The organism is Candidatus Nitrospira neomarina, assembly GCF_032051675.1.
GTDB classification, from domain to species: Bacteria; Nitrospirota; Nitrospiria; order Nitrospirales; family UBA8639; genus Nitrospira_E; species Nitrospira_E neomarina.
In genome coordinates, this window is the sequence record NZ_CP116968.1 from 4,041,717 (window position 1) to 4,099,387 (window position 57,671).

Genomic DNA, 57,671 nt, shown 5'->3' on the forward strand with positions numbered 1-57,671 from the left:
TGGATGGGCCTTCCAATTTGAAAATGAATGGTACCCCGATGTCGATGATACCGCGGCTGTGGTGACGGGGTTGGCCAAGATCAATCCTGCCGACGTGTTCGGTTCAGATGAGGCCCTTGAACGAGGTTTACAATGGGCTTTGGCGTTGCAGGGGTCGGATGGTGGTTGGGGGGCATATGATAAGGATAACAATAAATTAATTTTCAATAAGATTCCCTTTGCGGATCATCAGGCTCTTTTAGACCCCAGTACGGCCGATTTAACCGGTCGATGCTTGGAAATGTTAGGAACGTTAGGGTATGACCAGTCTCACCCTGCCGTGAGCCCCGCAATTGGGTTCTTACGCCAGGAGCAAGAGCCAAACGGAAGTTGGTATGGCCGATGGGGGGTCAATTATATTTATGGGACCTGGTGTGTCCTTTCAGGTCTTCGTGCAATAGGCATTGATATGACCGTGCCGTGGATCCAGCAGGCGGTGATTTGGCTAGAGTCCGTTCAGAACTCTGATGGGGGTTGGGGGGAATCCTGTGATTCCTACGCTGATGTGGAGAAGGCCGGGCGAGGAGAAAGTGCGGCGTCTCAAACGGCCTGGGCGCTCATGGCCCTCCTTCAAGCTGGAGAATCGGACTCCATTAGTGTTGTCCGGGGAGTCAACTGGCTCATTCGCCATCAACGTGAGAATGGAGTTTGGGATGAGCCGTTTCATACGGGTACCGGGTTCCCCAGAGTCTTTTATTTACGGTATCATGGGTATTTTAAGTATTTTCCCATCTGGGCCCTGAGTATGTACCGGAATGTAAAAATAACCGGGGAAGCAAGGGCCGATCAATTACGAAAGGCCGCACAAGTGGCCAGACGCCAGAGTAAGCTTGTGTAATTTCGGTCCTGACTGCCTGCCTTTTGCATATTTCCCACTCCCCGATGATGGCAGGAGCCTCCTCTGATCAGAATCGTCATATTGACTGCAACCCATCTAGAGTTTAACGCTGTTGGCCGGACTCTTCCCTGTGTGGACTCTGTCAATCGCCATGGGTATGCCGGCCTAGAGAGTCAAGGCGCTTCAATCCATGTCTTGTTAGTGAAGACGGGAATAGGTCCAGGAAATGCTGAAAGGGTTACCCGGCAAATTTTAGAGAGCGAAGCATGGGATGTCGTCATTTCTACCGGTTTTGCCGGCGCTCTCAATTCTTCCCCAATCGGATCGCTGGTGATCGGTCAAGAGGTTCTGTTTGGGGAGACTACAGAGATGGTCTCTGATTCTAATCTGCCACGAATTGTGTGTCATCCGGAGTGGGTCAAGGCGGCATTAAGGGTCCCATTGATGGATGGGTGCCATCTTCAAGCTGGACGGTTTGTCACGACGGATCGAGTGCTCACACAGACTTCACAAAAACGTATTCTGGGGGAACGGACCGGAGCGATGGCTGTAGATATGGAGAGTGGAGCTATAGGCGAAGTGGCGAAGCAGTACGGTTTCCCTTTTCTGATTATTCGTGCGATTTCTGATGGTATTAACGAGGATTTACCGGTAGACTTCAATATGTTTCTTAAGCCATTTGGGTGGGTTGGTGGTATAGGACAGGTCCTATCCTCACCTCGATGTTGGAAGGGATTTATTCGTTTGTACCGGCATTCGAGGCAGGCCGGAATCCAACTTTCTGGTTTTTTTGAAAATTTTTTCCCGACTGTTTCGGCACAAACTTTCTCCATGGCCATTAATAAATCTGGCGCGGAAATTCCATGATATTATTGCAACAAATTGGGAAACGGACTCTATTCTTAATAGAAGAAATGGGGGCCATGTTTGTGTTTTTGATACGGACGTTTGGATGGTTGTTCCGACCACCGGTGAGAATCGCTCAAATTATCAAGCAAATGCATTTTGTGGGGTTCAAGTCTTCTTTTGTTGTGATTCTGACGGCGTTATTTACCGGGATGGTGCTAGCGCTTCAAGGGTACTATTCCCTGAGGAAGTTTGGGTCTGAAGGTTTGCTGGGGTCTGCGGTAGCAATAAGCATGATCCGTGAGCTAGGTCCGGTATTAGCGTCATTGATGGTGACGGCTCGCGCGGGATCAGCCATGACCGCAGAAATAGGGATAATGCGTATTACCGAGCAAATTGACGCATTGGAGACCATGGCGATCAATTCTTTGCAGTATTTGATTACTCCCAAGGTGGTTGCGTCGCTTATTTCGGTACCCTTGTTGGTTGCTATGTTTGACGTGGTGGGAATTTGGGGGGGGTATCTGGTTGGGGTCAAGTTGCTTGGAGTCAGTGGGGGATCCTATTGGAGTTCAATCGAATCAGCGGTGGAATGGAAAGATGTTTATGGGGGGATCTTAAAGTCGATTAGTTTTGGCCTGATTATCAGCTGGGTCTGCTGCTATAAAGGGTATTACACGAGAATGAGTGCCGAGGGTCTAGGAAAAGCTACCACTGAATCTGTGGTCTTGGCGGCAGTTCTCATTTTGGTGTGGGACTATTTTTTAACCTCCGTCCTTATGTAACGTTACGCATGTCTACGAGTCTACCGATGGTCATAAAGCTGGAAGGGGTGGAAAAGACCTTAGGGGGACAGGCTGTGCTCAAAGGGGTCACTCTCGATATTCCTAAAGGTAAAATTACGACGATTATCGGTCCGAGCGGTGAGGGCAAAAGTGTGATGCTTAAGCACATCATTGGATTGATTCGCCCGGATCGAGGCCGAGTCATTATTGATGGAACGGACCTCACGCAAATTAATGACCAAGAATTGAATGACATACGCAAAAAGTTTGCTATGTTGTTTCAATCGGCTGCCTTGTTTGATTCTATGAATGTATTTGATAATGTCGCTTTTCCCTTACGAGAAAAACGCATGATGACTGAACAGGAAATTTGTCGATGGGTACCAGAGATGTTGGAGAGGGTAGGGTTGGACAAGATGGGCCATAAATTTCCTGCAGAACTGAGCGGAGGAATGAAGAAACGTGCAGGATTGGCCCGGGCACTGGTAATGGGGCCGGAGATTATTTTGTTTGATGAACCGACGACGGGGTTGGACCCGTTGATGGCCCATGCCATCCATGACCTCATTTTGGCTATGCATAAAACCTTTGGATTTACCGGTGTGATGGTGAGTCATGAAATTCCAGAGATCTTCCCTATCTCTGATTGGGTTGCTATGTTAAAAAATGGGAAGATTATTGCTATGTGTCCTTCAGATGAATTTCAGCAGACTGCCGATCCTGTGGTGCGTGAGTTTATTTCGGTCAATAATGGCATTCACCTCGCTCAAGTCTAAATCTCCTGGCTCTCGAGTGTGAATTAGGGAGTGAGATGGATTTTAGTGTCACGCTGAACTATATGCATTATCCTTCCTGGGCTTTGCCCCAATAACAATATCAATTACCCTAACTTCATTTTTATGATTGAACGTGGAAAACTTGAATTAATCGTCGGAATATTTGTATTAGTGGGGGTCATCTGCCTGGGGTATTTGGCAATCAAGCTTGGAAAGCTTGAGCTGGTTGGAGGGGATTATTACGAACTCCAGGCAGAATTTTCTTCCACTTCCGGGTTGAAAAACGGAGCGTCGGTAGAAATCGCCGGAGTAGAGGTGGGCCGAGTAAAAAAAATCGGACTGAACGAAGATCGGGCTGAAGTGGTCCTAGCGATCCAGGATGGGATCCCGGTGTTTGACGATGCGATTGCTTCAATCAAGACTCGTGGCATTATCGGAGAAAAATTCATGGAATTATCTCCCGGCGGGGCGGGAGAGCGTTTGAAGACTGGTGGGACCATTGTGGACACTGAATCTGGAATTGATCTAGAGCAGGTGATTAGTCAATTTATCCATGGCAATGTTGAGTGATGCTTGTTGGTGAAATAAATGTGGAGGAAATATGCAAAGGGAATTGGTTAAGAAACCTGAGTTAAAGGTGAGAACCAGAGCAGGTGAACCAGGAAGAGTGCAGTTTAAAAATTCCTCAAGAAATGTGGCAGTAATATTTCTTGGTTGTATAGTAGTTTCTCTTGCCTGTATGACCGCCGCATGGGGAGGAGGTACTCCGACCGGGGCAGTCAAAGAAACCGTTGATCAGGTTTTTGTGGTGCTGAGGGATCAAGCGTTGAAGGATCCTTCGAGAGAGACGGAGCGGCGAGCGAAGCTGGAAGAAATCATCGGAAAGCGATTTGATTATGCAGAAATGGCCAAGCGTACCCTGGCTTCTCAGTGGAAGGGGTTAAGTACAGACCAACAACAAGAATTTGTGACTTTATTTCAGCAGTTTTTGGCTAATTCCTACGTCGGCAATGTAGACGGGTATTCGGGAGAAGAAGTGGAGTACCTCAAGGAGCGCGAAAAGGGAGAATTTGCTGAAGTCCAGACCAAAGTGGTGTCTCCGAAAGTGCAAATACCCTTAGACTATCGCCTGTTGCAAAAAAATGGAGAGTGGCGGGTGTATGACGTAGTGATTGATGGAGTAAGTTTGATGAAAAATTACCGTGGGCAATTTTCCCGTATTATTAACTCCTCATCGTTTGAAGCTCTTCTCGAGAAGCTTCGTTCAAAAGCCGACCTGGGGACTTCGTCCTAAGGAGTCGGTTTTGTGATATCGTTTCGTTCGTGGGGCCTGGTGTTGTCGTGCCTGGCCTTAGGCGGCGTTATCCTTCCTTCCTCTACAGTCCTCGCCGAAAATTCTTTTTTTGTGGTTCCTGCGTTTTCTACCTCCAAAAATGATGGACAAGACTTTGGATTGATTGCCCCGTCATTGAATTCAGATGCGGAAGGTAACCTTCGCTCTCTCTTTGCCCCGATGCTGATTCACAATTCATTTTTAGGAGTTCGGGGAACCTTGAACTATTTTCATTATTGGTCTGGTGGGAGACAAATGGAGACAGTCGGTTCGTATACTGAGGAAATTGAACGAAAGCTGAAGTTTCGTTACCAGGATCCTGGGTTTATCGAAGGACTGTTCTTTGTGGATGTTGGAGCACAGTTTTTCAAAAATGCGACCAAGCGGTTTTATGGTTTAGGACAAACCACTCCCAAAGGTAACGAATCAAACTATACGGGGCGTGAAATTCAAATTCATTGGAACTTTGGTATCCATTTGAATGATGTGACGCGATTATCCGTTAACCAAAGGTTTCGAAATGTTGACATCCAACCGGGAGGTGTAGATGACGAGCCATATACAAAGGATCGTTTCCCGGGAGATCCGGGGATACAGGGTGCGACGATTTTGGCCCACCGTCTGGTGTTCCAATATGATTCCAGAGATAACCTGAATACCCCGACCGCGGGCACCCGAGCTGAAATATTTGGGGAATTGGCGCAGAACTTCGATTTTGGGAACGAAGAGGATCTGTTGTATTTTCGTTCAGGGTTTGATATCAGGCACCTGATACCGAGTCCCTCCAAACGGTATATTTTTGTGGCCCGAGCGATGCTGCAATTAAGTTTTGGCGATGGAATCCCCTTTTACGAACAAAGTTCCTTGGGAGGAGAAGACAATCTGAGAGGATATGGGAAGGATCGGTTTATTGATAAACATATGGTGGCATTTAATGTGGAGGAACGCATACATCTTTTCGGGATGAAGATGTTCAATGTCAGTATTGAATGTGAATTAACACCATTTGTGGATATGGGGAGAACCTATAAGGATTTTAAATTTCGCCAATTTCATGATTGGGAAGTTACACCTGGAGTAGGCTTCCGAGCCATTGTCCGTCCCAATGTCATGGCCCGGGTGGATTGGGGGTACAGTAGGGAAGGTGGAGCAGTTTTTGCTGGCCTCAACTATCCTTTCTGATACAGCTCATAGTCAATCTGCTTTTCCGAAACAACTTGTATTGACAAGATCAAGGACTATGCGTCTATTTGTGCCAATAAGGTTAACCTTACTGATGGGGGTCTTCCTTCTCCCTTGTGGGGCGTTGCAGGGTGAGGACTCAACCGACCAGCAATATCCCGAGAGCCTTGAAAGGGAGCTGGAAATTTTGGTGAGGGAGGGAGCAGCCGATTCCAGCGACCTTACGCGATTGCTTCGGATGTCCGGATTGTATTTGGATCTGGGTTATGGGGTGTACCTTGATCGGGAGCAGAAGTTGGCAGCTTTCCAGGAAGGAGCCCGTCTCGCTCAAAAAGCCTTTGGCCTTCGTGAATCTTCTGCAGATGCCCATTTTTTGTACGCCGCCAATCTTGGGAGTGCGGCGGAGTTGGAGGGTCTGGTTTCAGCGGCTTTGACGATTCAGAAGTTAAAGAAACATGTGAATCGGGTGTTGGAGCTTGATCCAAACAATGTTCAGGCTCACCATATGTTAGGGCGGATGTATGAGGAGTTACCCTGGGTGTTAGGAGGCGATCAGAAGGTAGCTGGAGAGCATTTGAAAAAAGCGGTTTCTCTCGATAGCAGGTATGCCCCGGCAGGGTTGGATCTTGCGAAATGGTACCTGAAACACGGACAACATTTGGAGGCAGTGAGGGAGCTAACCCGGGTGGTAAACACCCCCCCTCTTAAAAAGCGATGGATATGGGAACGGATTCATCGACCGGAAGCCCAAGCCTTGCTCCAGCAGACCCTACGCCAGGTGGATGTTGACCGTTCCAATGCTCATCCCTGAAGTTAGATAAAATGCTTGACAGGCAATAGCAGCTATGGGAAGATTTTGTTTAATCATGTCGGAATTTGGACATTTTTAGTTATTCCCCTACAAAACATTAGGTTCTTCAAGAAAGGATGCCCAATGTCCTTGTTAAAAAGGATTGAAAGTCCAGCAGATTTAAAGAAACTTTCTCGGGACCAATTTCCCGAACTTTGTCAGGAAATTCGGGAACTCATTATAGAGGTGATCTCCCATGTGGGTGGGCATTTAGCTTCCAATTTAGGCGTGGTGGAATTGACGGTGGCTTTGCAGTATTTATTGAACACGCCAGAAGATAAAATTGTTTGGGATACCAGTAATCAGGCTTACACACATAAATTATTAACGGGCCGTCGTGAACAATTCCATACGGTCCGCCAGTTTGGGGGAATAAGCGGATTTTGTAAACGAGAAGAAAGCATCTATGACACGTTTAATGCCGGACACGCCGGAACCGGAGTGTCCGCTGCCGTGGGCTTTGTAGAGGCACGTGAGCAGTTAGGCAAGTCCAATAAGGTAGTTTGCGTCGTAGGAGACGGGGCCCTCACTGCTGGAATGACATTGGAAGGATTGCAGCATGCCGGAGATATGGGCCGGGACTGTGTGGTGATCTTGAATGATAATCAAATGTCGATTTCCCGAAATGTCGGAGCTATTTCCGCCTATCTTAACCGGACCTTTACCGGGGAGTTCTACACAAGACTTCGTGAGGAAACCTCTCAACTCCTGGAAACCATTCCGCAAATTGGAGAGCCCGTAAAGCGAATGGCGATTCGGGCCGAAGAGCTGGCCAAAGGCTTGCTGCTCCCGGGTCTGCTATTTGAAGAATTGGGTTTTCGATATGTCGGTCCAATTGATGGGCACAATTTTGAGCACTTACTCCCGACGTTGGAAAATGTTTTGAAATTAAAAGGGCCAACTCTCCTGCATGTAATTACCAAAAAAGGATTGGGCTTTCAGCCGGCAATGAAGAATCCGGTTTGGTTCCATGCCTGTTCACCGTTTGATTCGAAGACTGGGCAACCGATGAAAAGGCCCGGCCACCCCTCGTATAGTTCTATCGCCGCTAAAACACTGATTCGTCAAGCCAAAAAAGACAATCGGGTGGTGGTCATTACGGCAGCGATGTGCGAGGGAACGGGAATGTCTGAGTTTGAAAAGGAGTTTCCCTCCCGTTTGATTGATGTCGGGATTGCTGAGCAACATGCAGTGACATATGCAGCTGGTCTCGCTGCGGATAATATGCGGCCGGTTATCTGTATGTACTCGACGTTTCTGCAACGGGCCTATGATCAGGTTGTGCACGATGTGGCAACCCAAAATCTGCCTGTGACCTTTTGTATTGATCGGGGAGGATTGGTGGCCGAAGACGGAACGACTCATCATGGGGCTTTTGATTTTGCGTTTCTGCGGCATGTTCCCAACATGGTAATTATGGCCCCAAAAGATGAAAATGAACTACAACATATGGTCCAAACAGGATTGGTGCATGATGGTCCGGTGGCGGTTCGATATCCTCGCGGCAGTAGCCTCGGGGTGCCTTTAGATTCTGAGCCCATTCCGCTTTCAATCGGCCAGGGTGAGCTGTTATCTGATGGGCGAGATGTGGCGATTATCGCGATTGGGGTTATGGTTTCGGAGGCCATGAAAGCGGCTGAGCGCTTACAAGAAGAAGGCGTATCGGTGGCTGTCATTAATGCACGTTTTGTGAAGCCTCTGGATAAAAACCTCATTCGAGAAATTGCCAACAAAGTGAAATGCTTAATTACGGTTGAAGAAGGGTGCCGAATGGGCGGATTTGGATCCGCTGTATTAGAGTTTTTATCCGAAGAAGAATGTTGGAGTATGCCGACCAAAGTACTCGGATTGCCAGATTGGTACATTGAACAGGGGCCTCAGGATTTGCTCAGGGAAAAGTATGGTCTCACGGCGGATGGAATTTATGATCAGGCCAAGGCGTTGCATGACCGGGTTTCCCTGCAAGCCGTGATACGCTAGTCTATTCTCGTGTATATTTCTCGACGAAAAACCAAACAAATCCAGGTGGGATCGGTCAAAGTTGGTGGGGATGCCCCCATATCGGTCCAGTCTATGACGATTCCTCATCCGAGGGACGTTGCTGGGACTCTGGAGCAGATTCACCGATTAGAGAAAGCTGGATGTGAATTAATTAGGGTAGCCGTGCCCGATATGGAAGCAGCTGACGCGCTTCCAAAAATAAAATCACAAATGACGGTACCTTTAATCGCAGATATCCATTTTGACCATCGTCTTGCTCTAAAAGCCGCCAAAGTTGTGGATTGCGTCCGTATTAATCCAGGGAATATTGGGCCATGGTGGAAAACCGAAGAAGTGATTCAAGCCGTCAATGATTATGGCATTCCACTCAGAATTGGCGTGAATGGGGGTTCATTAGAAAAGCATCTTCTTGAAAAATACGGCTACCCCACCGCTGAAGCCCTTGCCGAGTCGGCATTGAACGCGGTTCATGCTTTGGAGGATGTTGGGTTTACCAATATGAAAGTGTCCCTGAAGGCCTCTGACGTGCACATGGCGATGGATGCTTATTGGTTGTTTGCCCAGCAAGCCAATTATCCATTGCATATCGGCATTACCGAAGCAGGAACGGCGATGACCGGTGCGGTGAAATCTGCTATGGGATTAGGTTGGCTGCTTTCTCAGGGTATCGGAGACACCCTTCGGGTCTCTTTAGCGGCCGATCCGGTAGAAGAAGTCAAAGTTGGATTTGAAATTTTGAAATCGCTGGAGCTTCGGCATCGTGGTGTCAATGTGATTGCTTGTCCGACATGTGGGCGGGTGGAAATTGATGTGGTGAAAATGGCTAACGAATTAGAGCATCGACTGGGACATATCACCACCCCAATCACCGTATCTGTCTTGGGTTGTGTCGTGAATGGAATTGGTGAAGGGAAAGAAGCTGATATTGGAATTGCCGGAGGTCAAGGCGTAGGAATTCTATTTAAAAAAGGGAAATTATATAAACGTGTGCCATCTGAAGACCTTCTTCATACTTTGATTGAAGAAGTGGAGTTGATGGCCAAAGAGCAGGGTGGTCAGGGACCAAGCGTCAATGGTCATGAGACGCCCGATGGCGTTTCCATTCATCAATCCCCAATGGAAGATCTTTCCTTAAGCCCGATACGATCTGTCTCCAGAGAGCTTCCCGTGTTGCCTCGTCAGTAATGATTCCAGCCTTTTGAGGACTAAAAAAGAGAAAGTCAGACTTTCTGCTTGTACAAGAGAAAATAGACTTCTTATAATGAGCTCGCAAAGGCGCCGTACCCAAGTGGCTAAGGGAGCAGTCTGCAAAACTGCGATTCAGCGGTTCGAACCCGCTCGGCGCCTCCATTTAATATATCCTGTTTAACCCAGGCCTTGGTTTTAAAATGTATGCTCGGGGTAGGAGTGGATGCTCTTGAAATATGGTGAAAATCTAGAGGGAGTAAAATAACAATGTCGGTACCTGTATCTCAAATGTATACCGTAGCTCATTATGCCCTCTCAAAGCACTTACGGGGTGTGAAGCGATACCCTCTTGTGCTCATGTTAGAGCCGCTCTTTCGGTGTAACCTGGAATGTGCAGGGTGTGGGAAAATCCAGTACCCGGATCATATTTTGAATCGGCGCCTGACGCCTGAGCAATGTTGGGCTGCTGCGGATGAATGTGGTGCACCTATTGTGAGTATTCCTGGAGGAGAGCCCCTGATTCATCCTGAAATGCCAGCCATTGCCGAAGGGCTTGTGAAGCGAAAGAAATATGTTTACCTCTGTACCAATGCCATTCTGCTTGAACGAAAATTACAGGATTATACTCCCTCGAAATATCTTACATTTAGCATCCATATGGATGGTCTCAAGGAAGAGCATGACCATGCCGTTTGTCGAGATGGCGTCTATGATGTTGCCGTGAAAGCCATTAAAGCCGCTTTAGCCAAAGGTTTTCGAGTGACGACCAATACGACATTATTTAATGATGCGGCGCCAGCTCGTGTCAGGCGATTTTTTGATGAAATGATGGAGTTAGGTGTGGAAGGCATGATGATTTCTCCTGGATATAGTTATGAAAAGGCTCCAGATCAACATAGTTTTTTGAGTCGTGATCGGACGCATTCGTTATTTGCGCAATTGCTGGCTCAACGTAAACGCGCTTGGCAGTTCAACCAATCTCCGTTATTTCTTGAATTCCTGATGGGAAAACGGGAGTATGAATGCACCCCTTGGGGGAATCCCACGTACAATATTTTTGGGTGGCAGCGCCCCTGCTATTTGTTGCAGGATGGGTACGTATCCACTTTTCGAGAATTAATGGAAAAAACGGAGTGGGAGCGATATGGAACGGGACGTCATGAACAATGCCGGGATTGTATGGTGCATTGTGGGTATGAAGCCTCTGCCGTGAAGGATACCTTCAGCTCATGGAGTGGGTTTTTTGGAACCGTCAGGGCGACCCTGTTTCCCAATGCTGTGTGAGGCTTCTTCTCGTTGGTTTTCTTTCCCCTCCTTAACTTTGGGTCATCTGGAAATTGTCTCCACGTTTCGCTGTAAGTAAGAGGTCATCATGGGTTTAGATGTCACTTCAACAGATCCTCCTCAATCATGGGAAGGCCGGCATCTGCAGCCTTCGAATGAGAAAGAATTGCACGAAGCCATGGATTGCGTATTTGATTATCGAGGCGATGTGACGATTCATCTCCAAACAGGGGAGCAGGTTATAGGATTTGTATTTGATCGTCAGGAGAAGGCTCCTCAGCCGTATATTAAGCTATTCCTGCCAGGAGATCAGCAGCCTCGTACGGTTTTATACCAAGAGGTGGCTGGAATCTTATTCTCGGGGCAAGATACGGCGTTTGGTCGATCATGGGAAGACTGGGCGCAAAAGTGGAAGAAGCCCGAGGCAAGCTCTTAACGATACGACTCACCCAAGCCTTCTTATCCCTTCAATGTTCTGAAACATCCATATAATCCAAAGCAGATTTTCCTTGTCATCGGACTCTGGCGGGATGAGAAATTTAATTCTCTCTCGACTCATTCACTATTCTGTTTATTCTCTGAAAACACAGGAATGGCGAGTGGGAAACAGCGCGCAAGAACGGAAGAAATAATTGACGGTTGGCTTCTGACTGTGATAGAAGTCCTGAACTTTTTTGGGCCCAGGAGACCTATGTAGCCCAAAGATTTTTGAATGGGAAAAATGGGGTTGGCAGAGTGTTGTCAATGAAGGAAATATAAAGGCTCGTGAAAACTGAGTGATGTAGGGTGTACGCATATGTTCACTCCCGTCACCTCGTTTTACCTTTTATTCATATTCTGTTAAACCACTTTTCCTATCCGTGTGTTTTATGCTCTTCATGATGTAGACCATCGCCTTACGATGGATGGCCGATTTTGTGGTAATGGCGGGAATAACTTTGAATCGGCTATCGTTTCCGTGCTGGATGCTCGGACAGATGTTTCGAGGAATGGAAAGCAGATAACATGAATTTAACAGAGTGCTTTTCTATTATGACAATGAAAGACAGGGGCATCTCATGGTTATTCGATCTGGAGCGTTTTGGTCGGCGCGGTGAGTGGAATTTGACCGGGCTGATACTAAGGACAGATCGAATCATTTTGGCAAACATTTGGCACCCATGCCATGTTGTCCGTAGTTACTAAGATTTTGTGAGGAATGTCGAATTTAAATCAAGTATCAGGTAAACGAGGGGGAACAATGAACGAGTTTCAAACAGTAAAAAGCCTTTTTGTCAGTGGTTTGGCCGTCATGGGCCTTTTGATGTCAGCATGTGGTGGTGGCGAAGGTCCCCCGCAACCGCCTCCTCCTGCTCCACCGGAGTATGCGGATAAGCATATGCCGGCTGGCTATTGGAATAATCCAGAGATACTCGAAGAGGGAAAAGCGATTTTTACTGGTCAGCAGAATATTGATGTAAATTGTGCGAGCTGTCACGGAAAAGATGGAAAGCCTGTTAAGGCCGGTGCGCGGGATTTCCGTCGGACAGAGCAAATGCAACTCTATTCTGATGCCGTATGGTTTTGGCGAATTTCTGAGGGAGTGAGTGGGACAAAAATGAAAGCGTGGAAGAGCAAGCTTTCCGAGGACGCCATTTGGAAGGTCATTGCGTATGAAGCGACATTTGGGCTCAATGGCATGGAATATGATGTTGCGAAAAAGCAATGGGTTCCTGCGGGAACAGCCGGGTCAAGCCCTGGAGGTGATGCTCCAGCCGCCGAAGCTCCAGCTGCCGAAGCTCCAGCCGGTGGAGAGGCTGAAAAAGCGGCAGAGTAATACAGGAATTGAATGAAAAATAAGGAGGGCGGGGACCCTTGAAAACACTGAATCGAAGTCTATGGATAATTCTAACGTTGGGCCTATGTGGTGGGGCTACGGCCTTTGGACAGGTTCCGGATGCTCCACTTGTGGACTTTCCTTATTCGGGAAATCGAACGGCGGTGTGGGTCGTCGCTCAACTTCATATTTTGTTCGCGGCGTTTATTTTAGGTGCTCCGATATTTGCCGTGGTGGCTGAATGGCTTGGGTATAAGAATAACGACCCTAAATATGACCGTCTGGCCAAGGAAGTCATTAAGGTTACGGTCATCTTATACAGCATGACTGCCTTAACCGGTGGATTGTTCATTTTTGTCCTGCTCGGGACCTATCCTGACTTTTCGACATGGTTGATCAAGCATTTTTTCCTTGTGTTTGCGGTAATCTATCCTCTGCTGTTTATCCTTGAAACCATTATTTTATATACCTATTTTTATTCATGGGATTCCATGAAAGGAGCGAAAAAGGGACGCCACATCGCTCTTGGCATTCTGTTGAATATTGTGGGAACTGTGACACTCTTTGTCATTGACGGTCCAACGTCTTTCATGAATACCCCGGCTAAAGCGGCAGGAGATTTATCCCTGGTAGAGTTTATCCAAACGGCTAGCCTGTGGGATAAAATGGCGAATTTTAGCTGGATGCCCCTCAACCTGCATCGCCTGGTTGGAAATGTGACGTTTGGGGGTTTTATTGCCGGGCTAATTGCGGCTTATATGTTTATGGGGTCAAAAACAGATGAGGAGCGGGCCTATTACGACTGGATGGGATTTGTGGGTAACATGATCGGTGTAGGAGCGCTCTTGCTTCTTCCTTTCATGGGTTATCTCCTAGCCTACGAGTTGTGTGATTATGACGCCTCAATTTGTCCCTATATGATGGCTGATCAGTTGTCCATGTTCTTTGAAATGCAAGGTGCCATGGTCGGACTGATCTTCCTGGCCAGTAACTACTATATATGGTTAAGTCTAAAGCGAATACAGGGAGTTGAACAGGTACGAATATCAGGATTTGTCGCGGTAGTTGTGCTGCTCATGCCAGCCATCATGGGATTTACATGGAAAATGTTCCCTCCGCCTGAATGGCAATCGTTAATTGTTTTAGTAATAATAGTCGTCCTTCCTATTATTCTTGGTAAAGTGCCTGGCCTCAAGAATTTCACGGTGTCGGCATTCACCATGATCAAAGTCGGCTTTTTAATGATAGTGGTGGCCGATGCGATTTGGATGACCCCTCATGGTTTTGTCCCGACTCAAGGGCTGGCCACCGAGGAACTGGAGCTGCCTTCTTGGGCGAGTGAATTAGCACTCATGCCGGCGAAGAATGCTGCAGCCTTTACTCTCGTATTCCTGACTGTGGTCAATTATCTGCTTTATAACCGCGCCATTAAGCGAGGGACGATTGTATGGGGGAAAATTGATTTTGCATCCCAATTCGTCCTCATATTCCTGGCCTTTAGCGCCATCTGGACTATGGGCCTCATGGGCGCGGTGCGCTCGTTAACTCGAAAATATTACCATGTCTATAACCTCGTTCCAGATTTTACTCCTGAAGCGTTTACGCCGACTCTGGCCTACTCGGCCTGGTGGATAACGGGGGTGACTATTGTGTTTTACGCTGTCGTGAGTTTTGCCATCCTTGTCACGCTGAGAGCGGGAAGTCCGAAGCCGGCCACGTCATTGGCATCGTCAGTGCCGGTTGAAGCTAAATGAGTAGGTTGAAAAAAGAGGAAACAAATGGCTAACCAGAGTTTTGCCAAGAGTGTCATGAAGAAGACCGCCTTGGGGGTCATTATTGGGCTGTTGTTGGTGGTGGGCGCTAAATACACCCATTTCCCACCAGTCTTTCAGATCATGTTTTTTCTTTACGCGATCCTAGGGGCTTTGGTGTTCATTCTTTTAGATGCTCCAGCGATGAAACGGTTGGAAGGCGTGAAGGCGGTGGGAGCGTTGGTGGTATTTTACCTCCTACTCTCAGGTCTCTATATTGCCGGAGCGTCGATTTTACCACAGTTTGACCCGGAGGATGAGAAGGGGAAAATTGAAAAAGTCTTGAAGCTTCGCCGGGCCCAAACAGAGCAAGGGAAGGCTGATGAATTAATTGCCAGGGCAAAGGAATTGGATGAACGGGCTAAGGCTATTTCGAAGCAACTGAGTTCTTTAGGTGCTGATGCTAAAGTTGAGGTGGCGGTTGCGACCAGTGGAGGTGGGGGTGGAGCAGCTTCAGGCGATCTTGTAGCCCTTGGGAAAGAACAATGGGAACTACAGGAATGTTATAACTGCCATAAATTGTATGGACAAGGTGGGAAAAAACGTGGGCCTGAGATGGATAATATCGGTAATCTTATGACTGTTGAACAGTTGAAAGAAAAGATTATTGATCCAAAGAGTTGGAAAGCAGAAGGATTCGATAAGGATTTCGATAAAGGGAAAATGCCTGATAAGTATAAAGATCTCATGTTCCCACAAGAAATTGATGCGCTTGTTGCCTTTCTTGCTTCGTTAAAAGACGAGTCAGTTAAAACTCCGAAGCCAATAAAAATGAATTAATCAACATCTGAGGTTTTTCCCTGGCTATGCAACCAAAATTGACAGCAAAAGCAGTGTGTGCGAACAAGGAAGTCGGGAAGATTTCTAAGGTTATTGTTGATCCCCTTTCCCACGAAATCAGCCATATCATTGTTCAAGAATTGAATGGCCACGGGGCGCAACGCCAGATTCCTATTGACCAAATTCAGGAAGTAGTGAGCGAGGAGGAAATTATCCTTCGGTGTTCACCCGAAGAATTCGCTCAATTTCCGATACTCGAGCGAGATCAGTACGTCACGATTAAGGAAGTTGAAATTGCCCATTTGGAAGATCATTTGCATGTGGAGCCCGGTGAGATTTTGGTTCCTCTTCCTCGGTTAGAGCAAGGGGTTCCCAGGCGCACATTTTTTACCAATATGACGCATGCGATTGGGACCTTAATTGCCTTGCCCTTAGTGTTTCCTGTGTTGAAGTATCTCATGAAGCCCATGTTCAAACCCTACGATAATGCCTGGTTTTCCGTCGGCAATGTAAAGAAGGTGAATAAAGAGAATATTGGCTTCCAATTTAAATTTACCCGCGGGTTTAAAGAAGCCTTTATGCCAGAGCAACAGATTGAGAAAAATATTTGGGTGGTTAAGGCGACTCCGGCTGTACAACAAGCCGTATATGAGGGAAATGATAGAAAGTTTTATGATGATAAGGGGGATGTTATCTGGGTCAACAAGTCAAATTCTCCCTATATCGGCTACTCTGGGAAATGTCCCCATCTAGGTTGTGGATATAAATGGAGAAAAACGAAAAATTTCCCAGATGGGGTGTTTTTATGCCCTTGTCATCTGAGTATTTATGATGAAGCTGGAAAAGTTATCGAAGGGCCGGCACCGAGACCGCTCGATGTGCTTCCTCTGAAAGTTGATGCCGGGGGAGAAGTGAAGATCATTGATGTTGAATATAAAGCCGGGGTTAATAACCAAATTCGGCTTCTGTAAAAGCCTAGGATGGAATGGTGAAAGGCGCATGAAGGAAGACAGTCAAGTCGCAAGTCAACAAAACGCATTCGAGAAGGTTGTTGAATTTGTTGATGAGCGGGTAGGTCTGAAAAATATTCAGGCCAAAATGCTGAATGAGCCAATTCCTGGCGGCTCCCGCTGGGCCTATGCATTTGGCTCCGTTTTGCTATTTATCTTTGTTCTTCAAGTCGTCACGGGGATACTGTTGATGTTTTATTATGTCCCCAGTACCGATCACGCTTACGCGAGCACTCAATACATCATCCACGAAGTGGACTACGGGTGGTTTCTCCTGAGCTACCATTTTTGGGGATCCTCTGCCATGGTGGTGATGGTCTTCGCGCATATGTCCCAAGTTTTTTTATGGGGTGCCTATAAAAAGCCACGAGAACTCATCTGGTTGGTAGGCTTGGCTTTATTTGGCATTGTGATGGGTTTTGGCTTTACAGGCTATCTCCTTCCCTGGGATCAACGCGCATATTGGGCAACGGTGGTCGGGGTTGAAATCATGGATAAAACCCCGATTGTGGGGGATTTTATAGCTCGATTTCTTAAGGGTGGTCCCACCCCGGGGCAAATGACGCTAAGTCGGTTTTTTGTCATCCATGTCATGATCTTGCCGGCTGCATTAGCAGGGCTGGCCGGCCTTCATATTTTCCTTTTTAGAAAGGCCGGGCCCGCAGGTCCGTTTAGGGGCACACCTGATGAGATCAAGGCCAAAACAGATTATTTTTTTCCTCGTCAGATTTGGAAAGATATTGTGGCCATGGCCACGGTCTTTTTAATCATCTGTTCCCTTGCCTTCATTGAGCCAGTGGTGTTGCTGGAAAAAGCGACTCCTGATCCCGGTGATTATCATCCGGAGCCGGAATGGTATTTCTTGTTCTTGTTTCAGTTGCTTCGATTGAAAATTTTTGGCGGGGAATTTGGCCAATTTCTTGGGGCTATGGCCATACCAGGGGCATTTATGGCGTTTTTAGCGGCCCTGCCTTTTTTGGATACAAGTTCAGAGCGAAATATCTTTAAGCGGCCAATAGCTCTGATTGGTTGGACGGTGATTATGGTATTTATTCTGGTGTTTACTGTGTCAGCCATTATAAACCGACACTTTTTAGACTAATCTCTGGGAACATATGTCAAATACGAAGTTAGGGCTTTTAGTTTTCTGGCCTACATTCTGGACCGGATTTCCAATAAAGATGGTGGTCGCCTTGTTGTTGCTTGCGGCACATATGCATCCATGGGAGGGGAGCGGGCTTTTTCTTTTGTTACTTGTCTCCATACCAGTTGATATTTGGGCTCTTGGTCTCTGTGCAAGAACCGTATTTATTGACAGGTTAAAGGTCGATCCAAAACCAGGCTTTGGTCTCCATCTATGGATCAGATGGGCAGCCTTTAGTGCTTTGGCATTACCAGTCATCATGATCGTGGTGTCCACGGTGACCGAAACCACTCAGTCGGTGGTCTCAAATATTGTTGAATCTATTAAAGAAAATATATTCGTCATTCCCGTCGCTGAACAGATAAGTCTTGAGCTGGTGATGTGGGGGAGTGTGTCGTCTATCGTACTTATTCTTTGTATATTGGGGTGGCTGTATGGCCTAGGGTGGCTCGCTCAACCATTTGTAAAAAATGCGACACCGGTAAAAGGGTCAGCAGTGGACCAGGCTAAATTTTGGGACAGCTTGCGTATTCCATCCGATCAACCTCTGCTCCTAACTGCATTTACTGGGGCGGGGGTCGTACTAGTGTTTATCTTCTGGGTTCTTCTGCCTTCTACGACGCCACACCCACATGAAGAATATGTCTATACTTTTGAAAAAAAAGGAGTGGTCAAAGTTGAGCCACAAAAGGTGTTAAAGGAAACGGAGCAAGTTCTGGCCAACGCGGAACTTGTGGTGAGTAAGCTTCAGGAAGAAAAGTCTGGAGATACAAAAACGTCTTCAGAAGCTGGCGACCTTTCACCTAAAGCCAAACCGGAAAAAAAGGCTGAAAAACAGCCTCCAGTAGAGGATGGGGGAAAGCCATAGAAAAGGTTGGCGGGCTCTGGTGAATTGCCTTGAACAAAATTATGAACGATCGAAGGGGGGCCAGAATGACATCGGCCGGCCAATTACGACACGCAACCGTTGTGCAAGGAATGAATAGAATGCCTGGATTGCTTAAATTTGGAAGTTTTTTGGCCCTTCTCTTTCTCCCGGCTTTGGCTATGGCGGCTGGAGGTGCTGAGATTCAGGCCATGTCGGTTGAATATCGGGATGTCCCTGGAATCGGTAGTCGTAACCTGGTGTGGGTTGTCGCGCAACAACATTTGTTGCTGGCTGGTTTCGTGTTAGGTGTTCCGATTTTTGCCTGGATATGCGAATTGGTTGGATGGAAAACCAAGGAACAACGGTATGACAAGCTCGCCAAAGAGTTTACAAAGCTCCTAACGTCAGCTTATGCCACCACCGCCCTTTTCGGCGGAATCCTTTTATTCCTTCTGATCGGACTCTATCCAAAGTTGATGGCCTACCTGACCGATATGTTTTTCCCTTCTTTCCTTGTTTATTGTCTGCTTTTCTTATTGGAAACGGCCACCCTGTATATGTATTGGTATGGGTGGGATTACATGCAGGGCAATAAAAAAACTTTCCATCTTTTTTTAGGGTTTCTTTTAAATCTTTTTGCCCTCGGAATCATGATCGTCCCCAACTCATGGGCAACCTTTCAGGCCAGTCCAGTGGTGGTGGGGGAGGGAGATGCTTGGGCTAGGGCTTGGATGGCCATGCAAAACCCAACCTGGTGGCCTGTCAATATCCATAGATTGATCGCCAACGTGGTGTTGGGTGGATTCATAGTGGGAGCGTATGCGGGTGTCCGCTATTTACTCGCAGTTTCACGTGAAGAGCGGGAGCACTACGATTGGATGGGGTATGTCGGGAATTTTATTGGTGTGTTTGGTATGTTACCCCTCCCATTTGCCGGCTATTGGCTTATGCGGGAGGTCTACCAATACAACCAACAAATGGGGATTACCCTTATGGGTGGTTTCCTGGCATGGCTGTTTATCCTTCAGGCTATGCTCATTGGAGTGCTCTTCCTTGGAGCCAACTATTATTTTTGGTTGGGAATTACCCACCGAATTCCAGGGTCTGAAAACCAATATAAAAAACCGGTAATGGGGATGTTGATTGTCCTGTTATTGTGCCTTGGTGTGTGGATGACTCCGCATTCCTTGGTGGCGAGTTTGGCGGAAGCACAAAAAATGGGCGGTACTCACCATCCGTTACTCGGGGTGTTCGGCGTGATGTCCGCAAAGATGACCGTGTCCAATATCATGATACTCGTGACGTTTATGAGTTTCATCATGTATTGGCGGGCGGGAAAACAAGAGACCGCAGGATGGGCCAAAGCTGCCAAGGCCATTATGGGAGGTTTACTGGTTATCGCAGGTATCGCCGTTGTGGTTCTTGGGGTATGGGGATATTTTGTCCCAGCCATTATCCGGATTAATTATTTCTCGGTTGCCCAGGTGTTAATTGTGCTGTTCATCATGGTTACGTTCACCCCACTAACCGCTTTGTTAATGAAAAGTGCTAAAACGACAACGGAAATGGTATGGGGAAAAATGCCTATTCGGGCTGGCTATAGTCTGGTCTTAAATGCGGTGATGGTGATTTTGCTCATGTCCTTAATGGGATATGCACGCTCATCATCTCGTGTGCACTGGCACATTTATGGCGTCATGAGAGATACCTCGGAGTATGCATATTCCCCTGCGTTAGGGTATGCGGCGGCATTTATGTCCCTTAATACATTTGTGTTTTGCCTGATCGTCGCATTTATTTTTTGGGTGGCGACCTTGGGCGATAAGGCCAAAGCCCAGCCGCCAAAGGGATCTACTATGGGAATTCCTGGCCACACCGCTCCGGCAATGGCTGGTGGTGCACCAATTTCAGGGGAAAAACTTGAATAGGGATGGAGTAAGAGCAAGACTCAAGAGCCATACATCTTTGAAAAGCATGGGTGAGGAAACATGAGTGAAGTCGCGCTATTGCAGATAATCGGCATGTGTGTCATTGGGGTGGGTATCCTCATCCTGTTGTTTATTAAGGGCATGTTCCTTCGGGTGCTTGGATTCGTCGCGATGGTCTTGGGAGTCTTTAGCTTAATTGCCTTGAGTGTTCCCCAAATGGCGTCCTTGCCTCCGGCGGTAGAAACCTTCGATCTTGCCAGCGTCAAAAGTCCAGATGATTTGGCCTCGATTGGGCAAAAAATATTTTTCAGCAAGGGACAATGTGCGTTATGCCATTCCATTGGACCGAGCGAATCGGCCAGATGCCCTGATTTAAATGGCATTGGAGCAAAACTGTCTGCTGAATTTCTCTATGAAAGTTTAACCCAGCCTCAAGCCTATATTTATTTGGATTTCAGGCATGATGGTATTCCAAAAGAATATCCTGCACAGATGCCCCATATTGACCAGGATCCCATCGGCTTAAGCAATCAGGAAATTTATTCGGTTATTGCGTTTCTCCAAAAAATGAGTGGGGAGCCCATCAGTATCAAAGTTGAAGATATAATGGAAACTGCGCAAGAAACAGCCAATTCCTTAAAGGTGGCTTCGGTCTCCTCCACACTTAAATCTCAATTGCCGAATTTGGCGGACCGCTAAAGGAATAGCCACAATGAGGAGAATATCATGAAAGGCCCAATCATTAGTGGAGCTATCATTCTTGCTGGAATGTTCATATTTTTGAAATTCCTTCTTCCGTTAGTGACGGCACCTCTTCCAGCCAGTTTAATTTACCTGTATTTGGCCCTTGTTCTGAGTGGAATAATGATTTACGGAACCATGAGTGCGCCTTCCTTGGAGGCCATGATGGGGCCAATCTTCAGATTTTTGTCGGGGAAAGGACAGACGGGAGCAGGGCAGATGGCCCGGTTGGCGGTGTTGGTTATGTTCCCGCTTTTGGTGGGGTGGCAAACGTACAGTCGACTGGTCCCTAGCGACCTTCCACCTGCCGAAAACAGGACCATTCATCCGGCCCCGCCAGGTGAATTTGTCGGCTTATCAAACCCTTATCCCAAAACCCCTGAGAATATTATGATGGGCAAAGGCCTGTATGCCGCCTACTGCTCGCCCTGTCACGGAGCCAATTATGATGGAAAGGGTCCAGCGGCCCCTGGCTTTAATCCACCTCCTGCCAACTTCAGTGATCCGGGAACTATTGCGCAATTACAAGAGGCGTATTTGTTCTGGAGAATCAAAAAAGGGGGAGTGGGTTTACCCGTCGAAGGAATGCCTTGGAAGTCGGCTATGCCACGATGGGAAGAGGAATTGCCAGAAGAGTTTATTTGGAAAATTATTATGGGTGAATATGATGGGGCACACCAATCCCCTCGGACTTGGGAAGAAGAAGAAGAATAGACTCAAGCCAATTATGTTGTGGATGAATGAGTGGAGAATATGACATGTTGAATGGACTAGGAAGCCTCAGGACACTATCCATTATTGGGCTGTTCGGGGTCCTGGGATTTTCGTCAGCTTTTGCCAATGAGCCCCCTGCTTCAGATGAGCCAGGTAGTGTCTCGGTTCGATTGTATCAATTAGAAGGCAGCTTGCCGTCAGAAGACCCAAATTCTTCACAATGGGATTCGGTGCCTAGTTCGGAATTTAACCTGGCGCCCCAGGTGCATTGGCCTCCTAGAATCCAGGAGGTGACGGTGAAGTCGGTCAAGGTCAAAGGGGTTCATAATGGCCAGGAACTGGCTATTCTCGTGGAATATGCAGATCCTACCGAAGATGCCGCCGATGCCGCAGCACTTGAATTTATGGTGGGTGATAAAATGGCTCATTTCGCACATGGCCAAGAAATGTTGCAGGTTGAAGGCGGACCGGTAAATATTTGGTTTTGGAAAAATGAAAGTGGCAAAGCAGTTGATATGAGCGCAAAAGGGTTTAAGACCTTGGAAACCCAACCCCATCAGGATGTTCAAGCAAAAGGTGTTTGGCAAAACGGTATTTGGAAAGTGGTCTTTTCCCGTTTATTGAAAACCGAGGATGCTCAGGATGTGCAAGTAGAGGAAGGCGAATGGCGTAATGTCGCATTTGCTTTTTGGGATGGGGCGGTTGTCGATGGTCTGGTAAAGGAAAAGGGGGGCCAGAAAGCCGTCTCTACTTGGTGGTATGTTCGAGCAGAACCGAGTGCAGATAATTCCATTTTTGGTTGGGTTATTTTAGGATTAGCTCTCGCAGCGGCATTTGAATTGGTGATAGTCAGAAAACTGAGAAAGGGGCAATCAGTATGAAACGGGTAGCGGGAGGCGGTCGCGATATGACAGTCATCGGGTTGGCCGTCCTCGGAATAACCTTCACGTTGTTTTCTGGCTGTGCGCTTTTTGAGGATGAAAGAACGGCGAAGGGTCGAAAGCTCTATAACCACTATTGTAGTCATTGCCATGGAGAGACCGGACAACAGGGAGAAGGATTCAATTGGGATCGCATGTCGGACCCCCGACCGAAAAATCTCGCATCCAATGCCGAAATGTCCACTTTCAGTGATGAGGAGATTTTTCATACTGTTTATCGAGATATGAAAGATACCACGGATCAAAAAGTCCTTGATGATGAGGACTATTTTGCAGTACCAACCATGCCGACCTTTAAGTATACGTTATCGGAGGAAGAAATCTGGTCAATTGTGGGATATGTTCGAACCCTTCATGGGATGTCGCTGAGCTATGATTTGGAAACAAGAAAGAAGGAATTAGAAGAGGCATTGCAGGTGGCGCAGCAAGAGATGGAAACCACAAAGGCCGCCTATGAGGCAGCCGTTGAAAAAGCAGAGGCCGCACAAGCAGCGTATGAAGAAACGTTAACTGATGAGCAGCTTGAAAACTACGAACCCAAAGAAGTGACCATTCCTGAAGAAGAAGTGTTTCTTGCCGCCAATGAAAAATATGAAACGGCAAAAGCCGCCGTTGATAATTTTTTAAAACGACCGAAAAAGCCGCAAGTCTCACGACCTGATCTTACCATTGCTGAAGAAGACCGTGCGGCTCAAGCTAAATTGGGAAAGCAGTTATATAATGAAAAATATGGATGCCAGGGATGTCATAGTCTCAACGATGAAGGCGGGGTGGTTGGCCCTGCATTGGATCGAGCAGGCTTTCGCCTCAATCCTACATGGGTCTATCGATGGATTCTATATCCCCAAGCCATGAAAAAACATACCAGGATGCCAAATTTGGGGATTTCAGAGCAAGATGCAAAGGCTCTTACGTATTATCTCGGGACGCTCCAGGCTCCAAAACCTGAAAATCAAAGTTCGACATCAGAATAATCTCCCAACGGCCCTTTCTCTTTTTGAGAAGTGTATTTTTTAGGCTAAACCCTATCCTGACCAGGTGCTTTTCTATAATATTAGTTTCTAACAGGAACCGTTAAACGCCGATGGTCGTAAGATTAAAAGTACCGGCAAATGCTCTTGATGACCAGGGGCAGGTTGAAAATTAGAAAAAGAAGATGAGTGCCTAAGATATGAGGGAGGTGTTTGGCTAATAAACATTAAAGCAAGCGGTCGTTTTGTAATCCTTTCCAAGTGTACCTAACGAAGCCCCATCAAAATTCCTCCTAAAATAAGAATCCCAATCCAGATATGTTGTTTGAATAAGGACAAGGCTTTCTCCCCTGAAATATTTGAGCGGAGAAGAAGGACTTGATAGCCCAATATGACAGCTACTCCCCCTAAGGTGAAAGAATATTCAACTCCCAGCTGATTGATTCTGGCGACCAAGGCCAAGCACCCCAGCATAAACAAAGCGGCAATTCCCACCCCAAGCCAGGTGAAGGATCCAAAGAGAATGGCGGTGGATTTGACTCCAATCCTTTGGTCATCATCTTTATCCTGTATGGCGTAAATCGTATCGTAGACCATCGCCCAACATACCGTTGCTGCAAAAAGAATCCAGGCCGACAGGTCTAATTCGTTGCGAACAGCGGCCCACGCCAAGACGCCACCCCACCCAAATGCTAAGCCCAAAACAAATTGAGGAACATGGATGAAACGCTTGCAGAACGGATATCCTCCAGCAAGCACCAATGCCACAGGACTCAAAGCAAGCGTCAGGGGATTCAAGAACAATAACAAGATGGCTGCTAGCCCAAGCAAGACGGCCAGAAATGCTACTGCTTGGGAAGGGGTTAATTGGCCGGAAGCGAGGGGGCGGTGCCGTGTCCGTTGAACTTCCCGATCGAATGACCGGTCTGCCAGGTCATTCATAATCACTCCCGCACTCCGCATGAGGAATGATCCCAAAATAAAAATCATAAGAAGTTTAAGGCTGGGCCAACCCTCGGAAGCAAGAAACAGGGACCAAAGCGTGGGGAAGAGTAAAAGTAGAGTCCCTGTTTGATTGAACAACCGAATTAGATTGGCAAATGCAACGGAAGAAGGCATAGACCGTCTATAGGGATGACTAGAAGATTATGTGAAACGTTTATGGTGTGACATGAGATGGCTTAATCCGCCTGATCAGAGCAAATAACCCATGAGTTCTGGTTCATGTGAATGTGAATCCCATGACTAACGAAGTCCTACAGGTTTATTTCACCGTAAATCGGGCGATACAGAGGATTCGATCCGGTTCTTTTGAAGGGGCAACCACGATCATCCATTCGCCGATATGTAGATCTGGATGTAGTGATTTTCTGCTCCACATGCGATAGCCTGGAGAAGGCTGAATCGGGATGTCCACTTCTGAAATTTTTGTCCATGTTCCGTCGGTTTTGTGATGCCAACTGTGACGAATCTTTCCTGTTGAGGTTGCTTCGATTTTGGTCCAAAATATCACGTGGGAGGTTTTTGAAGTTTGAACCTCTGGAATGGCCGCTTGCCCGTTTTTATCTTTTTCGCAATAGGCCGGAGGCAGGAATATTCCCTGTGGGGTTCTCTTTTTCACATCCTTGGATAACACGACAGTCTTAACCAGAAAATCAGCCTGTGCCAATAGAGGTGTACCTGCCAAACCGATTATGAGCCCAATTCCGCTAAATATGTGTTTTACTCGATCACCCACTTCCGCCCTCATATGGATCTTGAGATAACGTCAACCCAAGAAACTAAAATATACCTGCTGCCTTGTCAATGGAGAGAGTGAGGTGAGGATAAATGGGCGGACTCTACGATTGATCGCCCAAAATCCTCTATTTTTCCAAAAGAGCCGGAATCTTTGGAAGTTGACGTTACCAAGCGACGAAAGGTATAAACGACCACAAAGAAAACCTACCAACCTTGTGCTCCAGAGCGTACTGTCTTTCGCGATTTGATTCCTTCCAATGTGAGCCGGCGTAGCTCAGTGGTAGAGCAGCTGATTCGTAATCAGCAGGTCGGTGGTTCAATCCCACTCGCCGGCTCCAGCCAATATCCTAATCGGACAGGCTTTTAAAGTTATAGGTCCAAGAGATTCGGCTTTTTTCTTCTTTCACAACGAGTTTCGGTAATCTGATCTGGAAGCATAGAGCCTACATGGCTGCTATTTCTTTTCCGGTCAGAGTCTAACTCGTTGGCACTTCTCCTTACCTTCCTCTGAAATTCAGGCTCTCAAGCTAGAGAAAATATTTCGACCATTTATCTAATTTAAATGTGGTGTCTCCTGTCAGATTCCCTAACGGATTTGTCGCCACTCAACTCTAATTAACCTGCTCTCAAAGCATATGATCTCACCCTACTGCCCAAGGTCGACTAGAGCCAACTGTCAACGGATTTAACACCGGGTTCTTGTCGATCCAGATTATCGTGGTGTTCCAATACTTCAATCATTCCTGTTCGTTTAGATTTTATGGAAATGGTGGTTGTCGGATGAGTTCGGAAGAGAGGCACATGGTTTGCACAACCGAAGCTGAGAACAGGAACACTTATTATTTTGAGGGACATTATGAAAATCTGTGAAAAATGTCAGGGATCAATGGTGCTAGAACGCGCCGTGGATTTAGAGGTTGGATTATGTCTTTTGTATTTTGCTTGCTTGAATTGTGGAAAACGGATTCAGGCCGAAAAAGAGCCGCGCCCTTTAGTACATTAATGATTGTAATCCATATAACTATGAATACGGAGGAGTTATGAAAAAACAGAATCGACCATTGACTTATGATGAACGGAAGGCGGCCGAAGCAGCGTTTCGAGGGGCACCGTTCGACCCGGAATTGTCCGAATCTGCCAGAAGGGTATATCTAGGAATTTCCTCTGCAATGGCGAACAAACGTAATGAGGCGTTCCAGGATTATGATCTTACACAACCGAACGTTAGGGCCAAGAGCCCGTCAACGGAATCGCAGAATCGATCAAGAGCAAAATCTTCCTCATGGTAATTTCAGTCCACTCTTCTCAGGACAACCCGGGAATCGGGTTGTCCTCAGCCATTCCCTTCCGTTAGCGCTCGACAGCGCGTTATTCCTCATCTACAATAATTTTTTGGTTACGGGATCTCCTTGGCGTTGAGCTTAGTCGGAGAGACTGTATCTGTATGGTGGAGTGGATTATGCCAAAGAAAGTTTGGATTCCTTCCTGGTATTGGATCCCGTTTTTTCACCAAATTTTGTGGTGGAGTATAATGATCATACTGTCATCACGCTACTCAACCCATCTATGAAGCTGGCAATCAATACACATAATTTATGGGCTCGACTTCCACAGAAGGCAGGAGCCATTTATGGGTCGGTGCTTCTTATAACTCTTTTTGCCGGGACCTGGGCGTTTGCCTATGCGGAGGGAATGAAGTCCGAGGAGGAGGTGATCAACCAAGCACGGGCTGCGTGGATGAAAGGATCCGCTAATCAAGCATTAGATATTCTTGACCAGGAAATTTCCCATTTTCCCCATAATACAAATTTCCAAAAACTTCGAGGAAACATTCTGACGACAATCCGTCGGAACCAGGAAGCCTTAGAGGTCTATGATGCCATACTGGAACGTGAGCCCGATTCGTTGCAAGTTCGGTGGGCAAAATGGAGTGTATTGATTCGGATAGGAGAGGGAGATTCGGCCATTACCGAGCTTAGAAGTATCGCCAAACGATCATCTCATAACCCTCTGGTTCATCTGCGTTTAGCACAAGAACTTCGGAAACTTGATCGTTTAGAGGAGTCCCTAGAATCATATCGCCAAGCGGTACTCCTGGCTCCGGAAATGACAGGATGGCGATTGTCTTTAGGCCGCGCGCTTTTTGATGTCTTGGATTATGAAGGGGCCAGAAAGGAAGTGGAAGGGGTATTGAAAAATGTCCCAAAAGGCTCTCCGGTCGAAGCTGCTGCTCGCAATTTGTTAATGGTGGTGTATGGGGCTACAAAGGAGAGAGGGCGCCGTTTTCAACCCATATTTACCCCGGAGGGCACTGGGGCAGATCTTAAGCAATGGGCGTTGATCCGTAATAAGGCCTGGAAACTTTTTACGGCTGGCCGGTATGAGGAAGCCGAGCCGGTATATCGAGAAGTTCTCATCCTCAAACCTTCCGATCATCGAGCGGCTTATGAACTCGGTCAGACTTTAATGGAATTGAATCGCTATCAGGATGCCATCGACTTTCTCCAAAAGGGGATTGATCAGGGTGCGTCCAATGAGGTGTATTTGGACTCTATTTTTCGTATTGGCCAGTGCCTGGTGGAATTGGAACGATGGCCTGAAGCGTTGATGCATTTTGAATTACTTCAGGAGTTAGGCCCTGCACCAAGAGTGACTTCAGAGGAGAGCCAGGAAAGTACCGATGATGCTCCGATCGTTGCCGGGGCACCAGTTCTCGATATGCAAAAGGTGGCACAATGGTTGGAGATGATTCGGACGCATCTTCCCAGTACCCCACAGTCCACTGTGGTTCCCAGCCCAGTCAGCCCTGATCCCGGTATCCCCGATCCGCCGCCGGTTCAAACTGAGGAATTACCAACAAGAAGTCTAGAGGGGTTGGAACCGGTTCATTCCCGAGCATCCCTAATGGGGCGTGACGCGGATTTCAGTTGGTTCCGATTCGCCATTCCCGCAGAGATGGTGATGCGTGATGACCTACTTATGGGGTCTCATGAATTTATTCCCATTGATCCGGGAGACACTTTTCCCGTTACTCAACCAGAAATTTATGTGGTGTTTGGCTTAGTCACCCCTTCCTACGATGAAATTCCTTTAACTGCCAAATGCTTTCTTGAAAAGTCTGAGATTTTGTCCAGTCAGGTCGCGTTAGTCCAGGATCGGGTCATCATGAGCATGAATGATCAATCCGGATACTTTCGGCTTCAAATTTCACCGGAAGGAGGCTGGGAACCCGGACTTTATCGTTGTGGTTTATTTGTGGGAGACGAGGCCTCGGCTTATAACGTGGCCGATGATGTGAGATTTCGGATTGTTGCCTCAGATTAGACAGGAGTGCTAGATAGAGCATTCGAAGGTCAAATGATCTCGTTCTTCTTGAAGCGCGTGTGGGTTGTGCGGGCTATTCCTTTTTGTCCTTCATCAATATTTTTTGGCTCCATTCCAAATCTTTTTCTGGTACTTGCATTTTCTTGCACACCTCACTTCTCCATTTAAACTACCTCCGATTAACCGACAAGAGCCCGTACCTACATGGGAGCTTCTGTCCCCCAATGGCCCCATCGCAAAATGATTTATTCGTTCAGGCGGATAATCAGGGCGATCGGTGGACAGATAATGGGATTCGGTGTTCTTCCTTTCTTTCCTCGTCCGTTTGTCAAAATCTGTTTACCCTCAGTAAGGATAAAGCTTCATTTTTCACCAATACGGCTTCGGCTTTCTTGTAGTAGTACGGTGTTTCCATCCCATCAATGGGTGCGGTAGCCAGATTACTTGGAGAGAGCTGTTGTTTTTTTGAGCAAACAAGCGAAATATTGGATTTTTGAACATGTGTGAAAAGAGTGTGCAGCCATTACCCTTCCGGCAAAACGACCAAATGCATATGGCAATTAATCACTGATTTTTGCGGGGATGGTGAATGTGGATCCGTTTTGGATGTGGGCCTGTTGTCAATCGTGAATGGATTGACCGATAAGTGGTTCGTCGGGGGTCGGATGGGGGCCAATGGGATATCGCATGGTGTATCCCATTTATCACCATGAGTTCCCGTAAAGTTTGTGACAGCTTCTCCGGTGATGCGGGCTGTGATTCATTCAAATATTTCATACCCCGCTCCGAAAAGCCAGACATTCGGAAGTGGCCAGACAAAACATCCATTGTCATGAGGCAAGAGGCGATTGTCTGAGTAGTATTTCACGTATGGAGCCGGCCGGAACCCATTCTTGATAAAAGCGGTCAAGACCGGCGAAGTGTTTCTGCCCAAGCAACCAGGCCCTGCATCCAGAAGTTCAGTGGAACCTCGGCGTACGTAGAATGTCCACCTAGGATGAGAGTAACTGCATGAATGGTGAGTAACTGATAGGTAATTGGGATGGAAGGGAATGAAGGTGAGCTTGCCTCTGGAAAGGGGGATGCCGATCAGAACAGAAAGTCCTTCCAGTAAACAGGCGAAACGGTCCTTGGATTTAACGGCCGATCAAAGTAGAAGAACCACTATTCCCAATATCCAAAAATGTCATATTTAGATTGAGGCATGCCTCTATAGGTTACGGAAAACGTCTTCGGTCCGTGTGGTCGGAGGTTGTGCCGCAGCGAAGCCTATTTCATTATTGTTTGAGTTTGCTTTAAAGGTACTTCTTGGACAGTCATTTTTTTGCCACTTTGTGTCCATGAGTTACCCGAAGATAAAGTCAATTGGGAGCACGTTCACTGACCGGTATTAAGGAAGTTGTGCATTTGATAGTTTTTCCAGTGCCAGTTGTTTTAAGGTGCGCAAGTCCAATTTTCCCGTTCCCAATACGGGGATGTGATCTACTTTGATAAAATTGTCCCGTTTGGGAATGAACAGATTGGGCAATCCACTAGCCGAGACCTTTTCCAAGATCTCCGGAATGGCCGATTCTTCGAGGGTGTGTAAGACGACCAGCTGCTCCCCTTTCCGTTCATCAGGTACGGCGGTGACAGCCAAAACCATGGTTTCGGCGTTTGACGCTTCCAATAACGCATTCTCAACCCGTCCATGAGGGATCATCTCGCCACCGATTTTGGAAAATCGGGATAGGCGATCCGTAATCGTAATAAACCCATCCTCATCCAGGGCCGCAATATCTCCGGTAGTGTACCATCCCTGTCGTATCACTTTTGCTGTCAAATCTTCACGGCCTAAATACCCATCCATCACGTTTGGCCCTTTGACTAAGAGCATACCTGGGGTGCCGATCGGCAACGGTTGCTCAGTATCAGGATCAACAATTCTAACAGACACGCCTGGAAGTGGCTGTCCGACCGTTCCCCGCCGAGAGGCGGATTGGAAAAACCCCGAAGCTCGAAAATCTGGACAATTGACTGCAATCACGGGCGAACATTCTGTGACTCCATATCCTTCAATGGGACGAATGCCAAATCGTTCTTCGAATGCGATCAGAAGCCGGTCGGGTAACTTTTCTGCGCCTGTGAGTACGATCCGGAGGGAACCGAATTGTTCCGGGGTGCAGCGGCGAAGATATAATTGCAGGAAAGTCGGGGTCGTTAAGAGGATGGTGATTCGATGCTGGTGGATTAGGTCTCCAATGGGCCCGGCATCCAAGGGAGAGGGATGGTAGATCACGCCGGCTCCATGGATGAGTGGAAACCACAGTGTGGTCAGATATCCGAAAGAATGAAAAAACGGCAAAATCCCCAAAAGTCGGTCATTGTGATCCAGGTGCAGGACTTGGGCAATTCCTTCCACGTTTGAATCAAGGTTGAAATGACTCAGCAGGACGCCTTTAGGTTCTCCCGTGCTCCCGCTACTAAAAATAATGGTGGCGATATCATCGATAGAAGGATGAATTGTGGCTCCACAGTGACGCTCCAACATTCGGACTGGAGCGAAGAGCGCTAACAACGCCGCGGTGAGCCGAGCCTGTAAATTAATTGTGTTTCGAATCTCCTCGATCCAGATAGGAGTAAGGTAAGCCGGGAGTTCGACTTTGGCTTTATTTAAGAAGATGCGGCTGGTGAGAACCGTTATTAATCCCGCTTGTTTGGCGGTGGCCTCCAACCCTTGTACCCCAAGGGTGTAATTCAAATTGACGGTGGTTTTTCCCGAAAGAGTTGCAGCCACATTGGCGAGTGCGCCGCCCACACTCGGAGGCAGTAGAATTCCAACCGTGTGTTGCCCTTCCCAGCGAGGTCTGAGTGCTCTTGCCAAGGCGATAGCGCCTGTCAGCGCCTTGAAGCAGGACACATGAGGTGTAGTCGCATCTCCAAACATGAGGCGAAAAGGGTGTTTGCGCATGGACCATACAAAACTGTGATGGAGAGGGCGTCGGCTGGGTTTTCGTAAACGCCAGGCGGCTTCTCCTAATTCTTGAACGGCTTGCCTCACCTCTTCAGCAGATGTGGTTGAGGGGAGGGGATCGCCGATAGAGAGCGTGATGGGGTAGGGGAAGCAGGTCGGCCATTTTGCCAAAAATCGTCCACCGATGAAACTGAAGATACTCCCCCAGACACGGTCAAGGTTGATGGGAACAATGGGGACATCCCGACCTTTGACGATACGGGTGAATCCCGACCGGAAGGGTAAGAGGTTACCGGTACGGGTAATTTGGCCTTCTGGAAAAATGCATACCAGTTCGCCTCGATCGAGACTCTGTCCTGCTTGCCGTAACGCAGATAAAATTTCTCTGGGAGATCCGTTCGAGGAAATGGGAATGACCCCCATGATTTTGGCAAAGGGATGGAGCACGCGATGGTCATAATAATGTTGGTCGACGAGAAATCGAATAGGGCGATCGGTGGTGGCGAGTAGGAGCAGTCCGTCAATGAAGGAGACATGGTTGGGCACCAGAAGTGCCCCGCCTTCTTGCGGAATACGATCCCGCCCGGTGATGGTGAGTCGATAAATGGTGTGGGTGAACAAGACTAACATCAACCGAATAAACATTTCGGGGAGAACCCGAAGCGCCCAAATGGTCAGAGTCGCGCTCCCGATGCCTGAGACGAGAAAGATATTGCTGGCGCTAAGCCCGATCTTTGACAGGAATCCTGATCCCAGAGATCCCAAAAGGACTCCTCCAAAGACCAGGGTGTTGGCAAAGGCAATCACGGCCCCTCGTCGATCAGCCGGGGATCGCCATTGGATCAGAGCGTTGAGCGGGACCACCACAAATCCGCTGGCGAGGCCGAGACAACCCATGGCCATGAGGGTTCCTCCTAATTGTGGCTCCCCAAACCCTAAGGCGAAAAGACTGGCGGTTATCCCTGTGCCTCCCAAGGGAAGGTAGCCTAATTCCACTTTGGCCGCTGAGAGTTTTCCGACCAACAGGGAGCCAATGCCAACCCCAATTCCGAAGGCTGCCAGGGGTAGCCCTGAAAGAGAATCAGATAATTGAAGGACGGCTTTTGCGTAGATCAACACATCCTGCCCAACCAAACTGGCCAACGTCCAAAATGCCATGGCCCCCAATATACCCAATTTCAAAACTCGATCTAACCGAAGGGCTTCAATGGCGGCTTTCCAGGTTTCTCGCACTCCGCCCTCAAGTCGAGCCCGTGGGACTGTGGGAATAAACAAAGAAGCCCATAAACCTATTCCCGAACACACCATAAGCACTAAGCCTGTTAGCCATGGGGTTTGGCCGGAAAGGTCCAGCAAGGGACCCGCCAATGCGGTCCCTGCAATGATGGCGATGAAGGTCCACATCTCGAGTTGACCATTTCCCCATGACAGGCGATGGTGAGGCAGGAGTTCAGGAAGAATTCCATATTTGGAAGGACTAAAAAGGGCGCTTTGGGCACCCATTGCGGCTAGTACCAGGAGGGGGAGGACTCCACCCAGCGGATTCCAAAAAAGGGCTGCGGTACCGGCTCCCATCAACAAAACTTCTACGGCTTTCATGACGACGATCACGGTTCGCTTACTGAACCGATCGGAAAAGACTCCGGCAAAGGCCGAAACCACCATCAGGGGAAGGGTAAAGATGACAAAAGCTTGTGTGGTGGTCGTCTGGGAGGCTGCTTCAAAATCCGGCCCAGATGCACCTACCGAGGCGGCGACTTGCTTAATAGCCAGGAGAGCGACAATAAGTTTCCAGGCATTATCATTAAAGGCTCCAAAAAATTGCGCGACTAGCAGGCCGCGGAGAGCTGCAGACTGAGCTGCAGGTGGTGGGGAGGCTGAGGAAGATTCAGTCACCGGGATTACGAGGTGTGAGTATTGGTTTTTTCTTCAATTATCCTTGAGTTCAAGGAGATATTAAACAAATATACTTCATAACGAAACCGAAACTACCTGTCGGTTGTTGCCCTGAATAGGACTCCAAGGGGGTATACCCTGAGGCCGAGAGGGTTCAATGGTAGGCATGGTTTGTATGGTTTCCCGGTAAAAAGAAGTCGAGACCGCCCTCAGAATTCAAAAGGGGGTACGTCATTTTTCGAATAGCGAGAAAAATAAGTTGAGTTATCTTGTAGGAACCATTCTTCCCCGTCAATCATTTTTAGGTCCATGTATTTTATCCTTTGAAGTGAGTTGGCGAAACACATGGTTCGATCCTTGAGGGCCACACATCTTATCAAAGAAAACACGCCAATACCTACTTGCAGTTTCGATCAATACCTCTCGTGAAGGGATACCTCCGTTTTAAATGGTTCGGAAATCTTACACCGTTCTGGAAGTGCATACCGTAGGCCAGCTACAGCAGGTGCCTTTTCTTCCAAAGCTAATCCTTCTCCCTTGAGAATCCGGCTTTTCTCTGGATGCAGAAACATGCGAGCTAAGCTTCCAGGGCTCTTAAGGTTCCTTCGTATACAGCCGATTCATTCCCATATGCCGCGCCAAGGTTTCGGTTGAGATGTTTTGGCATGTTTTCTTCCGTTTTCATAACCGGGATTCCTAGAATTAATAGATTTCGCAATATAGTAGAAATGCCATCTCGGTAAAGGGGACTGGACGGCTATTTTCGCGATGACGACTCAGACGAAATCATCAGGTGTTTCGACCGGACAAATGGGAGGAGTGGGGGAGTCCATCTTCCATCGAATGCGAAACGTCTTGAATAGCATACATGTGTCTGCCGGTCTCATTAGCCATCGGCTTCGGGAATGTCATGTGGCAGATGTTGGGCGGGTTGCAGATATGTTGGAGGCCCACAGCCATGAATATGGGAAGTACCTCACTCAAGATCCCAAAGGGAAAAAAATTCCACATTTCTTGGGGCAGTTGAGTGAGGAATTGGCACAGAACCACCTCGACACTCTGACAGAATTGACCACACTCAATTATCACCTTGAACAATTGGAATATTTTCTGACGGTTGGGCAAGCACCCCTTCGGGTCGGGGGATTTAAAGATACCATTCAGTTTGCAACGATTATGGACGAGGCCTTGGCTCCCCATCAGGGGGAATTGGATCGGATGGGAGTCCAAGTGTGTCGGGAGTATCAAATGGTTGGCGAAGGTATTCTGGAGGTATCCAAGCTCTTCTGCATTGTGGTGAATTTGATCCGAAACGCGATCAATGGGATGCGGAAGAAAACCGACCGGACCCATCGTCTCACTCTATCTGTGTTGCCTTGCCCTGACCGCGAAGGGTTTGTCCGCTTGCAGGTCGCTGATACTGGCAGCGGAATCCCTTTGGATTGTCTCACGCGGGTGTTTTTCCCGCAGGCGCCGGGAGAGCAATCAGACCTGTTGCCGAATCTTCATGCCAGTGCTATAGCGGCCAAAGAGCTTGCTGGATCACTGCGGGTGTGGAGTGACGGTCCAATGCAGGGAGCAATTTTTACCCTTGATTTGCCAGTTATTCACATGGAGGGAGAACAGTAATGGAGAAGGAACAAGGCAACCGGCGTATTTTGGTGATTGATGATAATGTGGCGATCCACGATGATTTTCGAAAAATTCTTGAGAGATCATTAGACACCTCGCTGCTTCAAGAGGTTCGGGCCGAATTGTTTGATGATGTGGAAGAACAAAAAATCGTTGAGAAGTTTGAAGTTGAAACGGCGGACCAAGGGCAAATGGGACATCGAATGGTGCAGGATGCGATGAAGGCTGAACGGCCGTATGCGGTTGCCTTTGTGGATATGCGCATGCCTCCAGGCTGGGATGGCGTAGAGACTGTGGAGCATCTGTGGGAAGAAGATCCTGATTTGCAGATTGTGATCTGTACAGCATTCTCGGATCATGCATGGGAAGATGTCATTCAACGATTGAATAACAATGGCCAACTCCTCATCTTGCGGAAGCCGTTTGATAATATTGAAGTTTGGCAATTGGCGAATTCCCTCACCAAACGCTGGGCGGAATCGCGTCAAGCAAAGTCGCAGTTGGAATTATTAGCCAAATGGGCAGAAGAACGGGCCGAGGAAACAATCAAAGCCCACTGAAGTAAGTGAATCTCTCATATTCTGTCAATTCGTGCATATGGGATGTTCTCCTTTTTGGAAGGATATTTGTGAATTAGGGGATGGCGTCTCTTTACAGAGTGCGCAATATGTCGGCGTGAATTCGCATGGTCCCGATAATGAATACCATGGATGTTCAAGGCGAAATTTCAGTCGTCCACCGTGGACTGCTATTTTTTTTCGTTGATGAGCTATTTCTCCTTCATGATTGATCTTCTCTCCTTATCCCCTTCATGTGATGGCCCACGGCATGTCGGAATTTAATAGGCAGGTGCTTTCAGAATTTCCGCTTCTTCGTATGGGGATCGTGGGACTTCAGGAAAGGGATCTTCCCCCATCCTGTCAAAGGGTGTTGGCTTCTCGGGGTTCCATGCTTCAGATCACCTGGTTTGACTATACCTCAGTGCATCTCTCCTGTTTTAACTCTGACAACCCATTTGATCTCATTTTCGTGGACTGTCGCGTGAAGCGGAGGGGAGAGGAGATTGCGCGCGATATCAAAAAAACCTTTGGCAATGCGTTCATTTTGGGATTGATCCATGATGATATGCACGATGGGGAGGGAATAAACGAACCGGCTATTGATTGGCTGGTAAATGAGCATATGGCGGGTGTCGCGATTCCCTGGGCCATTCAAGAGGGGTTGGTTCGACGTCGGGATTTGATCGAGCGGGAACAATTGCGCAGGCAGGTGGAGGATGCCTCTTATAAAATTGAGATGGCGGATGTCGCCTCAACCGTGTTGCACAATGTGGGTAATGTGCTCAATAGCGTCAATGTGGCGGTGCATGTGGTCCATGAGTTGCTTAATCAGTCTTCAGTGATTTTGGTTCATCGAATTGCGGAACTATTAAAGCGGCATGATGAGAATTGGGAAATTTTCCTCACTCAGGATCCAAAAGGAAGGCGGATTCCACCGGCGATTATGAAATTGGGGAGCCACCTCATAGAAGAGCAACAGACGGTGCTAAAAGAATTGGAAGGTCTGGCTCGCAATATTGATCACGTGAAACAAATTATCATTTCACATCAGACGATGGCGAAGTCTCGGGGCACCAGCGAGGCTCTCTCTGTAGTGGAACTTTTGGACCAAGCGGTGGAGTTAAGTTTTCAACCTGGGGATGCGAAGTGGATCAGGATCAAACGAGACTATCAGCCTGTCCCGGCTGTTGTAACCGATCGGCATCAGCTCCTTCAAATTCTCGTGAATCTGCTACGAAATGCTAAACAGGCGATGCAATCAAAGGACGGAGTTGACCACCAGCTCACCATACGAGTCGAAGTTCGGACCGATGATGGATTTTCCGTTGTCATCACCATTCAAGACACGGGCATAGGAATTGCGCCTGAACATTTGGCCAGAATGTTTACTCGCGGTTTTACGACAAAACACGATGGCAATGGGATTGGTCTGCATAGTTCGATGGTCAAGATTCATCGTATGGGTGGATTGTTGCAGGCTCATAGCGAAGGGGTTGGCGCCGGCGCAATCTTGACGCTGATCCTTCCGGTTGAGGCAGAGGTCGGACAGACATGAATCCCGTCTGTACTCTTAATCGACGGATCTTAGTGATCGATGATAGCCCGAACGTTTTACAGGATTTTCGGAAAATTCTGTGTCCCGCCATAAGGTTCATTTCCGATGCGTGTTCGGAGGGGAGTCATGATCTTTTTGATGAGCTCTTCCTGCATCATGGAAAAGAACCCTTCGATCTCGATTGTGTGGACAATGGAGAGTCAGGGCGTGATCTGGTCACGCAAGCTAAGGCGGAGGGGTCTCCCTTTGCGGTGGTGTTCTTGGATGTCCAATTGCCCAATGGCTGGGATGGGTTTGAAACGGTTGAGCGAATTTGGAATGAGGATTCTGACGTACAAGTCGTATTGTGTACGGCCAATCTTGATTGTGGGTGGTCAGAGGTATTGCCTCGCTTAGGACGCCGGGATCAATTATTAATTTTACGTAAGCCCTTTGATCCGATTGAGGTGTGGCAATTGTCTTCGGTTTTGACGATGAAGTGGCATTGGGCTCAGCAGGCCCGGTTGCGGGTTCAGGAACTCGAGCAGATCGTCATGACGCGCACGGGCCTCCTTGAAGATACCAACCGTCGTTTGGAGCAGGCTTTGCTCAGGCGACAAGCGGTTGAGGTTCAGTTGGCTCAAGCGATCCGTGATGTCGAAGAACGCACTCTCGAACTTTCTGCTGTCCGTGACCGTGCGTTGAATGAAATTCATGAACGGGAACGGGTCGAAGTCATATTGCGTCACAAAACCGATGAATTGGCCAGGTCGAATCGCGACTTGGAGCAATTTGCGTCGGTTGCAGCCCATGATTTACAGGAACCGCTTCATTCCATCCAGGTATTCCTTGATCTCTTACGGCTGAAGTATGGATCAGCTCTTACCACTCATGGTCTGGGGTACGTTGATCGCGTCAAAAATGCGGCTGGTCGTATGCAACAGCTGATTCAAAGCCTGTTGGTGTATTCCAGGGTCGAGTTGCCGCAAATGGCAGAGGAGAAGCTTGTCTTGCGGGAGTTGGTTGAGGAAATCCTATCGGATCTCGGCGCCCGAATCGAGGAATCGCGGGCTGTCGTTCAACTTGGGGAATTACCCGTCATTTATGGAAATCCGATTCAAATCAGACAATTGTTACAAAATTTGCTGGGCAATGCCTTGAAATTTCATCAGCAGGGGGTGCCACCTGTCATTCGTATCACAGCAACGATCATGCAGGATCGACGTCACACAGGTTCAGGCCAGCATGGGAAGCTTTGTCAAATCGAAATTCATGATCAGGGAATTGGTATTCCGCCAGAACAGTTCGAACATATTTTTGGGATGTTTAAGCGACTTCATCGGAAAGAGGAATTCGAAGGGACAGGGATGGGGTTAGCAGTGTGTCAACGTATTGTCGAGCAGTGCGGTGGAGCCATCTCCGTTCGTTCCAAGCCGGGAAAAGGATCAACCTTTATAGTCACGCTTCCCATTCCGCGATGAGAAGAGTGGACGGCCAGTTCCAAAGATGACCCACAGAGCTTTACCGATTGGGAGAAGCATAGATTGCTGGCATTTGCTTTGTGAATATTGGGAAGAAATTTTTAAATTTCATTATAATTTATGGCACCGATTCCTGCGCATCGCCCTGTATTACTAATTTGGACGCATCCCGAAATCCAGGTCTTGTTGCGCGATGCATTGTCTGCGCCGTCTGTGGATGTCCGGCCGGTAGAAAGCTTATTAAGTGACAATAGTATTGTAAGCTCCGGTGTTCAGCCATATTTACCGCAGTTCACTCTTGTCAGCGTGGAAATGGGGCCTCAGGCATTAGCGACGTTCGCAGAGGCTCAAGCTGCCAACAATCGTTTTGCACTCGTTGTGATTGAGGGTCGTTCAGGGGATTGGGAGATCGTGCGAGATCTGGCTGAGGAGTTGTGGAATTGTGATCAGACCTTACGGTGCATCTTCTGTCTTCCCTCTAATCGCACATCCTGGCCCCATCGACTGGTTGTGAGCCGGCCCGAGCAATGGGCGATACTTCGGGTCCCATTTCTTGGAGAGGAGGCCTTTCAATTAGCCAGTTGTTTGAGCCTGCCGTTACCGAAACCCGTGCCGCCTGCGTTTGATAGGGCAACCGACTCTGAGGAAATCAGTTGCTCCTCTACCCCCTATCTGGATATTGATGCCCCTAATGGCGAAGAGGCGACAGGGGCATTGGCATCTGCACGTGGCGAATTAGCCGCTTCCAGATATTATGTTGAGAATATTCTCAGATCGATGGCCGACTCTCTATTAGTCATTAACGCCGATATGACCATCGGAGCGGTGAATCCTTCTTTGCTAAACCTTTTGGGTTATCAGGAGAATGAACTCATTGGGCAGTCGCCCGGCTTGATTTTTGGCGAGGAATTTTCCCAAGGTGCTATTATCGAAAATCTTTTACTTCAAGGATCGGTGAGTGGTGTGGAGTCCAGTTTCCTGACTCATGAGGGACAGAAAATTACCATTTCCGTCTCTGGTTCGATGATGCAGGATTTGCAAGGGCAATTTCAGGGGTTGGTATGTGTTGCTCAGGATATCACTGAACGAAAACGGATGGAAGAAGAGAAGCTGCAATTGCATGAGCAGTTAATGGAAACCTCAAGACAGTTGGGAATGGCCGAAGTGGCGACGGGTGTGCTGCATAATGTTGGGAATGTGTTAAATAGCATTAACGTATCCATCGGGGTCATCACAGATCTTTTGAAAAATTCGATGGTGGGGGATGTAGGTCGGATCTCACAGTTATTGGATAAGCATCGTGAAGATCTGGGAACGTACTTATCGCAAAACCCCAAGGGGAAACAAGTACCGCATTATTTGGGGAAATTATCGGGGCAATTGAAAGAAGAGCAGCGAGTGGCACTGTTGGAATTGGAGCGCTTGAGGGAGAATGCCGGGCATGCCCAGCAATGTGTTGCAGCCCAACAGGATCTGGCTAAGCCCAACGGGATGACGGAACAGGTAGGTGTACCTGAGGTGATAGCGGAAGCTCTGGCCGTGAATCAAAAGATGTTGGAGGAGACCAACGTGGCGGTGATTCAAGAGTTTCAGGAGGTGCCACAGCTCAACGTGGATAAGCATCAACTCCTTCAAATTTTAGTGGATGTCATTCGCAATGCCTGTCAGGCCATGGAATCGGCTGCCCAGAGGCACTTAATTGTGCGTATCAAGCTCATCGTTGGCCCTCCGGATTCTCTTTGCTTGGAAGTTCAGGATACCGGCAGCGGGATTCCTCCCGACGACATTACGAAAATTTTTGGTCAAGGGTATAGCACCAAATATGGAGGACGGGGCTTGAGTCTGCATCACGGTGCGTTAATGGCAAAAAATATGGGCGGGGCGCTTCGCGCTCAAAGTGAGGGTTTGGGGCAAGGCGCCACATTTTTTCTAGACCTGCCAGGGAATTTTCATTTTCCCGATTTGTAACTTCTTCTATCCAGCGAATTCCATCGTTTTTTCTGGCCGTCTCTTCATGAGCGTTGTGTTGTTCTGTTGCCTCTTCCTTTTGTTTGGCATTTTTCTTGGACTGTCTTACGGATTCCTACCTCAAGAGTCTGTCTGGTGAAACCGAGAAAATTTGAAGGAGTGATAAAAAACTTCCAGCCCCCTGCAATTTTTCTGTGTTTCCTGGAGTATCTCACGTGATTGAATATTGGCATCAAACCGATGATGACTTTTGGAAGGGGGAGGGAGAAAGGACTCATGAAAATCGGATGTCTTCGTTTCATACTGGAAAGCTACTGGCCCCCTGGTCCAGACCTTTTTCACCGCGGTTACTGATGGGAAGGCATACAACATTTGATGAGCTTCCATCTCAAGCGTCACCTTATCTTCACCTTGAGGTGGAAATGCATGTGCAGGCAGTAGCGGGTGATGCGGGAATGATTCCGGTTGATCTGGAGCGTGCGTTAGGCCTTGGGATCGAAGTATTTCTTTTATCCGAGGGATGTGCAGTAGAGTCTTCGTGTATTGCCGCCTTGTGGCGGCATAGCCTCAGAACGGGATACCTGGCTGCACGGATTGCCATGAATCAGGAATCGAATTCACGCATGGTCTGGCAATCGTTTGTGGGAGGGGTGCTTCATGATATTGGCATGCTTGTGTTTTTGACTCAGCATCCGGAGGTATTTTCGACGGTTGTAGAGACATCTCAATGCCGAGGAGGGAGCTTGGCGGAGTTGGAAAGGCGGGTTTTAGGATATACTCACGGGGAAAGTGGAGCCACTTTCCTGGCGCGATGGGGTATAGATGATGTGTTACTGACCATTGCGGCGTTCCATGATGATCCATGGAAGGTTCCCCATGCAACCTTCGGCTCTTTGACGGCGGTGTATGCCGGAAATTTTGTTGAGGGAGGAGGGATCGCTCAGGATGGGGATGGAGTCATTGGAAGAGAAGGAGAAGCCTATTTAACCCGTTTAGGTCTGTGGGAAGATCTACCGATTTGGCAAAGCTGGATGCCAAGTATTCCGAAACCGGCGATTCATTGAACCCTCGCATCGCTCAATTTAGTATCCGACGGTCGGCATGCCCCCCAATGTCCCGCCCATATTTTCGGAGATGTTTATCATTAACCTTCGTTAGTATTGGCCTCGTCATAATCTTTTCTTCTTTCTTTAGTCTGGTCTAAAATTCCGGAATTCTTTGGGTTCCCATTGCCAAGAAGAGGGTGTAGGATTTGTCTGAAGAGTGTCTTCCCGAGTTATCGAACTGAGGGGAATGAAGGTCAGCCATCCAGGTGGCTTGATTTATCGCTTTACTGATTGAAATTTTCTGGCATTCTGGTGATTGTATGCAGGACGAATACTGGGTAAGCTGGTAGATAATGATATTGAGGAAAGTCATGAAGATTCTGTCGATACATCTGCTTGTCGGAGTGTTCGTGGGAGGATGCATCCTTTTCCTTCCTCAGACCGTCGTCTCCTTGGACCCTCCTTCCGCCCCGTGTCAAAATTCTGATGGATGTGTCGCGCGATTTCTTGAACAACTAGAATCTTCCGGAACTGGTCCTGGAGCCCGCTTGGATCATGCCAAGTTTTTCAATGAGTTTGTCGCAGCCAATGATAATTCCGCTTTGGCCAAACATGCCGGGATTCGTTATGGATATTGGCTTAAGGAATCCTCCCCTCTAGAGGCCATTACTCTGTTGCAAACCTCTCTTCATGATTTCCCTATTCTGAGAGATTATCTCACCTTTTGGATCGGGCAGGCATACGTCCATGCTGGTTTGGGGAAGGAAGCAGCAGAGGCATTTCAGCAGTTTAGTGAGCATTTTTCAGATTCATTGCTTCGAGCTGATGCACTCTATGCTGGTGGGGATGTTTTGGCAAACCTGGGGGATTGTGAAGCCGCTCTCTCCATGTGGTCTCAGGCTCTCAGTATAAAATCTGACCATCCCAAATCTGCAAATGCCTTCTTTCAAATGGGTCTATGCTTTGCTCAGATGGGAGAACGTGAAAGGGCTGTTGAGATTTTCCGTGAATTATGGTGGAAATTTCCCTTAGCCCCGGAGCGGGTGCAGGCTGAGTCGTGGCTACGCCGGGAAGTGGGTTCTTTGTTTTTACCCTCACTAGACGAGCGATACAAGCGTAGCATGGCATTATATAATGGCGGGGCTTTAGAAGAAGCCGTACAGGAGTTTCAACACATTACGTCTCTCTCTCCTCCCACTCCTCAGCTTTTTCAGGTCCAATATACCATGGCCATGGCCTTAGTTCGTTTAAAACGCTATGACCAGGCAGAAGGGATTCTGACCTCACTATCGCGTTCCTCTTCCCCCAGAAGAGATGATGCATGGGTCTGGTTGGGGAGAGTGTATTTGCGTCAGGGGAAAGGGCCAGAATTAGAGGCTCTTGTCGGAGCCCTGGCAACTGAAAAAGTAACAGGTGATCAGCAATCATTGCTCCTCACCTTTTATGGCATTTGGTTGGAAGATCATGCGCGTTGGCTAGAGGCTGGGAAGGCCTATAAGCGGGCAGCGGCTGTGGCTCACACGCTGACGCAGAGGTTGGATGCGCTTTGGCGAGTAGGGTGGATTCATTATCAACAGAAACAATTTCTTGAAGCCATGGAAATGTTTCAGGAGATTATCCAGGCAGTTGGAACTCCCCAAACCGATTCTTCTCTGCATGCGGCTTCACAGGCCTTCTATTGGCTGGCCCGTGCCCAGGAACGTCTTGGGCAGATGGAACCCGCGCGAGAACGTCTAAAAAATCTAAGCCAGGACTACCCCTTTACCTACTACGGGCAATTGGCGGATATTCGACTCGGTCCCACGGAATTTTCGACTAAACAATGGGCGGTGTTGGCATCAACAGACATAATGAATGTGGAGACGTCAGCTCATCTTCAGCAGGATATCCATTATCAAAAAACTCTAGAGTTACAAACCCTTCGCCTGTATAAGGAGGCAGTCAAGGAGCTTGAGGTTGTTTTTACCCGCTTCGGAGCGGATCCCAAAGCCTTTCCTCAATTGGTCTCGTTAGCAAGCGAAATTGGGGCCTACGACGTCGGGATTCGATTATCTATTCGTCATTTTGGCGGGACGTTGCGGAAAGGCCAGCTTCATTCCTCGTCTGCCGCCTGGTTGGGAGCTTTTCCCATGGGCTACCAAAGTGTCATTCAATCGTTTGCCCCCAAGCATGTGGATCCGTTTTTAGTCGCGGGGCTTATACGAGAAGAAAGTCTTTATAGTGCTCGTGTTGTCTCACCGGTCGGTGCGATTGGCCTGATGCAGCTCATGCCAGAGACAGCCAAAAAAGTTGGTCGTCAATTGGGATTACAGGATTCCGATTCTGATCGAAAGGGCCTGAATGAGCCAAACCGCAATATTCAATTGGGGACGTATTACCTGGGGCAATTACTGAATGAATTTCAGGGCAATATTATTTATGCAGTAGCCGCGTATAACGCTGGACCTCAGGCGGTCAAACGGTGGGTTGGGCAAAATGGTCATCGAGATCCGGATGAATTCATCGAGCTGATTGGATATCGAGAAACCCGTGGATATGTGAAACGCGTGCTTGGAAGTTATCGAATTTATCGGACATTGTTTGGGGATGCCTGCCGAGGTGTTTCTCTTGACAGGTTTTGTTGAACGAATTATAGTCCGCCTCGTTTGACCTTGCGAATAAGGAGGCGTGCACGTGAGCGTAGAGAAATTAGAAACGTTGGAGGTTCGAGTTAAGAAATTACTCGATCTGGTCATTGAACTACGGCAGGATAAATCCCATCTTGAACAGGAGTTGGAATCGACTCGGGAACGGCTGGCCAAACACGAAGAAATGTCTGAAGGATGGGAAGAGGAGCGAACCACGATTCGATCCAGAATTGAAAAAGTACTCGGCGAGCTTGAATTTTTAGACCGTTCAAACGATTAATCTACAGGACTTAAAAATGACGAGGACCATTGAAGTGGAAATCTTTGGTCATCGAATCTCTCTCCAGGGAGAGGGAGATGAGGCGTACTTTCATGAGTTGGCCGGGTATGTTGATGCGCAAATGCGTACCCTCGCCCAAAAAACCCGAACAAGCACTCCCACAAAGCTGGCTATTTTGGCCGCAATTAACATTACGGATCAGCTCTTTCGACAGGAGAGACACCGGCAGTTTGGAGAGGCTGAAATTGAGCGACGGACTCAAGTCCTACTGGAAACGATAGAAAAACACCTCGCGGCCAACCCGCATTGACCATTCTCTCCTGCATTTCCTCTTGTCCAGGGTTAAGGTATTACCTTTGAAATCAATTGGTTGAAGTGCTTCGTTCCATTGGTTGGCGGAATGATGTCCGTCTATTCCCATTATTCAACTGGCACATTATTGAAATTCCTCATCGTCTTCTGATATTTTACTTTTCATAAGTTATTGAATTTCAAAGAAAGAAAGGAATATCCCTCTTGTGGAGGGAATTTAACTGGAGGCCCACTATGACAAGTATTTTCATAGTCATTGTGGGTTTTTTGTATGATGGGATTGTACGAGGTAGGGAAATTTTATTTAAGGGCAGATTGAATTCTTGGAAATCGTTGTTTACGAGACAAATTGCTCATTTCTATTCGAATGGCTCGCCTTCTGATCTAAAAATTTTAAATTTTTGGCCTGTGTTGTATCCATGTTCTTCTAATTCAAGCAGTAACTGTGAAGACTGGATTCATTGGGTGAGTCCTTTGCGTGTTGCTATGGGCCCTTTTGGCTTAAAGAGTTGCCCTATTTCTCCTCCTCCTCGTTTTCTACAAATATGGGCCTTCTGTCCTATCAGATAGGCTTTTCTCCAGTTTTTGTTTTCCTTCCTTTTCTGATTTTCCCCTGTGGTTTTGCGGGTTTGTTTCCGCCTAATAGAGGGAAGATAAATCTTTCTCGTGATTGTGACATGAGGAAACGAATAGGAGCTAACAAATGGACACGGTAATTCCCATACTGGCAGTGGTTATCGGGCTTTTTCTTGGATTTGTGTTATCGAAGGTGTATCAGCAACAGAGAGACTTGAAGCGTCGGTCAGCAGCTGAAGAGCAAGCTCAACAGCTCACCCAACATGCTCAACGAGAGGCCGAAAATCTGGTCAAAGAAGCAAAAATCGAAGTAAAAGATCTGCTGTTTCAAGCCAAGTCTGAACTTGAAACAAAAGAAAAGGAAAAGAGGAATGAGATTCAAGCCGCGGATCGAAAAATCATCCAGCGGGAAGAGGCCCTCGAGCGTAAGATCACCCAATTTGAAAAACGTGATGAGGAGATGCGACGAAAAGAGCGTTCCCTTAAGGAGAAGGAAGAAGCTCTGGTCAATAAAGCTGCTGCGTGCGACCAAGCCATTAAGGAGCACCGGCTTGCCCTGGAGCAGGTGGCAGGAATTACGGCCGAGGAAGCCAAGCGCCAGTTGTTGGGTGAAATTGAAAGTGAAGCACGAATGGATGCGGCGTTGTTAACTAAAAGAATTTTGGATGAAGCTAAAGAAACCGCTGAACGAGAGGCCAGAGAAATTGTAACCCGGTCGATACAGCGGATCACAAGAGATTACGTCAACGAGGCCACGATTTCAGTGGTTCCTCTCGCAAATGATAGTATGAAGGGAAGGATTATCGGTCGCGAGGGAAGAAATATTCGGGCTTTGGAGGCGGCAACCGGCGTTGATCTTATTATTGACGAAACCCCGGAGGCAGTGATCGTGTCCGGCTTCGATCCCCTTCGGAGGGAGGTCGCGAAAATTGCACTTGAACGCCTCATGCAGGATGGGCGCATTCATCCGACTCGGATTGAGGAAGTCGTAGAAAAGGTCAAAGGCGACTTAGATAAGTTAATGAGAGACGATGCTGAAAAAGTCATCTTTGAAGTCGGTCTTTCAGATTTTCACCCTGAGATTGTCAAATTATTGGGTCGTCTGAAATATCGAACCAGTTATGGCCAAAATAATTTATATCATGCCAGGGAAGCATCATACATCTGTGGGATTATGGCTTCAGAGCTGGGGTTAGATGTGAAATTGGCTAAGCGTGGAGCCCTTTTGCATGATATAGGAAAAGTGGTTAGCCATGAAGAGGAGGGTACTCATGCGATGCTCGGGGCGGAATTGGCAAAGAAGTATGGAGAGTCGGAGCTCATTGTGAATGCCATTGCTGCCCATCATGAACAAGTTGAGCCGCTTTGTCCTGAATCGGTATTAGTGGCTGCGGCGGAAGCTCTTTCGGCCGCCCGCCCGGGTGCCCGACGCGAAACTCTCGAAGCCTATGTCAAGCGATTGGAAAAGCTGGAATCGTTAGCTACTGGGTTTACAGGGGTTGATAAGGCCTATGCCATTCAGGCTGGACGTGAAATTCGGGTAATAATTCGTCAGGGAGAATTAAACGACAGTGAAAGTTTTGCCCTGTCTCGAGATTTGGCCAAAAAGATTGAACAAGAACTGACATACCCTGGACAGATAAAGGTGACAGTCATTCGAGAAAATCGCTTTATCGAATTTGCCAAATAGCTCTGAAAGTAAAGGAGATCATGAACGTACTGTTTATCGGAGATATCATGGGAGAGCCTGGCCGTCGGGTAATCTTAAAACATCTGTCAAAGGTCATTCAGGAGCATCAGATTGATCTGGTTATTGGCAATGGGGAGAATGCGGCAGGTGGGTTTGGCATCACCCAGGAAGTGGCTGAAGACTTGTTTGATTTGGGTCTTTCAGTCATTACACTGGGCAATCATGCCTGGGATAAGCGTGAAGCGTTAGAATATCTGCAAAAAGAGCAGCGCGTGATCCGTCCCGCGAATTATCCTGATGGAGTTCCAGGAAAAGGTACGTGTGTTGTAGAAACCATTCATGGGGAGCGTCTAGGGATTTTACAACTTATGGGGCGAGTGTTTATGCCAATGGTGGACTGCCCTTTTCGAGTTGCGGAACGCGAATTGGCTCAATTAACGACACAGACTCACTGTATTCTCGTGGACATGCATGCCGAAACCACCTCAGAAAAAATGGCAATGGGGTATTTTTTAGACGGGAAGGTATCTGCGGTCCTTGGAACGCACACGCATGTTCAAACTGCTGATGAACAAATCTTACCTCAGGGAACGGGATATTTAACCGATGTCGGAATGACCGGCCCTGTTCAATCCGTCATCGGGATGAAACCAAACTTGGTGATTCAGAAATTTTTGACCCAACTTCCGAAAAGATTCGAAGTGGCGACCGGACCTTCTGTTTTAAGTGCCGCAGTGTTAAATCTTAATTACTCAACCGGAAAAACCACTCACATCACGCGCCTTCGTGTGTTTGAGTAAACTATCTCCGTGCCAGGGCTTTTTCCTTCAGTACTTACCGTTTCGGCACTCACCCGACAGATTCGTTCAACGTTTGAACAAAATTTTCCTCCACTCTGGGTTGAAGGGGAAATTTCCAATCTTCGCTGCCCGTCGTCGGGACACCGGTATTTTACCCTGAAAGACCAATCGAGTCAGATCAGAGCTGTGCTCTTTCGCAGTCAGGTCGAACGCCTGAAATTCGGGCTTCAGGAAGGATTGGATGTCTTTGTTTTCGGTCGGCTTTCAGTGTATGAACCACGTGGAGACTATCAATTACTCTTAGAGGTAGTTGAGCCCAAGGGCATTGGTGCGCTGCAATTAGCCTTTATTCAACTGAAAGCAAAGTTGGAAGCCGAAGGATTATTTGAAGCTTCGGGAAAAAAGGTACTTCCTCTTTACCCGCATCGGATTGGTCTGGTGACGTCACCTTCCGGTGCTGCAATCCATGATCTGCTGACCATCATTCATCGTCGCTGGCCTTTTGCGCAGGTGCTGATTGCTCCTGTTCCCGTGCAAGGGGATGAAGCTGCCGGACACATCGCTAATGCTATCTGGGTGCTCAACCAATTAGGCAAACTGGATGTGTTAATTGTCGGGCGTGGTGGAGGATCGTTGGAGGACCTCTGGGCATTTAACGAAGAAATTGTGGTGAGGGCTATCGCCTCTTCCAGGATTCCGGTGGTGTCCGCTGTTGGCCATGAAACTGATCTGACGCTCGCAGATTTAGCTGCTGATTATCGGGCTCCCACTCCCTCTGCTGCGGCAGAGTTGGTGGTTCCGGATTCCTCAACGGTGAGGCATCATTTGGGGCATCAACGAGTACGATTGGAACGGTCCATGAGGAGCTTATGTGTCGCGGGGAGAGGGCAAGTTCAGGAAATGACCGGACGATTGCCTGAGCCTAGACTCGTGCTTGGACAATTTGTGCAACAGGTGGATGAGTTAGAGCGGCAACTCTATGCAAAAATGAAACAATGGTGTCGAAATCTCCAGGTGCAATTGCTGAAGCATCAGTCCTCAATTTGGGAGAGGAATCCCCTGATTGACATTCATCGGGAGCAACGGGCTTTGGGTGACCGAGGAATTCGGCTTGTACGAGGTATGTCGGGATGCGTTCTTGATAAACGCCATCAAACAGAATTGTGGATGTCTCAGCTGAATCAATTAAGTCCCCTTGCGGTTTTGGCGCGAGGGTATAGCATTGTTCACAAGCTGCAAAATGGAAAAGTTGTAAAGCAATCAACAGAAGTTTCTGTGGGAGAGTCTGTACGCGCCAGACTTCATGAAGGCGAATTGATTTGTCTGGTAAAGCGTACCCATCCTTCAACGTAAGAAATTTTCTTTCGCTTCATGTTCCGCCATGGCTATAATACAGGTCAGGTTCAAAGATCATAAACCCATGATACAAGAAAACTGAATCGCTGATTATCTCGGACAATATTTATGGCTGTACTGAAATTTGAAAAAGCACTGTCTCGCTTGGAAACTATTGTGGCCGAGTTGGAGCGCGGGGAGCTTTCCTTGGATGAATCCTTGAGGATTTTTGAGGAAGGAGTCAAGCTCTCAAAAACCTGCCTGAAAATGCTGGATGATGCAGAACGCAAAGTGGAGATCCTTGTGCAAGACAAGGATGGAAGAAAGCGTATACAGGCTTTTTCGATTGAGGATTCCAATTCACCAGAATCGTAAATTTTCTCCACGACTCTCTCTTTCAATACGTGATCTTCGCATTGTCTGCTTCATGGGCATGAACATATGAAGGCTGCTCACCCATCAGCTCCTTCCCGGAGACCTTCAAAAGAAAGACTGGATTCCCTTGTCCTGAATCAGGAATTGGTCGCAAGCAGAGAACAGGCCTCCCGACTTATTCTTGCCGGTCGAGTGAAAGTCGATGGGGTCCTTATTGATAAGCCAGGAAAGCTGGTTGCGACAACTGTTTCGCTGGAATTGACGAAGCCGGAATGCGCGTATGCCAGCCGAGCCGGTGAAAAGCTGGCACCTGCCTTGGATGCCTTTTTTATTTCCTGTTCAGGCTGTGTGGTGATGGATGTGGGTGCCTCTACCGGGGGGTTCACGGATTGTGTGTTGCAACGTGGCGCAAATCGAGTCTATGCCATTGACGTAGGGTATGGGCAGTTAGATTGGAAGCTGAGAACGGATCCTCGTGTTGTGGTCATGGATCGTTGCAATATCCGCCATTTGTGCCCCCAAGATATCCCTGAACCGGTTGATTTGGCGGTAATCGATGTTTCATTCATTTCCCTACGTTTGGTATTGCCAGTGATTTTGCCTGTCCTGCGTGATCAGGCATATCTTGTCGCATTGGTCAAGCCGCAGTTTGAAGTCGGGAAAGGACAAGTCGGAAAGGGAGGCATTGTCCGTGATGAACGATTGCGTGAGCAGGTGAGGGACGGTTTTGTGGATTATGTCCGTAGCCTTCGTCTCGACGTCATTGGTGTCATGGATTCGACCCTACTGGGAAAAAAAGGAAATAAAGAGATGTTGGTGGGAATGAAAAAACGAAACGATGAGTACTGAAGGGAAGCACGCCAATTACTAGCCCCTTAACCTAAGCATATAAAAGGAGAATGCCGGGCATGTCTACAAAAATTCTGGTGACCGGGGGAGCTGGATTCATTGGATCACATCTGGTTGACCGGTTAATTCAGGAAGGCAATGAGGTCATTGTTGTTGATAACCTTTCTACAGGGAAGCGAAAGAATGTCAATAAAAAAGCCCAATTTTATAAAATGGATATTCAGAGTAAGCGGATTGAACGGGTATTCCGAAATGAGCGTCCCCTCATTGTCGTTCATCTGGCCGCGCAAATGAGCGTACGCCATTCCACGGATGATCCGGGGTTTGACGCGCAAGTCAATATTTTAGGGACCATCAATGTTTTAGAGCATGCCGTGAAGCAGGGTGTGCGAAAGGTGACATTTGCATCGTCGGGTGGTGTGGTCTATGGGGAACAGGAAATATTTCCGGCCGCAGAATCACACCGGACAGAACCTCTTTCTCCTTATGGAATCAGTAAGCTGGCCGGAGAAAAATATTTAGCCTATTACGCAAATGCGACCGGACTCCGGTATGTGGCGCTTCGTTTTGCAAATGTCTATGGCCCCAGGCAGGACTCTGAGGGGGAGGCAGGGGTCGTGGCTATTTTCTCAAAACAAATGTTGGATGGTGGTCAACCGATTGTCAATGGAACTGGCAAGCAGACTAGAGACTTTATCTATGTGGATGATGCGGTGGAAGCGATCTTGGTGACCTTGGGAGAGGATGTTCGGGGAATTTTTAATGTGGGAACTGGCCAGGAGACGACTATCAACGAATGTTATGGAATTATTAAAAGTTTAACGAAGTGCCAATGCAAAGAGCTATATGGAGCGGCAAAGAAGGGCGAGCAATTCAGGAGTGTGTTGGATGTGACAAAACTCAGAGAGGTATTTGGCTGGGATCCTCAGGTTACTTTGCAGGAAGGGCTTACCCGGACAGTCGATTTTTTTCGTGGAACTGGAAAATAACCCCTCCGTTGCGTGTGGAAGGAGAATGATTTCACCTGGTAGCTTCTCGGTTAATACCTCGGAACGGATTGGTCGATTTCAATGGACCAGGCTTCAATTCCTCCAATCAGATTTTTAACATTCGAGAATCCCTGTTGCAAAAGAAATCCCACGGCATCCGCACTCCGCATGCCTTTATGACAATACGCAACAATCTCAGCGCTCGGGTCCAATTGTTTCAGGGAATGGGGAACCTGGCCAAGAGGAATCAGCACTGATCCCTCTATTTTTGCCATGGAGTATTCGTGGGGTTCTCGGACATCCAACAAGAAAATTTTATCGCCTTTATCCATCCGAGCTTTTAATTCACTGACAGTGATGGTGTAACTCATATTTGAAAGCCTCCTTACGTTCCTGAGGTATCTCTTTATAGACAAATGATCATAGCGGCTGAATTTTCAGGGTGTCAATTTTTTCTTTGCGAGAGCGGGAGGGAGCAGCATCATGCCGGAACAGTCGGTCGTCTCGATTGAACAGATTTCACAGTTTGAAGGGCAGGACATTACCATCAAGGGATGGATCCGCAACCGACGCTCGAGCGGAAAATTAAGCTTTTTAACGGTGCGTGATGGCACAGGAGATCTCCAGGCTATTTTAAGCAAAGGGGAGGTTGGCGACGACCAATTTTCTTTGTGTAGTCAGTTAACCCAGGAGTCTTCTGTGATTCTGACTGGAAAACCTCGAAGGGATGCTCGAGCGCCAGGTGGATTTGAACTTGATGTATCCACATTGGCAGTGATGCACATTGCAGAACCCTTTCCCATCCAACCGAAAGACCATGGAGTTGGTTTCCTGATGGAATATCGGCATCTCTGGTTGCGGTCGCGACGCCAGCACGCCATTTTACGGGTTCGCCATGAAATAATTCGGACGTGTCGGAATTTTTTTGATGATCGAGGTTTTACCTTAATTGATACGCCGATTTTTACCCCAAACGCCTGCGAGGGCACCACGACCTTATTTCAAACTCAATATTTTGACCAGGTAGCCTTTTTAGCTCAAAGCGGTCAATTATATGGAGAAGCGGCTGCAACGGCTTTTGGGAAAATATACTGTTTTGGTCCAACCTTTCGAGCGGAAAAATCAAAAACCAGACGTCATCTGATGGAGTTTTGGATGGTTGAACCGGAAATGGCCTTTGCCGACCTACCGGATGCCATGCAACTGGCAGAGGAATTGGTTTCAACGGTTATTCAGCAAGTCGTAGAAACTCGTCGACCCGAACTGGAAATCTTAGAGCGGGATATTCCAAAATTAGAAGCCATGGCCAAACCCTTTCCGCGAATAACCTATGAAGAGGCCCTGACGCGTCTTCAACAAAAGGGGATCGCTATTCAATTCGGCGATGATTTCGGAGCCGATGACGAAACATCTTTGGCACAAGAATTTGATCGTCCGGTGATTGTTCATCGATATCCGGCTGCTGCCAAAGCATTTTATATGGCGAAAGATCCAGAGAGGCCAGACTTGGCGTTATGTATGGATATGCTCGCGCCGGAGGGATATGGAGAAATTATTGGAGGGGGCCAACGAATCCATGATTTGGATGAATTGCTGACGCAAATTAAAGCTCACGACCTTCCTGAGGAGGCCTTTAAGTGGTACGTGGATTTGCGACGATACGGAACGGTTCCTCATGCTGGTTTTGGTATGGGAATTGAGCGAGTCGTCGCCTGGATTTGTGGATTGGACCATGTTCGAGAAACGATTCCATTCCCCAGGATGCTCTATACGTTGTATCCTTGAAAATATTTTTGGGGAATACTTTGAGGTTCACAAACATTATGGCCATGGCTCCTAAATTTCTTATTCCCTAGCTCCTACCTTCTTGCAACCTTTTCTGAGTGCTTGACATCATAGGCGAGGGTTGTATACTTCCAGGTGTGGGAGAAAGTGGGATGAATTCCACATATATTGCAAAAATGAAACAAGCTGTGCATGAATGATGTTCATATACCGGTACTCGTAGAGGAAATCTGTTTCTGGCTTAATCCGCTTCCTGGTGGAGTTTATGTTGATTGTACTGTGGGAATTGGTGGAACGTCGCTGAAGATACTGGAAAAAACCGGAAAAAATGCTCATATTATTGGTTTGGACCGTGATTATCAGGCCGTTGCTCTTGCGAAGAAGACATTAAGTGAATATGAATCGTCTGTAAAGATACTACATGGGAATTTCTCCCACATTCGAGATTTTGTTCAGGAGTCAGGCTATGAGAAGGTTGACGGGGTTGTGTTTGATTTAGGGGTGTCCTCAATGCAGTTGGACCAGGCAGAGCGTGGATTTAGTTTTTCCCTAAGTGGGCCATTGGATATGCGAATGGATCAAACCCAGAAAGTCACAGCAGCTGATCTGGTGAATCATCTTCCGGAAAAAGAGTTGGCGGATGTCATTTTTACCTACGGTGAAGAACGGTATTCCCGTCGAATTGCCCGTGCAATCGTGCAGGCCAGGGGGGCCGGTCTTATTCAGACCACGCAGACCTTGGTGTCTGTCCTTGAGGGTGCGCTTCCTTATGTCTACAAAAAGGGGCGCTTACATTTTGCGACTAGAACCTTTCAGGCGCTTCGGATACGCGTGAATCGTGAATTGGACTTGCTCGAGCCGGCTATCCGAGATGCCATCGACCTGTTGAAGGATGGCGGAAGGGTGTGTGTTATAGCCTTTCACTCGTTAGAAGATCGTATTGTAAAGCAGACGTTTCGTTCTCTGGCGCAGAGAGAGCATCCAAAAGTTGCATTGCTGGTCAAAAAGCCTGTGATTCCGAGTGTGTTGGAAATACAACAAAATCCTCGTGCCAGAAGCGCTAAGTTACGTGTGGCCGAGCGCCTTCCGGAAGGAGAGACTCTATGAGGAAAAACGTGTTCCTTGGCGTCATGATTCTATTGGGGGTGTGGTGTCTGCTCTATGTTGGGGTCAAGATAGACATGTGGCGACTGGGGTATGCCATTGAAGAGTTAGAAACTCAGCGTGCGGTATTCAAAAAACAGCAAGAACGCTTGCAGGTTCGGCTGTCGCAGTTAACGGATCCGCAACGAGTTGCCCAACGGGCGCAAAATCAATTGGGACTCACCGTGGCTCAGGAAGGACAGATCGTCATGGTCTCGCTGGATACGTTACCCCAGTCTGAATCGGATGGAAATTTTCCTGTTCGTTTGGTCCGTGAATATGGCAATACCGTTGTGAGCCTTCCGTGAAAACGCCATCTCAGGACATTCATCCCGTCTGTCGAATCCGAAGTGGCATTGTCTGCTTGGGCCTCCTTTGCGGGTTTGTCCTTATTGGTTGCCGGCTGTTTTACCTGCAGGTCCTTCAAGCGGACGTTGGAGCTCACCAGGCACAACAGCAACACGAAAAGACCGTGGTCGTTCAGCCTGATCGAGGGGTCATTGTTGATCGACAAGGTCATCCACTGGCTCTCAATGTGGAAGTGTCCTCATTGTATGTGAGGCCGCCGTCCTTGAATGATCCACAACGGGTAGCCCGATCCTTAGCGCCGATCTTACAAATGCCGGTCAAGGAATTACGCGATTTGTTCACACGCAATCAGCCATACGTTTGGGTTAAACGCAATATTCCGGAACCCGTCGTCAAGGAAGTGGAGGCGTTGAATATATCCGGATTGGGATTGACCAAAGAACCGCATCGTTTTTATCCCAAGGGAGAATTGGTCTCCCATCTGGTGGGGTTTGCCGGAATTGATAGCCAGGGCTTAGAAGGGGTGGAACTTCAATATGAGTCCTATCTACGGGGTGAAAAAAACCTGGTGAAATACCAAAGGGACGCTCTGGGCAGAAAGCTTGCCTCACCCCCAAGTCATGATTCTGTACCCTTGTCGACTGGGTATCATCTCACGTTGACCATAGATGAGGTTGTCCAATTCATTGCAGAGGCGGAGTTGGCCCAAGCTTTGAAGCAAAGCGGCGCGAAATCTGGAAGCATTGTGATCATGGATCCCTTGAACGGAGCGATTCTTGCGTGGGCACTGCATCCGACCTTTGACCCTAATCATTTAGGGCAGTTCTCCACTCAGGATTGGCGAAATCGACTGGTGACGGATCCCTATGAGCCGGGGTCAACATTGAAAATTGTGGTGGCAGCGGCGGCGCTTGAAGAGCAGGTGATGTCTCCAGACACGTTAATTTATGGGGGAGACGGAAAGATGTCGGTGGCAGGGACCATTGTTCATGATCCGGCAAAAACCAGTTGGATGACGTTTTCCGAAGCGGTGGCGCAATCGAGTAATGTGGGTGCGATCAAAGTCGCCATGGAATTAGGGCAAAACCGGGTTTTTCGATATTTAAAAGCCTTTGGATTTGGAGAAAAAACTGAAATCGATCTTCCGGGAGAGTCCTCAGGGATACTCCGGGAGCCCAATAAATGGAGTGGTCGAAGCCTTTCTTCCATTGCCATGGGTCAGGAAATCGCCGTCACCCCGATTCAAATGGTCACAGCCATGTCAGTGGTGGCCAATGGTGGTTGGCTGATGACGCCCTACGTCGTCTCTTCGATTCTGGACTCAAGCGGACAGGCCGTCTTGACCAAAGAGCCACAACCCAAACGGCGACCGATTTCACTTGAGACAACCGGCACGTTAACTCGGATTCTCGAACTGGCCGTAGAGGCAGGAACAGGCAAGCGTGCCAGACTTGCCGGATATCGCGCTGCGGGAAAGACAGGGACGGCTCAAAAAATTGACCCGAAAACCGGGTCCTACTCTTCTTCACAAGTGATTGCTTCGTTTGTCGGATTTGCACCAGTCGAGCGCCCCCGTCTGGCCATGTTAGTCGTCATTGATGAACCGACGATTGGGAACTGGGGTGGGGAAATTGCCGCTCCGGTCTTTCGAAAGGTCGCAGAGCGCGTCTTGCCTCATTTAGGAGTGTTGCCAGGTGGATCCGCAGTTATTCGGACGGCTGCGGCCAATTCGCCAATTCCTTCACCGCAGCCCATTGTGCAGTAATCTGTGACGCTTCAAGAGCTTCTTGCCTCACTGGATACGGTGGTACGTGAAGGGAATCTTCAGGCTGAGGTTGTATTCGTGACCGAGGACTCCCGACAAGTGAAGCCTGGTTCAGTATTTGTGGCCATCAAAGGGGAGCACTATGATGGACATCAGTTTGTGAGACTGGCTCAAAAGCACGGGGCAGTTGGTGTGGTGGTGGAGGAGGGATTTGAGATACAAAATCCACCATTAGCAGGAAACTCGTCTGCGCTCATTCGAGTGACAAATTCCCGGAAGGCCTTGGGGTTGTTGGCGGCAAAACTTTCCGGTATGCCCTCTGCCCACTTGCGTATGGTGGGGGTCACGGGGACGAACGGCAAAACCACGGTGACGCATTTAGCCAAATCCCTGCTGGAAGCTCAAGGACATCATGTGGGACTGTTGGGGACCGTAGGCTATGTATTCGGGACAGAGCGCCGTGTGGCGTCACATACCACTCCGGCTCCTGTCGAGCTACAGAACATGTTGAGCGCCATGGTCAATGCCGGAATGGATGTCGCGGTCATGGAGGTCTCTTCCCATGCGTTGGCCTTAGACCGGATAGCCGGCTGTGAATTCGACATCGTCGTGTTTACCAATCTCACGCAAGACCATTTAGATTTTCATCACACGTTGGATGCCTATTTTCAGGCGAAACTCCGTTTATTTACCGAATACGTCGATAGCGGTCAGAAGACCCGCCCCAAACGAGCCCTCATCAATGCGGATGATGAACGGGCATCCCTGATTCTTCAACATTGTTCCATTCCGACCTGGACCTATGGGCTTCATTCCCATGCAGACATCAAAGCGGAATCTGTTCGCCTTTCTATGG

At 48.0% G+C, this 57,671-nt stretch carries 48 protein-coding genes and 2 tRNA genes (2 of these 50 cut by a window edge); 46 read left to right on the forward strand and 4 right to left on the reverse strand.

The features are described from left to right. From shc to PQG83_RS17490, 24 genes are all read left to right on the forward strand, one after another. On the forward strand, positions 1–877 hold the final stretch of the coding sequence (gene shc / locus PQG83_RS17375) for a squalene--hopene cyclase (protein WP_312743784.1). The gene continues 1,292 nt to the left of window position 1, outside the view; the window shows 877 of its 2,169 coding nt (coding positions 1,293–2,169); its start codon lies beyond the left edge, outside the window; its stop codon occupies positions 875–877. 81 nt (positions 878–958) lie between these two features. Next, positions 959–1,744 (forward strand): phosphorylase family protein, encoded by a 786-nt coding sequence (locus tag PQG83_RS17380; RefSeq protein WP_312743786.1) that lies wholly within the window; start codon positions 959–961, stop codon positions 1,742–1,744. Then, positions 1,741–2,508, forward strand: a complete 768-nt coding sequence (locus PQG83_RS17385) for an MlaE family ABC transporter permease (RefSeq protein WP_312646081.1) — start codon at positions 1,741–1,743, stop codon at positions 2,506–2,508. Before PQG83_RS17380 ends, PQG83_RS17385 begins: the two co-directional genes overlap by 4 nt. An 8-nt stretch (positions 2,509–2,516) precedes the next feature. Next, positions 2,517–3,284 (forward strand): ABC transporter ATP-binding protein, encoded by a 768-nt coding sequence (locus tag PQG83_RS17390; RefSeq protein ID WP_312743790.1) that lies wholly within the window; start codon positions 2,517–2,519, stop codon positions 3,282–3,284. A gap of 126 nt (positions 3,285–3,410) precedes the next feature. Beyond that, on the forward strand, positions 3,411–3,854 hold the full coding sequence (gene mlaD / locus PQG83_RS17395; RefSeq protein WP_376753606.1) for an outer membrane lipid asymmetry maintenance protein MlaD: 444 nt from the start codon (positions 3,411–3,413) through the stop codon (positions 3,852–3,854). 169 nt (positions 3,855–4,023) lie between these two features. Continuing rightward, positions 4,024–4,578, forward strand: coding sequence for an MlaC/ttg2D family ABC transporter substrate-binding protein (locus PQG83_RS17400; RefSeq protein ID WP_312743794.1), 555 nt, complete (start codon positions 4,024–4,026; stop codon positions 4,576–4,578). Positions 4,579–4,590: 12 nt separating this feature from the next. Further along, positions 4,591–5,799, forward strand: a complete 1,209-nt coding sequence (locus tag PQG83_RS17405; protein WP_312743795.1) for a BamA/TamA family outer membrane protein — start codon at positions 4,591–4,593, stop codon at positions 5,797–5,799. Positions 5,800–5,869: 70 nt separating this feature from the next. Next, positions 5,870–6,610, forward strand: coding sequence for a tetratricopeptide repeat protein (locus PQG83_RS17410; protein ID WP_312743798.1), 741 nt, complete (start codon positions 5,870–5,872; stop codon positions 6,608–6,610). Between the two features lie 123 nt (positions 6,611–6,733). Then, positions 6,734–8,629, forward strand: a complete 1,896-nt coding sequence (gene dxs / locus PQG83_RS17415; protein WP_312743800.1) for a 1-deoxy-D-xylulose-5-phosphate synthase — start codon at positions 6,734–6,736, stop codon at positions 8,627–8,629. Between the two features lie 9 nt (positions 8,630–8,638). Then, complete coding sequence (gene ispG, locus PQG83_RS17420) at positions 8,639–9,835, forward strand: flavodoxin-dependent (E)-4-hydroxy-3-methylbut-2-enyl-diphosphate synthase (RefSeq protein ID WP_312743801.1); 1,197 nt, start codon at positions 8,639–8,641, stop codon at positions 9,833–9,835. An 89-nt stretch (positions 9,836–9,924) separates the two neighbouring features. Next, positions 9,925–10,000, forward strand: a tRNA-Cys gene (locus PQG83_RS17425). Between the two features lie 105 nt (positions 10,001–10,105). Continuing rightward, on the forward strand, positions 10,106–11,122 hold the full coding sequence (gene hpnH / locus PQG83_RS17430; RefSeq protein WP_312743803.1) for an adenosyl-hopene transferase HpnH: 1,017 nt from the start codon (positions 10,106–10,108) through the stop codon (positions 11,120–11,122). 88 nt (positions 11,123–11,210) lie between these two features. Then, positions 11,211–11,558, forward strand: coding sequence for a hypothetical protein (locus PQG83_RS17435; protein ID WP_312743806.1), 348 nt, complete (start codon positions 11,211–11,213; stop codon positions 11,556–11,558). Positions 11,559–12,362: 804 nt separating this feature from the next. Next, the gene (locus tag PQG83_RS17440) at positions 12,363–12,938 is read left to right on the forward strand and encodes a c-type cytochrome (RefSeq protein ID WP_312743811.1); all 576 of its coding nucleotides are present in this window, start codon (positions 12,363–12,365) and stop codon (positions 12,936–12,938) included. Positions 12,939–12,976: 38 nt separating this feature from the next. Next, positions 12,977–14,692 (forward strand): cytochrome ubiquinol oxidase subunit I, encoded by a 1,716-nt coding sequence (locus PQG83_RS17445; protein WP_312743814.1) that lies wholly within the window; start codon positions 12,977–12,979, stop codon positions 14,690–14,692. A 24-nt stretch (positions 14,693–14,716) separates the two neighbouring features. Next, positions 14,717–15,529: a cytochrome c gene (locus tag PQG83_RS17450; RefSeq protein WP_312743816.1), complete on the forward strand. Its 813-nt coding sequence runs from the start codon at positions 14,717–14,719 to the stop codon at positions 15,527–15,529. A 26-nt stretch (positions 15,530–15,555) separates the two neighbouring features. Beyond that, the gene (locus tag PQG83_RS17455; protein ID WP_312743818.1) at positions 15,556–16,500 is read left to right on the forward strand and encodes a QcrA and Rieske domain-containing protein; all 945 of its coding nucleotides are present in this window, start codon (positions 15,556–15,558) and stop codon (positions 16,498–16,500) included. 28 nt (positions 16,501–16,528) lie between these two features. Next, on the forward strand, positions 16,529–17,641 hold the full coding sequence (locus PQG83_RS17460; protein ID WP_312743821.1) for a cytochrome b: 1,113 nt from the start codon (positions 16,529–16,531) through the stop codon (positions 17,639–17,641). Between the two features lie 13 nt (positions 17,642–17,654). Next, positions 17,655–18,551 (forward strand): hypothetical protein, encoded by an 897-nt coding sequence (locus PQG83_RS17465; RefSeq protein WP_312743824.1) that lies wholly within the window; start codon positions 17,655–17,657, stop codon positions 18,549–18,551. Between the two features lie 119 nt (positions 18,552–18,670). After that, the gene (locus PQG83_RS17470; protein ID WP_312743827.1) at positions 18,671–20,479 is read left to right on the forward strand and encodes a cytochrome ubiquinol oxidase subunit I; all 1,809 of its coding nucleotides are present in this window, start codon (positions 18,671–18,673) and stop codon (positions 20,477–20,479) included. A 60-nt stretch (positions 20,480–20,539) separates the two neighbouring features. After that, the gene (locus PQG83_RS17475; RefSeq protein WP_312743829.1) at positions 20,540–21,178 is read left to right on the forward strand and encodes a c-type cytochrome; all 639 of its coding nucleotides are present in this window, start codon (positions 20,540–20,542) and stop codon (positions 21,176–21,178) included. A gap of 27 nt (positions 21,179–21,205) precedes the next feature. Continuing rightward, complete coding sequence (locus tag PQG83_RS17480) at positions 21,206–21,934, forward strand: c-type cytochrome (RefSeq protein ID WP_312743831.1); 729 nt, start codon at positions 21,206–21,208, stop codon at positions 21,932–21,934. 350 nt (positions 21,935–22,284) lie between these two features. Beyond that, positions 22,285–22,815 carry an ethylbenzene dehydrogenase-related protein gene (locus PQG83_RS17485; RefSeq protein ID WP_312743834.1) on the forward strand — a complete coding sequence of 177 codons (531 nt, stop codon included), beginning with the start codon at positions 22,285–22,287 and terminating at the stop codon, positions 22,813–22,815. Beyond that, positions 22,812–23,849 carry a c-type cytochrome gene (locus PQG83_RS17490; RefSeq protein WP_312743837.1) on the forward strand — a complete coding sequence of 346 codons (1,038 nt, stop codon included), beginning with the start codon at positions 22,812–22,814 and terminating at the stop codon, positions 23,847–23,849. The genes PQG83_RS17485 and PQG83_RS17490 overlap by 4 nt, the downstream gene beginning before the upstream one ends. Before the next feature lie 264 nt (positions 23,850–24,113). On the opposite strand, the gene ubiA is transcribed toward PQG83_RS17490, so the two are convergent. Then, positions 24,114–24,965, reverse strand: coding sequence for a 4-hydroxybenzoate octaprenyltransferase (ubiA, locus tag PQG83_RS17495; protein ID WP_312743840.1), 852 nt, complete (start codon positions 24,963–24,965; stop codon positions 24,114–24,116). A 145-nt stretch (positions 24,966–25,110) separates the two neighbouring features. Then, a complete protein-coding gene (locus tag PQG83_RS17500) occupies positions 25,111–25,584 on the reverse strand; it encodes a DUF2914 domain-containing protein (protein ID WP_312743842.1) in 474 nt (157 codons plus the stop codon). Positions 25,585–25,849: 265 nt separating this feature from the next. On the opposite strand from PQG83_RS17500, the gene PQG83_RS17505 reads away from it, so the two are divergent. Continuing rightward, positions 25,850–25,924, forward strand: a tRNA-Thr gene (locus PQG83_RS17505). A 1,114-nt stretch (positions 25,925–27,038) separates the two neighbouring features. After that, positions 27,039–28,910 carry a tetratricopeptide repeat protein gene (locus PQG83_RS17510; protein WP_312743844.1) on the forward strand — a complete coding sequence of 624 codons (1,872 nt, stop codon included), beginning with the start codon at positions 27,039–27,041 and terminating at the stop codon, positions 28,908–28,910. Between the two features lie 1,390 nt (positions 28,911–30,300). Here the strand turns inward: PQG83_RS17510 and PQG83_RS17515 are convergent. After that, positions 30,301–33,759, reverse strand: a complete 3,459-nt coding sequence (locus tag PQG83_RS17515) for an acyl-[ACP]--phospholipid O-acyltransferase (protein WP_312743847.1) — start codon at positions 33,757–33,759, stop codon at positions 30,301–30,303. 768 nt (positions 33,760–34,527) lie between these two features. Here PQG83_RS17515 and PQG83_RS17520 point away from each other — a divergent pair. The 15 genes from PQG83_RS17520 (at position 34,528) to PQG83_RS17590 (ending at position 51,813) form a co-directional block, all read left to right on the forward strand. Further along, positions 34,528–35,388, forward strand: coding sequence for an ATP-binding protein (locus PQG83_RS17520; RefSeq protein WP_312743850.1), 861 nt, complete (start codon positions 34,528–34,530; stop codon positions 35,386–35,388). Continuing rightward, positions 35,388–35,951, forward strand: a complete 564-nt coding sequence (locus PQG83_RS17525) for a response regulator (protein WP_312646115.1) — start codon at positions 35,388–35,390, stop codon at positions 35,949–35,951. The genes PQG83_RS17520 and PQG83_RS17525 overlap by 1 nt, the downstream gene beginning before the upstream one ends. A gap of 268 nt (positions 35,952–36,219) precedes the next feature. After that, on the forward strand, positions 36,220–37,506 hold the full coding sequence (locus tag PQG83_RS17530; protein WP_312743853.1) for an ATP-binding protein: 1,287 nt from the start codon (positions 36,220–36,222) through the stop codon (positions 37,504–37,506). Further along, positions 37,503–38,966: an ATP-binding protein gene (locus PQG83_RS17535; RefSeq protein ID WP_312743856.1), complete on the forward strand. Its 1,464-nt coding sequence runs from the start codon at positions 37,503–37,505 to the stop codon at positions 38,964–38,966. The genes PQG83_RS17530 and PQG83_RS17535 overlap by 4 nt, the downstream gene beginning before the upstream one ends. 120 nt (positions 38,967–39,086) lie before the next feature. After that, the gene (locus tag PQG83_RS17540; protein WP_312743859.1) at positions 39,087–40,934 is read left to right on the forward strand and encodes a PAS domain S-box protein; all 1,848 of its coding nucleotides are present in this window, start codon (positions 39,087–39,089) and stop codon (positions 40,932–40,934) included. A gap of 287 nt (positions 40,935–41,221) precedes the next feature. After that, on the forward strand, positions 41,222–41,998 hold the full coding sequence (locus tag PQG83_RS17545) for an HDOD domain-containing protein (protein WP_312743862.1): 777 nt from the start codon (positions 41,222–41,224) through the stop codon (positions 41,996–41,998). 353 nt (positions 41,999–42,351) lie between these two features. Next, positions 42,352–44,604 carry a transglycosylase SLT domain-containing protein gene (locus tag PQG83_RS17550; protein WP_312743865.1) on the forward strand — a complete coding sequence of 751 codons (2,253 nt, stop codon included), beginning with the start codon at positions 42,352–42,354 and terminating at the stop codon, positions 44,602–44,604. A 49-nt stretch (positions 44,605–44,653) separates the two neighbouring features. Continuing rightward, positions 44,654–44,887: a cell division protein ZapB gene (gene zapB, locus PQG83_RS17555; protein ID WP_312646122.1), complete on the forward strand. Its 234-nt coding sequence runs from the start codon at positions 44,654–44,656 to the stop codon at positions 44,885–44,887. A 16-nt stretch (positions 44,888–44,903) separates the two neighbouring features. Then, positions 44,904–45,197 carry a cell division protein ZapA gene (locus tag PQG83_RS17560; protein ID WP_312743868.1) on the forward strand — a complete coding sequence of 98 codons (294 nt, stop codon included), beginning with the start codon at positions 44,904–44,906 and terminating at the stop codon, positions 45,195–45,197. A gap of 705 nt (positions 45,198–45,902) precedes the next feature. Then, complete coding sequence (rny, locus tag PQG83_RS17565; protein WP_312743871.1) at positions 45,903–47,465, forward strand: ribonuclease Y; 1,563 nt, start codon at positions 45,903–45,905, stop codon at positions 47,463–47,465. 20 nt (positions 47,466–47,485) lie between these two features. Next, positions 47,486–48,265 (forward strand): TIGR00282 family metallophosphoesterase, encoded by a 780-nt coding sequence (locus PQG83_RS17570; RefSeq protein ID WP_312743874.1) that lies wholly within the window; start codon positions 47,486–47,488, stop codon positions 48,263–48,265. Between the two features lie 9 nt (positions 48,266–48,274). Next, entirely contained in the window at positions 48,275–49,618 is a 1,344-nt protein-coding gene (gene xseA / locus PQG83_RS17575) for an exodeoxyribonuclease VII large subunit (protein ID WP_312743879.1), read from the forward strand. A 111-nt stretch (positions 49,619–49,729) separates the two neighbouring features. After that, positions 49,730–49,975, forward strand: coding sequence for an exodeoxyribonuclease VII small subunit (xseB, locus tag PQG83_RS17580; protein WP_312743882.1), 246 nt, complete (start codon positions 49,730–49,732; stop codon positions 49,973–49,975). 66 nt (positions 49,976–50,041) lie between these two features. After that, positions 50,042–50,824 carry a TlyA family RNA methyltransferase gene (locus PQG83_RS17585; protein ID WP_312743885.1) on the forward strand — a complete coding sequence of 261 codons (783 nt, stop codon included), beginning with the start codon at positions 50,042–50,044 and terminating at the stop codon, positions 50,822–50,824. Between the two features lie 59 nt (positions 50,825–50,883). Beyond that, positions 50,884–51,813 (forward strand): NAD-dependent epimerase/dehydratase family protein, encoded by a 930-nt coding sequence (locus PQG83_RS17590; RefSeq protein WP_312743888.1) that lies wholly within the window; start codon positions 50,884–50,886, stop codon positions 51,811–51,813. A 50-nt stretch (positions 51,814–51,863) separates the two neighbouring features. Here PQG83_RS17590 and PQG83_RS17595 read toward each other — a convergent pair whose 3' ends face one another. Further along, complete coding sequence (locus PQG83_RS17595; RefSeq protein ID WP_312743891.1) at positions 51,864–52,184, reverse strand: rhodanese-like domain-containing protein; 321 nt, start codon at positions 52,182–52,184, stop codon at positions 51,864–51,866. A gap of 112 nt (positions 52,185–52,296) precedes the next feature. Between PQG83_RS17595 and asnS the strand changes: the two genes are divergently transcribed. The 5 genes from asnS to PQG83_RS17620 form a co-directional block, all read left to right on the forward strand. Then, positions 52,297–53,598, forward strand: coding sequence for an asparagine--tRNA ligase (asnS, locus tag PQG83_RS17600; RefSeq protein WP_312743894.1), 1,302 nt, complete (start codon positions 52,297–52,299; stop codon positions 53,596–53,598). Positions 53,599–53,784: 186 nt separating this feature from the next. Continuing rightward, positions 53,785–54,705 (forward strand): 16S rRNA (cytosine(1402)-N(4))-methyltransferase RsmH, encoded by a 921-nt coding sequence (gene rsmH, locus PQG83_RS17605; RefSeq protein WP_441303064.1) that lies wholly within the window; start codon positions 53,785–53,787, stop codon positions 54,703–54,705. Then, positions 54,702–55,049 (forward strand): FtsB/FtsL family cell division protein, encoded by a 348-nt coding sequence (locus PQG83_RS17610; RefSeq protein WP_312743900.1) that lies wholly within the window; start codon positions 54,702–54,704, stop codon positions 55,047–55,049. The genes rsmH and PQG83_RS17610 overlap by 4 nt, the downstream gene beginning before the upstream one ends. After that, positions 55,046–56,815: a peptidoglycan D,D-transpeptidase FtsI family protein gene (locus PQG83_RS17615; RefSeq protein ID WP_312743903.1), complete on the forward strand. Its 1,770-nt coding sequence runs from the start codon at positions 55,046–55,048 to the stop codon at positions 56,813–56,815. The genes PQG83_RS17610 and PQG83_RS17615 overlap by 4 nt, the downstream gene beginning before the upstream one ends. Before the next feature lie 3 nt (positions 56,816–56,818). Continuing rightward, positions 56,819–57,671, forward strand: partial view of a UDP-N-acetylmuramoyl-L-alanyl-D-glutamate--2,6-diaminopimelate ligase gene (locus PQG83_RS17620; protein WP_312743906.1) — the 5' portion only. It continues 662 nt past the right edge of the window; only the first 853 of its 1,515 coding nucleotides appear in the window; it begins with the start codon at positions 56,819–56,821; its stop codon lies off the right edge, out of view.

Excerpts from the sequence above, each read along its gene's own strand:
- rny (WP_312743871.1), top strand. The coding sequence starts at position 45,903 with ATGGACACGGTAATTCCCATACTGGCAGTGGTTATCGGGCTTTTTCTT.
- ubiA (WP_312743840.1), bottom strand. The coding sequence starts at position 24,965 with ATGCCTTCTTCCGTTGCATTTGCCAATCTAATTCGGTTGTTCAATCAA.
- PQG83_RS17545 (WP_312743862.1), top strand. The coding sequence starts at position 41,222 with ATGTCTTCGTTTCATACTGGAAAGCTACTGGCCCCCTGGTCCAGACCT.
- PQG83_RS17475 (WP_312743829.1), top strand. The coding sequence starts at position 20,540 with ATGAGTGAAGTCGCGCTATTGCAGATAATCGGCATGTGTGTCATTGGG.
- PQG83_RS17390 (WP_312743790.1), top strand. The coding sequence starts at position 2,517 with ATGTCTACGAGTCTACCGATGGTCATAAAGCTGGAAGGGGTGGAAAAG.
- PQG83_RS17570 (WP_312743874.1), top strand. The coding sequence starts at position 47,486 with ATGAACGTACTGTTTATCGGAGATATCATGGGAGAGCCTGGCCGTCGG.
- PQG83_RS17610 (WP_312743900.1), top strand. The coding sequence starts at position 54,702 with ATGAGGAAAAACGTGTTCCTTGGCGTCATGATTCTATTGGGGGTGTGG.
- xseB (WP_312743882.1), top strand. The coding sequence starts at position 49,730 with ATGGCTGTACTGAAATTTGAAAAAGCACTGTCTCGCTTGGAAACTATT.
- PQG83_RS17490 (WP_312743837.1), top strand. The coding sequence starts at position 22,812 with ATGAAACGGGTAGCGGGAGGCGGTCGCGATATGACAGTCATCGGGTTG.
- PQG83_RS17540 (WP_312743859.1), top strand. The coding sequence starts at position 39,087 with ATGGCACCGATTCCTGCGCATCGCCCTGTATTACTAATTTGGACGCAT.
- hpnH (WP_312743803.1), top strand. The coding sequence starts at position 10,106 with ATGTCGGTACCTGTATCTCAAATGTATACCGTAGCTCATTATGCCCTC.
- PQG83_RS17460 (WP_312743821.1), top strand. The coding sequence starts at position 16,529 with ATGAAGGAAGACAGTCAAGTCGCAAGTCAACAAAACGCATTCGAGAAG.
- PQG83_RS17595 (WP_312743891.1), bottom strand. The coding sequence starts at position 52,184 with ATGAGTTACACCATCACTGTCAGTGAATTAAAAGCTCGGATGGATAAA.
- asnS (WP_312743894.1), top strand. The coding sequence starts at position 52,297 with ATGCCGGAACAGTCGGTCGTCTCGATTGAACAGATTTCACAGTTTGAA.
- PQG83_RS17440 (WP_312743811.1), top strand. The coding sequence starts at position 12,363 with ATGAACGAGTTTCAAACAGTAAAAAGCCTTTTTGTCAGTGGTTTGGCC.
- PQG83_RS17435 (WP_312743806.1), top strand. The coding sequence starts at position 11,211 with ATGGGTTTAGATGTCACTTCAACAGATCCTCCTCAATCATGGGAAGGC.
- PQG83_RS17590 (WP_312743888.1), top strand. The coding sequence starts at position 50,884 with ATGTCTACAAAAATTCTGGTGACCGGGGGAGCTGGATTCATTGGATCA.
- PQG83_RS17520 (WP_312743850.1), top strand. The coding sequence starts at position 34,528 with ATGACGACTCAGACGAAATCATCAGGTGTTTCGACCGGACAAATGGGA.
- PQG83_RS17535 (WP_312743856.1), top strand. The coding sequence starts at position 37,503 with ATGAATCCCGTCTGTACTCTTAATCGACGGATCTTAGTGATCGATGAT.
- PQG83_RS17525 (WP_312646115.1), top strand. The coding sequence starts at position 35,388 with ATGGAGAAGGAACAAGGCAACCGGCGTATTTTGGTGATTGATGATAAT.
- PQG83_RS17550 (WP_312743865.1), top strand. The coding sequence starts at position 42,352 with ATGAAGATTCTGTCGATACATCTGCTTGTCGGAGTGTTCGTGGGAGGA.
- PQG83_RS17385 (WP_312646081.1), top strand. The coding sequence starts at position 1,741 with ATGATATTATTGCAACAAATTGGGAAACGGACTCTATTCTTAATAGAA.
- PQG83_RS17470 (WP_312743827.1), top strand. The coding sequence starts at position 18,671 with ATGCCTGGATTGCTTAAATTTGGAAGTTTTTTGGCCCTTCTCTTTCTC.
- PQG83_RS17450 (WP_312743816.1), top strand. The coding sequence starts at position 14,717 with ATGGCTAACCAGAGTTTTGCCAAGAGTGTCATGAAGAAGACCGCCTTG.
- PQG83_RS17455 (WP_312743818.1), top strand. The coding sequence starts at position 15,556 with ATGCAACCAAAATTGACAGCAAAAGCAGTGTGTGCGAACAAGGAAGTC.
- PQG83_RS17560 (WP_312743868.1), top strand. The coding sequence starts at position 44,904 with ATGACGAGGACCATTGAAGTGGAAATCTTTGGTCATCGAATCTCTCTC.
- PQG83_RS17480 (WP_312743831.1), top strand. The coding sequence starts at position 21,206 with ATGAAAGGCCCAATCATTAGTGGAGCTATCATTCTTGCTGGAATGTTC.
- PQG83_RS17400 (WP_312743794.1), top strand. The coding sequence starts at position 4,024 with ATGACCGCCGCATGGGGAGGAGGTACTCCGACCGGGGCAGTCAAAGAA.
- PQG83_RS17465 (WP_312743824.1), top strand. The coding sequence starts at position 17,655 with ATGTCAAATACGAAGTTAGGGCTTTTAGTTTTCTGGCCTACATTCTGG.
- PQG83_RS17530 (WP_312743853.1), top strand. The coding sequence starts at position 36,220 with ATGTCGGAATTTAATAGGCAGGTGCTTTCAGAATTTCCGCTTCTTCGT.
- dxs (WP_312743800.1), top strand. The coding sequence starts at position 6,734 with ATGTCCTTGTTAAAAAGGATTGAAAGTCCAGCAGATTTAAAGAAACTT.
- PQG83_RS17585 (WP_312743885.1), top strand. The coding sequence starts at position 50,042 with ATGAAGGCTGCTCACCCATCAGCTCCTTCCCGGAGACCTTCAAAAGAA.